Source organism: Desulfosporomusa polytropa, from assembly GCF_055380075.1.
This window is the reverse complement of sequence record NZ_AP042400.1, coordinates 4,353,163-4,410,833: the sequence shown is the minus strand read 5'-3', so window position 1 is coordinate 4,410,833 and position 57,671 is coordinate 4,353,163. Positions and strand designations below refer to the sequence as shown.

Annotated in this window: 54 protein-coding genes and 2 riboswitches (2 of these 56 only partly in view); of the genes, 48 read left to right on the top strand and 6 right to left on the bottom strand. The window is 45.1% G+C overall.

The genetic code is table 11. From position 1 onward, the window contains the following. Positions 1-282 carry the end of a YidC/Oxa1 family membrane protein insertase gene (locus ACZ449_RS22410; protein WP_464261922.1) on the top strand. It extends 348 nt beyond the left edge of the window, so 282 of the gene's 630 nt are visible here — the last part of the coding sequence; its start codon lies off the left edge, out of view; the stop codon is at positions 280-282. Between the two features lie 2 nt (positions 283-284). Further along, positions 285-929, top strand: a complete 645-nt coding sequence (jag, locus tag ACZ449_RS22405; RefSeq protein WP_464258266.1) for an RNA-binding cell elongation regulator Jag/EloR — start codon at positions 285-287, stop codon at positions 927-929. Positions 930-992: 63 nt separating this feature from the next. On the opposite strand, the gene ACZ449_RS22400 is transcribed toward jag, so the two are convergent. Together ACZ449_RS22400 and ACZ449_RS22395 are read right to left on the bottom strand one after the other, a co-directional pair. Beyond that, entirely contained in the window at positions 993-1,745 is a 753-nt protein-coding gene (locus tag ACZ449_RS22400; RefSeq protein WP_464258265.1) for a hypothetical protein, read from the bottom strand. Between the two features lie 96 nt (positions 1,746-1,841). Next, positions 1,842-2,744, bottom strand: a complete 903-nt coding sequence (locus tag ACZ449_RS22395; RefSeq protein ID WP_464258264.1) for a chemotaxis protein — start codon at positions 2,742-2,744, stop codon at positions 1,842-1,844. A 443-nt stretch (positions 2,745-3,187) separates the two neighbouring features. On the opposite strand from ACZ449_RS22395, the gene mnmE reads away from it, so the two are divergent. From mnmE to noc, 4 genes are all read left to right on the top strand, one after another. Next, the gene (gene mnmE / locus ACZ449_RS22390; protein ID WP_464261921.1) at positions 3,188-4,573 is read left to right on the top strand and encodes a tRNA uridine-5-carboxymethylaminomethyl(34) synthesis GTPase MnmE; all 1,386 of its coding nucleotides are present in this window, start codon (positions 3,188-3,190) and stop codon (positions 4,571-4,573) included. 37 nt (positions 4,574-4,610) lie between these two features. Beyond that, a complete protein-coding gene (mnmG, locus tag ACZ449_RS22385; RefSeq protein WP_464258263.1) occupies positions 4,611-6,485 on the top strand; it encodes a tRNA uridine-5-carboxymethylaminomethyl(34) synthesis enzyme MnmG in 1,875 nt (624 codons plus the stop codon). A 12-nt stretch (positions 6,486-6,497) separates the two neighbouring features. Next, positions 6,498-7,217, top strand: a complete 720-nt coding sequence (gene rsmG, locus ACZ449_RS22380; protein ID WP_464258262.1) for a 16S rRNA (guanine(527)-N(7))-methyltransferase RsmG — start codon at positions 6,498-6,500, stop codon at positions 7,215-7,217. Positions 7,218-7,294: 77 nt separating this feature from the next. Beyond that, positions 7,295-8,233 carry a nucleoid occlusion protein gene (gene noc / locus ACZ449_RS22375; protein WP_464258261.1) on the top strand — a complete coding sequence of 313 codons (939 nt, stop codon included), beginning with the start codon at positions 7,295-7,297 and terminating at the stop codon, positions 8,231-8,233. Between the two features lie 674 nt (positions 8,234-8,907). Here the strand turns inward: noc and ACZ449_RS22370 are convergent. From ACZ449_RS22370 to ACZ449_RS22360, 3 genes are all read right to left on the bottom strand, one after another. Further along, the gene (locus tag ACZ449_RS22370; protein WP_464258260.1) at positions 8,908-9,141 is read right to left on the bottom strand and encodes an ADP-ribosylglycohydrolase family protein; all 234 of its coding nucleotides are present in this window, start codon (positions 9,139-9,141) and stop codon (positions 8,908-8,910) included. 162 nt (positions 9,142-9,303) lie between these two features. Further along, positions 9,304-11,673, bottom strand: a complete 2,370-nt coding sequence (locus ACZ449_RS22365) for a homocysteine S-methyltransferase family protein (RefSeq protein WP_464258259.1) — start codon at positions 11,671-11,673, stop codon at positions 9,304-9,306. Next, entirely contained in the window at positions 11,657-12,358 is a 702-nt protein-coding gene (locus ACZ449_RS22360) for a methionine synthase (RefSeq protein ID WP_464258258.1), read from the bottom strand. Before ACZ449_RS22360 ends, ACZ449_RS22365 begins: the two co-directional genes overlap by 17 nt. Before the next feature lie 214 nt (positions 12,359-12,572). Here ACZ449_RS22360 and ACZ449_RS22355 point away from each other — a divergent pair, with 214 nt between their 5' ends. From ACZ449_RS22355 to ACZ449_RS22315, 9 genes are all read left to right on the top strand, one after another. Then, positions 12,573-13,334 carry a ParA family protein gene (locus tag ACZ449_RS22355; RefSeq protein WP_464258257.1) on the top strand — a complete coding sequence of 254 codons (762 nt, stop codon included), beginning with the start codon at positions 12,573-12,575 and terminating at the stop codon, positions 13,332-13,334. Beyond that, positions 13,327-14,244 carry a ParB/RepB/Spo0J family partition protein gene (locus ACZ449_RS22350; RefSeq protein ID WP_464258256.1) on the top strand — a complete coding sequence of 306 codons (918 nt, stop codon included), beginning with the start codon at positions 13,327-13,329 and terminating at the stop codon, positions 14,242-14,244. The genes ACZ449_RS22355 and ACZ449_RS22350 overlap by 8 nt, the downstream gene beginning before the upstream one ends. A 60-nt stretch (positions 14,245-14,304) precedes the next feature. Continuing rightward, complete coding sequence (locus tag ACZ449_RS22345) at positions 14,305-15,702, top strand: aspartate ammonia-lyase (RefSeq protein WP_464258255.1); 1,398 nt, start codon at positions 14,305-14,307, stop codon at positions 15,700-15,702. 15 nt (positions 15,703-15,717) lie between these two features. Further along, entirely contained in the window at positions 15,718-16,941 is a 1,224-nt protein-coding gene (gene hydF / locus ACZ449_RS22340; RefSeq protein WP_464258254.1) for a [FeFe] hydrogenase H-cluster maturation GTPase HydF, read from the top strand. 14 nt (positions 16,942-16,955) lie between these two features. Continuing rightward, a complete protein-coding gene (locus tag ACZ449_RS22335; protein ID WP_464258253.1) occupies positions 16,956-18,101 on the top strand; it encodes an aminotransferase class V-fold PLP-dependent enzyme in 1,146 nt (381 codons plus the stop codon). 3 nt (positions 18,102-18,104) lie between these two features. Continuing rightward, on the top strand, positions 18,105-18,794 hold the full coding sequence (locus tag ACZ449_RS22330) for a DUF554 domain-containing protein (RefSeq protein ID WP_464258252.1): 690 nt from the start codon (positions 18,105-18,107) through the stop codon (positions 18,792-18,794). A gap of 40 nt (positions 18,795-18,834) precedes the next feature. After that, positions 18,835-19,344 (top strand): DUF4446 family protein, encoded by a 510-nt coding sequence (locus ACZ449_RS22325; RefSeq protein ID WP_464258251.1) that lies wholly within the window; start codon positions 18,835-18,837, stop codon positions 19,342-19,344. Positions 19,345-19,429: 85 nt separating this feature from the next. Continuing rightward, a complete protein-coding gene (locus ACZ449_RS22320; protein WP_464258250.1) occupies positions 19,430-20,353 on the top strand; it encodes a M23 family metallopeptidase in 924 nt (307 codons plus the stop codon). Positions 20,354-20,366: 13 nt separating this feature from the next. After that, positions 20,367-20,744 carry a bactofilin family protein gene (locus ACZ449_RS22315; protein ID WP_464258249.1) on the top strand — a complete coding sequence of 126 codons (378 nt, stop codon included), beginning with the start codon at positions 20,367-20,369 and terminating at the stop codon, positions 20,742-20,744. Positions 20,745-20,807: 63 nt separating this feature from the next. On the opposite strand, the gene yyaC is transcribed toward ACZ449_RS22315, so the two are convergent. Continuing rightward, positions 20,808-21,428 carry a spore protease YyaC gene (gene yyaC / locus ACZ449_RS22310; protein ID WP_464258248.1) on the bottom strand — a complete coding sequence of 207 codons (621 nt, stop codon included), beginning with the start codon at positions 21,426-21,428 and terminating at the stop codon, positions 20,808-20,810. Between the two features lie 172 nt (positions 21,429-21,600). Between yyaC and selA the strand changes: the two genes are divergently transcribed. The 33 genes from selA to dhaL all read left to right on the top strand — a co-directional run. Beyond that, a complete protein-coding gene (gene selA / locus ACZ449_RS22305) occupies positions 21,601-22,980 on the top strand; it encodes an L-seryl-tRNA(Sec) selenium transferase (protein WP_464258247.1) in 1,380 nt (459 codons plus the stop codon). 34 nt (positions 22,981-23,014) lie between these two features. Next, on the top strand, positions 23,015-24,895 hold the full coding sequence (gene selB, locus ACZ449_RS22300; protein WP_464258246.1) for a selenocysteine-specific translation elongation factor: 1,881 nt from the start codon (positions 23,015-23,017) through the stop codon (positions 24,893-24,895). Between the two features lie 362 nt (positions 24,896-25,257). Beyond that, the gene (locus ACZ449_RS22295) at positions 25,258-26,364 is read left to right on the top strand and encodes a class II glutamine amidotransferase domain-containing protein (RefSeq protein WP_464258245.1); all 1,107 of its coding nucleotides are present in this window, start codon (positions 25,258-25,260) and stop codon (positions 26,362-26,364) included. Further along, entirely contained in the window at positions 26,352-27,989 is a 1,638-nt protein-coding gene (locus tag ACZ449_RS22290) for a glutamate synthase-related protein (RefSeq protein WP_464258244.1), read from the top strand. The genes ACZ449_RS22295 and ACZ449_RS22290 overlap by 13 nt, the downstream gene beginning before the upstream one ends. Before the next feature lie 12 nt (positions 27,990-28,001). Further along, entirely contained in the window at positions 28,002-30,311 is a 2,310-nt protein-coding gene (locus tag ACZ449_RS22285) for an FAD-dependent oxidoreductase (RefSeq protein ID WP_464258243.1), read from the top strand. A gap of 379 nt (positions 30,312-30,690) precedes the next feature. After that, on the top strand, positions 30,691-31,869 hold the full coding sequence (locus ACZ449_RS22280; protein WP_464258242.1) for an ABC transporter substrate-binding protein: 1,179 nt from the start codon (positions 30,691-30,693) through the stop codon (positions 31,867-31,869). A 112-nt stretch (positions 31,870-31,981) separates the two neighbouring features. Next, positions 31,982-32,878 carry a branched-chain amino acid ABC transporter permease gene (locus ACZ449_RS22275; protein WP_464258241.1) on the top strand — a complete coding sequence of 299 codons (897 nt, stop codon included), beginning with the start codon at positions 31,982-31,984 and terminating at the stop codon, positions 32,876-32,878. A 10-nt stretch (positions 32,879-32,888) separates the two neighbouring features. Continuing rightward, positions 32,889-33,857: a branched-chain amino acid ABC transporter permease gene (locus ACZ449_RS22270; protein ID WP_464258240.1), complete on the top strand. Its 969-nt coding sequence runs from the start codon at positions 32,889-32,891 to the stop codon at positions 33,855-33,857. Beyond that, entirely contained in the window at positions 33,835-34,599 is a 765-nt protein-coding gene (locus ACZ449_RS22265) for an ABC transporter ATP-binding protein (RefSeq protein ID WP_464258239.1), read from the top strand. The genes ACZ449_RS22270 and ACZ449_RS22265 overlap by 23 nt, the downstream gene beginning before the upstream one ends. A gap of 9 nt (positions 34,600-34,608) precedes the next feature. Beyond that, positions 34,609-35,313 (top strand): ABC transporter ATP-binding protein, encoded by a 705-nt coding sequence (locus ACZ449_RS22260; protein WP_464261920.1) that lies wholly within the window; start codon positions 34,609-34,611, stop codon positions 35,311-35,313. Between the two features lie 45 nt (positions 35,314-35,358). Then, positions 35,359-36,003: a CBS domain-containing protein gene (locus ACZ449_RS22255; RefSeq protein WP_464258238.1), complete on the top strand. Its 645-nt coding sequence runs from the start codon at positions 35,359-35,361 to the stop codon at positions 36,001-36,003. Positions 36,004-36,053: 50 nt separating this feature from the next. After that, positions 36,054-36,131, top strand: a riboswitch (NiCo riboswitch). Between the two features lie 50 nt (positions 36,132-36,181). Next, on the top strand, positions 36,182-37,108 hold the full coding sequence (locus ACZ449_RS22250) for a cation diffusion facilitator family transporter (protein ID WP_464258237.1): 927 nt from the start codon (positions 36,182-36,184) through the stop codon (positions 37,106-37,108). Positions 37,109-37,216: 108 nt separating this feature from the next. After that, entirely contained in the window at positions 37,217-38,245 is a 1,029-nt protein-coding gene (gene selD, locus ACZ449_RS22245) for a selenide, water dikinase SelD (protein ID WP_464258236.1), read from the top strand. Further along, complete coding sequence (gene yedF, locus ACZ449_RS22240) at positions 38,235-38,837, top strand: sulfurtransferase-like selenium metabolism protein YedF (protein ID WP_464258235.1); 603 nt, start codon at positions 38,235-38,237, stop codon at positions 38,835-38,837. Before selD ends, yedF begins: the two co-directional genes overlap by 11 nt. Positions 38,838-38,849: 12 nt before the next feature. Beyond that, positions 38,850-39,155, top strand: a complete 306-nt coding sequence (locus tag ACZ449_RS22235) for a putative Se/S carrier protein (RefSeq protein ID WP_464261919.1) — start codon at positions 38,850-38,852, stop codon at positions 39,153-39,155. Further along, the gene (locus ACZ449_RS22230; protein ID WP_464258234.1) at positions 39,133-39,984 is read left to right on the top strand and encodes a mechanosensitive ion channel family protein; all 852 of its coding nucleotides are present in this window, start codon (positions 39,133-39,135) and stop codon (positions 39,982-39,984) included. Before ACZ449_RS22235 ends, ACZ449_RS22230 begins: the two co-directional genes overlap by 23 nt. Position 39,985: 1 nt before the next feature. Next, on the top strand, positions 39,986-40,189 hold the full coding sequence (locus tag ACZ449_RS22225; protein WP_464258233.1) for a DUF951 domain-containing protein: 204 nt from the start codon (positions 39,986-39,988) through the stop codon (positions 40,187-40,189). Positions 40,190-40,258: 69 nt separating this feature from the next. After that, entirely contained in the window at positions 40,259-41,365 is a 1,107-nt protein-coding gene (ychF, locus tag ACZ449_RS22220; protein WP_464258232.1) for a redox-regulated ATPase YchF, read from the top strand. Continuing rightward, positions 41,331-42,587 (top strand): MFS transporter, encoded by a 1,257-nt coding sequence (locus ACZ449_RS22215; RefSeq protein WP_464258231.1) that lies wholly within the window; start codon positions 41,331-41,333, stop codon positions 42,585-42,587. Before ychF ends, ACZ449_RS22215 begins: the two co-directional genes overlap by 35 nt. A 143-nt stretch (positions 42,588-42,730) precedes the next feature. Continuing rightward, entirely contained in the window at positions 42,731-43,015 is a 285-nt protein-coding gene (gene rpsF / locus ACZ449_RS22210; protein WP_464258230.1) for a 30S ribosomal protein S6, read from the top strand. Between the two features lie 27 nt (positions 43,016-43,042). Further along, the gene (locus ACZ449_RS22205; RefSeq protein ID WP_464258229.1) at positions 43,043-43,444 is read left to right on the top strand and encodes a single-stranded DNA-binding protein; all 402 of its coding nucleotides are present in this window, start codon (positions 43,043-43,045) and stop codon (positions 43,442-43,444) included. Between the two features lie 21 nt (positions 43,445-43,465). Further along, complete coding sequence (gene rpsR / locus ACZ449_RS22200; protein ID WP_464261918.1) at positions 43,466-43,696, top strand: 30S ribosomal protein S18; 231 nt, start codon at positions 43,466-43,468, stop codon at positions 43,694-43,696. Between the two features lie 286 nt (positions 43,697-43,982). Beyond that, the gene (locus ACZ449_RS22195) at positions 43,983-45,461 is read left to right on the top strand and encodes an ATP-binding protein (protein WP_464258228.1); all 1,479 of its coding nucleotides are present in this window, start codon (positions 43,983-43,985) and stop codon (positions 45,459-45,461) included. A 125-nt stretch (positions 45,462-45,586) separates the two neighbouring features. Beyond that, positions 45,587-45,895 (top strand): MazG-like family protein, encoded by a 309-nt coding sequence (locus ACZ449_RS22190; RefSeq protein WP_464258227.1) that lies wholly within the window; start codon positions 45,587-45,589, stop codon positions 45,893-45,895. Between the two features lie 3 nt (positions 45,896-45,898). Beyond that, positions 45,899-46,858, top strand: a complete 960-nt coding sequence (locus tag ACZ449_RS22185; RefSeq protein ID WP_464258226.1) for a YybS family protein — start codon at positions 45,899-45,901, stop codon at positions 46,856-46,858. A 14-nt stretch (positions 46,859-46,872) separates the two neighbouring features. Further along, positions 46,873-48,879 carry a DHH family phosphoesterase gene (locus ACZ449_RS22180; protein ID WP_464258225.1) on the top strand — a complete coding sequence of 669 codons (2,007 nt, stop codon included), beginning with the start codon at positions 46,873-46,875 and terminating at the stop codon, positions 48,877-48,879. Further along, positions 48,839-49,285 carry a 50S ribosomal protein L9 gene (rplI, locus tag ACZ449_RS22175; protein ID WP_464258224.1) on the top strand — a complete coding sequence of 149 codons (447 nt, stop codon included), beginning with the start codon at positions 48,839-48,841 and terminating at the stop codon, positions 49,283-49,285. Before ACZ449_RS22180 ends, rplI begins: the two co-directional genes overlap by 41 nt. A 25-nt stretch (positions 49,286-49,310) precedes the next feature. Further along, the gene (gene lonC / locus ACZ449_RS22170) at positions 49,311-51,254 is read left to right on the top strand and encodes a Lon family ATP-dependent protease (RefSeq protein WP_464258223.1); all 1,944 of its coding nucleotides are present in this window, start codon (positions 49,311-49,313) and stop codon (positions 51,252-51,254) included. 98 nt (positions 51,255-51,352) lie between these two features. Then, positions 51,353-52,687, top strand: a complete 1,335-nt coding sequence (gene dnaB, locus ACZ449_RS22165; protein WP_464258222.1) for a replicative DNA helicase — start codon at positions 51,353-51,355, stop codon at positions 52,685-52,687. Positions 52,688-52,900: 213 nt separating this feature from the next. Continuing rightward, positions 52,901-52,986, top strand: a riboswitch (cyclic di-GMP riboswitch). A gap of 241 nt (positions 52,987-53,227) precedes the next feature. After that, positions 53,228-53,881 (top strand): sigma-70 family RNA polymerase sigma factor, encoded by a 654-nt coding sequence (locus tag ACZ449_RS22160; RefSeq protein ID WP_464258221.1) that lies wholly within the window; start codon positions 53,228-53,230, stop codon positions 53,879-53,881. Between the two features lie 159 nt (positions 53,882-54,040). Next, positions 54,041-56,146, top strand: a complete 2,106-nt coding sequence (locus ACZ449_RS22155) for a sigma 54-interacting transcriptional regulator (protein ID WP_464258220.1) — start codon at positions 54,041-54,043, stop codon at positions 56,144-56,146. A gap of 220 nt (positions 56,147-56,366) precedes the next feature. Next, positions 56,367-57,365, top strand: a complete 999-nt coding sequence (dhaK, locus tag ACZ449_RS22150; protein ID WP_464258219.1) for a dihydroxyacetone kinase subunit DhaK — start codon at positions 56,367-56,369, stop codon at positions 57,363-57,365. A 39-nt stretch (positions 57,366-57,404) separates the two neighbouring features. Continuing rightward, a protein-coding gene (gene dhaL / locus ACZ449_RS22145) for a dihydroxyacetone kinase subunit DhaL (protein ID WP_464261917.1) crosses the window boundary here: on the top strand, positions 57,405-57,671 show its 5' portion. Its footprint extends 342 nt past the window's final position; only the first 267 of its 609 coding nucleotides appear in the window; its start codon is at positions 57,405-57,407; the stop codon falls past the right edge of the window.

Sequence of the window (57,671 nt, the reverse complement as noted above, 5' to 3'; positions counted from 1 at the left end):
AGCTTTTTGTGGATGACAGATTTGGCGCAGCCTGATCCTACCTATATCTTACCTGTCTTGTCTGCTGCTACCACCTATTATCAGCAAAAACAAACAACTACCGAGATGACTCAGCAGACTAAGATGATGATGATATTTATGCCGTTGTTTATTGGCTATATTAGCTTATCCTTCCCTGGTGGGCTGGTGCTTTACTGGGTAATAAGCAATTTATTCCAGATTTTTCAGCAGTGGTTTATGTATCGAAATAAATCGTCAGTTTCTGGTGAGGAGGCACGCTAAGAATGAGTGGTAAGCTTAATACTGTAGAAAAAACAGGAAAAACCATTGATGAAGCAATTGAACTGGCCCTTGCTGAACTTGAAGTAACCCGCGATCGGATTGATTATGAGGTATTGGAAGTTCCCAGTAAAGGATTGTTCGGGTTTATCGGTTCTAAGCTTGCCAGAGTAAGTGTGACTGTCCGTGCTATCGATTCGGTAGAAGAAGCAAGGCAGTTTTTAGTAAAAGTATTTGAGGCTATGAATATTGCAGTTACCATGGAAAAGATACCACATGATGATCACGTGGTTATTAATCTTCACGGTGAAGATCTAGGTGTGCTTATTGGTAAACATGGTCAGACATTAGATGCACTGCAATATTTGACTAATTTGGCAGCGAATCGCGATGCGAGTGAACGTAGCCGAATTATTTTGGATGTGGAGGATTATCGTAAACGCCGGGCAGAAACATTATCTAGACTGGCTATGCGGCTAGCAGATAAGGTTAAGAGGCGTGGCGAAAGGGTTGTACTTGAACCTATGAGCCCGCAGGAGCGAAAGATTATCCATATGGCATTGCAGAATGATTATCGAATTGTTACATATAGTGAAGGCGATGAGCCCTACCGCAAAGTAGTTATTGCCTTAAAAAATGGCAGCAAATAGGTAAGCCGGGGATATCCCCGGCTTACCTATTTGTATTCAATAAAGAGCTCGCTCTTTATTGTGTTATGCAATTATGGTACGTTGATAGGGTTGACCGCAACTTTGGCAGTGTGGTTCAAACGGGGCATTAGCAAGAGTATCTTCAGTTGAATAATCACAGGATGGACAGTGTGTTTTAATTTTAGTCAAATATCGTCCAGCCAATTTGGCTTGTTCTATAGATTTTTTGACAGCGGTTACCAATTCTGTCGGTATGGTAAATATATCATTTTGTTGGCCAGCATCATCATGATAGTTTATGATTAAATGATTTTCTTGTTCACCAAGAGTAAGGGGGTCATTGAGTTGTCCATAAGGGATTATTAACCAACGACAGTTAGTATCACCTGCAGGCTTATCAATAAAATAGATTGCATGGCTAGATACTACCAAGGCACCAGTTTCGTCCAAAAAATTAGCAGGGGCAATACGATGGATGGCCTCACCAAGCCAAAGGTTTTCAGGGACACTCACGAGCAGTGCTTGTAGTTCAGGGCTTATATTGGGGAAATCCCGGTATTTTTTTGCGATAGGTAACGCAGGCGGCACGCCATCTGCAAGAATGGTAATGGCTGCGTATTCTGCTAGCAAAGCTTGAAAGATCGGACCGATCATATCTACATTACCTTTGTAAATAATGACTGAAGGAATAGTATCCAAAGCCATTTTTATGGCTAAATGTCCGCGTAATAATGTTTTTTCCAGGCGGCGTCCCAGGTTTTCCCGGTGGGAGCACCCTTTTAATATAATACTATAATAGTTAGATTCACTGCTCATACTGACACCTCGCTTTCATCAATATTGTACAATGCTTAGTAAGTATTGACAATAATAAGGGAAAAAAAATACTACCCTTGGCGGGTAGTATTTTTTTTAAAGAATGAATTTATCTACTAGATCAATTAGTTCAACGATTTCCGGTTTGGAAACTTGTCCATTAGCGCCAATAGACTGACCTTTTAAACGCATTTCTTCATTGATTAGCGAGGAGAAGATAATTACCGGCAAATGTTTAAGTTTTTCATTTTCCTTGATGCGTTTGGTGAGATGATGGCCATCCATTTGTGGCATTTCAATATCGGTTATCACCAGTTGTAGTTTATTTTCGATAGGTTCGCCATCAGCGGCTAGTTTCTCAATTGTTTGCCAGGCATCTTGTCCGTTTTCAGCTAAAATAACATTGGCATAACCGGCATTGTGCAGTGTACCTAGCAATAAATCACGCAGCATTCTGGAATCTTCGGCTACGAGGAGAGTTTTATTTTTACGAATATCCATTATGTTAGGGGCTGCAGAAGTAATTTGATTAAATTTTTCGTTCATCTCTGGGTTAATGTCAGCTACTATTTTTTCAAAGTCTAATAAAACGACCATTTTTTCCGCCATTTTTATTATACCGACAACCATTTCAGAGTTGGCAATATTGGGCGGCTGTTCCATAGATGTCCAGGAGATACGATGAATGCGTGATACCTCATCAACAAGAAAGGCAACAAAGTAATTATTAAGCTCGCTTACAATTACCTTTGGTGAAGTAGTGGATGACTCAGCACCCAGGCAGCGGGGCAGGTTGACTAACGGCATAACCCGGCCGCGCAGGGTAAATATACCATCAACCCATGGATGAACATTGGGCATTTTAGTCACAGGCAGGGGGTTAATAACTTCTCTTACCTTTGCTACATTAATGCCATAGCTAACCGGTCCAATAGAAAATTCCACTATTTCAAATTCGTTAGTTCCGGTTTCTAGCAAAATCCCCTTTTTTTCAGACATTGCCATCCCTTCTTTCCTTTTCAATAATATACTAGCAGGATAACATCAGTAGTTATTATTTCTAGGTTATGGTTAGTTTACCTGCTAATAGTTTGTAATTAATAATAAATTTATGAGTATTTTTACTTTAATAGGTAAATAATAACAATTCCGCATAAATAATTTGGCTAGCGGAGGCTGGTAGTGTATTGAAAAAGCTGTAGCGATTGATGATGATGGTAAGCAGGAACCTAGAAAGCGGCAGGGAATATGTATATATTTACATAGTAATATAAGTAGACTAGGGGTTGCAATCCTAAATATATTTTATCCTACAATATATTCCGCGTAAAGAGGTTTGCAGGCGCAGGTAAGTGATGCAAACGTCGATAACACATTATATAGCAGGAGTAGAACGTTATTTCGATTAAAACTTTGTGAGGAGTGGAAGATTGTTGATTGGGTTGACTAGTGATGATACTATTAGCGCAATTGCTACCGCAATCGGCGAAGGTGGCATTGGTATTGTCCGAGTAAGTGGTAGTGAAGCGCTAGCTATTGCGGACAAGTTGTTTGTTAGTAAAGTAGGTAAACAGGTGACTGCTGCTGTGTCTCATAAAGTGCTGTATGGCGATATTATTGACCCTGACAGTGCTGAGAAGGTTGATGAGGTGCTGCTTATTGTTATGCGCGCCCCTCGGTCTTATACCTGTGAGGATATTGTGGAGGTTCATTGTCATGGGGGACCGGTACCACTACAACGAGTGTTGGCGCTTACGCTGAAAGCGGGAGCAAGGTTGGCTGAACCTGGTGAATTTACTAAACGGGCTTTTTTGAACGGGCGGTTGGATTTGGCGCAGGCCGAAGCGGTAATTGACATTATTAGGGCTAAGACCGATACATCCCTTAAGGCGGCAGTGGGCAATTTATCAGGAAAGTTGTCAGAACAGGTAAAAAGCTTGCGACATACTATTTTACGAATGATTGCTCAACTAGAGGCTGCTATTGATTTTCCAGAAGAGGATATTGAGGAGGCGGCTGCAGCTGATGTTGCAATATTAATAAAAGAGGCTGATGTAGAGCTTGCTGCTTTATTGGCGACCGCGCAAACAGGCAGGATTTTACGGGAAGGCTTGGCTACCGTTATTATCGGTAAACCTAATGTTGGTAAATCCAGTTTGCTTAATGCCTTACTCCGGGAAAAGCGGGCTATTGTTACCGATGTTCCTGGTACAACCCGAGATATTATTGAAGAATATGTTAATATTCGCGGTATACCGCTTAAAATTATTGATACTGCCGGAATTCGCGAAACCGCAGACGTGGTAGAAAAAATTGGGGTTGAGCGGGCGCGTGAACTGGTTGGCCAGGCTGACCTGATTTTGGTATTATTAGATTCGTCAGCACCGTTATCATCAGAAGATAAAGCGGTATTAGCCCTATTAGCAGGTAAGCAAGCAATTGTTTTAATTAATAAGAGTGATTTACCGGCTCAGCTAGAGGTTGATGAAATAGAAAAATATACGACTGACCGGTTGGTACTAAAGATTTCGGTAGAACAAGGCCAAGGTTTGGCGGAGTTGGAACAGGTAATTGCTGATATGGTCTATAGTGGCCAGGTTAGTCAAGGGGAAGCTGCCTTTGTTAGTAATGTTCGTCAGGCTGATGCTTTAAGGCAGGCTCAGAGGCGACTGGCTGAGGCAATGGCGACCATTGGGGATGGTATGCCATCAGATTGCATTGTTGTTGATCTCCGGGCAGCGTGGGATAAGCTTGGTGAAATAACAGGTGATACTGTAGGCGAGGATATTATTGATCAGATATTTACACAATTTTGTATTGGTAAATAGTAATTTGGTAGAGCAGTAGTAAGATGAGGTGAAAATTTTGTTTCAAGCAGATAAGTATGATGTTGTGGTAATTGGTGCTGGGCATGCTGGGTGTGAAGCGGCGTTGGCAGCAGCCAGACTGGGCTGCCGTACGCTAGTTACCACGCTTAATATGGATAATATTGCGATGATGCCATGTAATCCGGCAGTTGGCGGGCCTGCTAAGGGGCATTTGGTGCGAGAGATTGATGCACTTGGCGGTGAAATGGGTATTAATACCGACAAGACTTGTATTCAAATGCGTATGCTTAATACCGGCAAAGGGCCGGCAGTACATGCCCTCAGAGCGCAGGCTGATAAACGCCTGTATCAGTTGACTATGAAGCATACTATGGAAACTCAACCTAATTTAGCTGTTAAACAGGCATTAATTGATAATATACTTGTGGAGAATGGGCATGTCATCGGAGTAGTGACTGAGCTGGGCGAAGTATATAGTGCTAGCTGTGTTATTATTGCGACAGGTACCTATTTACGGGGTAAAATTATTCTGGGAGAAATTAATTACCCTGGTGGTCCAGCCGGCCAGCGAGCGGCGGAAAAGTTGTCAACGGCGCTTAAAGAACAAGGGATTGCGCTTATGCGGTTCAAAACCGGCACACCGGCGCGAGTGGATGCCCGGACAGTGGACACCAGTAAAATGACCATTCAGCCAGGAGACGATGTGGCTCATAATTTTTCTTTTTTGAGTGATATGGCCACTCGCGAACAGATTCCCTGTTGGCTGACATATACGAATGAGCAGACCCATACCATTATTCGTGATAATATGCATCGTGCGCCTTTATACATGGGGATTATCGAAGGAACTGGTCCGCGTTATTGCCCATCTATTGAGGATAAGGTAGTGCGCTTTGCTGATAAATTGGCACATCAGGTATTTGTGGAACCAGAGGGAACAAGTACCACGGAAATGTATATCCAGGGGATGTCGACAAGTCTGCCGGTAGATGTCCAGTTAGCCTTTCTGAGAACCATTCCCGGTCTGGAACAGGTCGAAATTATGCGTCCGGGTTATGCTATTGAATATGACTGTGTTGATCCTACTGAGCTTAAACCGACACTGGAAACGAAAAAGGTGCAGGGATTATTTTCTGCCGGTCAATCTAATGGTACTTCCGGATATGAAGAGGCTGCGGCGCAAGGGTTAATGGCTGGCATTAATGCAGCGCTAAAGGTAAAGCAGTGCCCACCCTTTATTTTATCCCGTGCTGACGCCTATATTGGTGTATTGATTGATGATTTGGTGACCAAGGGAACTAGTGAACCTTATCGGATTATGACCTCAAGAGCTGAATACCGCCTTATTTTGCGGCAAGACAATGCGGATCTCCGGTTGACAGAAAAAGGACGGGATATTGGACTTGTTACCAGTGAGCGGTATGAGCGCTTTGCTGCCAAGCGGACGGCTATTGATCAGACGTTAGAGTTGCTGAAAAGCATACAGATTACCCCGCTGCCTGAAATCCAGGAAAAAATGGCAGCCCTCGGTACTGCTGAACTCCGGACAGGAATTACATTATACGATTTACTTAAACGTACCGAGGTTGGCTATGAAGCGATGCGCTTACAGTTTTCATTGCCAGAGATACCGGCATTAGTGCGTGAACAAGTGGAAATTTCTATAAAATATGAAGGCTATATTCAAAAACAGATTGAACAAGTAGAGCGTTCGGCTAAACTTGAGGCTAAACGTCTGCCAGAAGATATTGATTATAGTCAAATTAGCGGGCTCGCATTGGAAGCACGTCAGAAGCTAAATAAAATTCAGCCTCTGTCAGTAGGACAAGCTGCTCGTATTTCCGGCGTTTCGCCTGCAGATATCTCGATATTAATGGTCCATTTGGAGCAGCGGCGGGGCAGGAAAGAATGAAGGGGATAAGCTATGGAACATTTTCAGGATATACTTATGAAAGCAGCCACTGAATATGGGCTAAATCTTGCAGCAGACCAACTGGTCGCTATGGAACATTATTACCAGCGTTTGTTAGTGTGGAATGAAAAGATAAATTTAACCGCAATTACTGAGCCGCATGAGGTGGCTGTTAAACATATGATTGATTCGTTGTCTTGCTATCAGACAGAGCTATTTACGCCTGGCGTCAGCTTAATTGATGTTGGTACTGGGGCTGGGTTTCCTGGTATTCCGCTTAAAATCTTCCAGCAGGATATTGAGCTTACACTAATGGATTCGCTTAATAAGCGGTTGAATTTTTTGCGTGAGGTTATCGATGATTTGGTGTTCGATGGGGTGCAGACTGTTCATGCCCGGGCCGAAGAGGCCGGAAAAAACAAACAACACCGGGAGCAATATCAGCTTGCGGTGTCGCGGGCTGTAGCTAGGCTTAATGTACTATGCGAGTTATGCCTGCCGTTTGTTAAAATCGGTGGTTGGTTTATTGCGTTGAAGGGAGCCCAGTACGAGGAAGAGGTACGGGAAGCAGACAGGGCAGTAACGTTGCTGGGCGGCAAAATCGAAAATATCAAACCAGTAAACTTACCAGGCCTTACCGATAAGCGGGCAGTAATTTATATAAAAAAAATTGCAAGTACGCCACAAATCTATCCGCGCAAGGCGGGGACCCCGGAAAAAAAGCCCTTATGATTTAAAGGAAAATATCATTATCTGCAGAATATAAGAACTAACATAGATAGCGCAATTGTTTTGTAGGTGGTGGAATCATGAGAAATTTGGCTAAGCTGTTTGGTATTGGAGAGGCTTCGCCAACTATTCCCGCGGATGTTCCGGAAATTGTTCCGACTGTTACACAAGAACAGCCGGATGCAGCTAATACTGCTCCTAATAATACAGAAGAAATCAATGTTGCTGAATTGCAATCAGTACATAGAGTATCGCCTGAAAACATTATCCCTAACCCGTTTCAGCCACGTAAAACCTTTAATGATGATTCATTACAAGAGTTAGCTGCGTCTATTCGGGAGTTTGGGGTAATTCAGCCATTATTAGTGCGCCGACAAGGAGAGCTTTATGAGCTAATAGCCGGTGAGCGGCGTCTGCGAGCTTCTCGTTTGGCAGGTCTCAGCGAGGTCCCGGTGATTGTCCGGGAGCTTGATGACAAAGAAATGGCTGAACTGGCCATGATTGAGAATTTACAACGGGAAGACCTGCACTTTTTAGAAGAAGCCGAAGGGTATCAACATTTGCTTGCCAGCTTTAATTTTACCCAGGAAGAGCTAGCTCGGCGGGTTGGAAAAAACCAATCGACCATTGCTAATAAACTACGGTTGTTAAAGTTAGCACCAGAAGTGCGCCAGGTTCTTGTTGGCCAGAGCTTAACAGAACGCCATGCTCGTGCCTTGTTGAAAATAGACGATTCTCGCATCCAGATGGAAGTACTTGCTGGTGTGAAGGAAAATAGTCTAAATGTCCGGGAAACCGAAGATTTAATTGAAAACTATTCGAATACTATTTCCCGGGAAAAGTCGGCTACACCTAAACAGACGGTAGTCAAGATAATAAAGGATGTGCGTATTTTTATTAATACGATAAATAGTGTTGTATCCCAAATGAAGAAAAGCGGTATGGATATTAAAGTAAAGCAGGATATTGAAGGCGATTATGTAAACATCAGTATCCAGGTCAAGAATAATCGACGGTAAACTTGCAGTAAAGCACAAAACCCCCTAAAATAGGGGGTTTTGTGCTTTACTGCAAGTTATAAGTTTTGGGAGTGGCGGTGGCGTTATAAAACAAGGGGTGTCAAGTACAAAACCCGGCACAGGCGGCCGCCATACAAAGCTTTGCCGCTAGCGCTTAACCTCCGCTTATGCATAACGGCCGCCTGTGCCTTCGTACTGTTTACGCCCGTCTTGAGCAACGAGACGGTAGTTTTGTCTTGTTAACTCAACCCCCCTAAGATAGTAACGCCACCCCCTTGTCTTACAGAAATTGTGCCCCCATAAGGTGGTGGTACTCCGGCACCCCCCGTAACTTCCGCAACTCCCGTACTCTCCGGCCTTTGCCGGAAAAAGCGTTCCGCAGGAGAAAAGCCGGGCGGTATTCCGTTAAAAAATCCGTACTGTTTGAGCGTAGCGAGTTTACGGATTTTAGGAATATCGCCCGGCTTTTCAGCTTTTGGAGGCTTAGGGCCTAGACTTTTTGTTACTTTTGGGTCAATGCCAAAAGTAAAACACCTCTCCTTGTATTCCATTGACTCAACGTAAGCCAAAGGACCGCGTTAATGGTTTTTCTTAAATATATATTCCGCAGTAAAGATGTTTGTAGGCGCAGGCAGGTGATGCATTGACAACGCACCACCTACCTGCAAAAGTCCTTAACACGTTGTATATAGTTCGAATAAATTGTCAGCTACCTCTTGAATATAACTTTTTTGATATAAGTTGGCAAGCCAGTCTGCAGGTATGCCACTAGCACCATAATAGGCACCGGCGAGTTGTCCGTAGACAGCTCCGGTGGTGTCGGCATCTTCTCCCGGATTTACTGCTAGTAATGCACCAGCAGCAAAGCCCTGACAATTAATTAAACTGTTGGCTAGGCATAAGGCCATAATGTATCGTCCGTCCATTGACCAGGGGTAAGATTAAAACGACCGCCGCTGATTAGTCTGGTTATGGGGGTAAAGCTGCCAGGCGTTGCCCAAGGTGTCGCCAACAGCCAGGCCTAATAGTGCTCCCCGATATTGGTCCTGATTCATATAGCGTCTCCTTGACTAGCTGCCAAGCAATTGTTTGGCGATATTGACAGCTGTCACGCCATTGTCAGCATAGGCATCAGCGCCGGACTGACGAGCATAGCTGTCAGTGAGAACAGCGCCGCCTACGATGGTTTTACCAGCAAAACCAGCTGTTTTAAGCGCGGCAATGGTACTATCAATTTGCGGCATGGTGGTCGTCATTAGTGCACATAAGCCAATGATCTGCGGTTGATGTTTTTGGGCAGCCGCTACGATCGTTTCAGGGGCAACATCTTTACCTAGATCGATGACTGTAAAACCATTGTTTTCCATTAAAGCTGCTACGATATTTTTCCCCAAATCATGAATATCGCCTTTTACTGTAGCCAGGAGTACCGTACCCAAGCTTTGGGCTTGATGGGCTGGCAATACCTCTTTAATGGTGTTAAAGGCTGTACGCATGGTTTCGGCAGATAGCAACACCTGAGGCAGGAAACAACGTCCCTGGCCAAAGGCCTGGCCAACTTCATTCATGGCAGCTGTCAATGCCTGGTCTGTAATAACTAGCGGGGTAAGGTTTTCAGTCAGCGCCTGTCGTACTAGCGGTGCTACCCCGGTTGTTTCGCCATTAATAACGCTCTGGCGAATTTGTGATAATATATCAGGAGTTGCAGTGGAGTTGGTTTGCGGCAGGGCAGGCATATCTACATATTTTTTGCTGTATTCAACTACGGCTTGAGGATTACGCCCACTTAAAGCAACAGCAGCTGACCATACATCCTGCATTAATGGGTCAAACGGATTCAAAATTGGTGCGTCAAGTCCAGCATCTACTGCCATAGCGCAAAAAGCTGCATTCATTAAATCACGCCGTGGCAGACCAAAGGAGACATTACTAAGACCCATGACGGCAGGGCAGCCAAGTTGTTCCCGGTATAATTTGAGGGTTAGCAGAGTTTCAGCAGCAGCCTTAGCATCAGTGGCTACTGTCATAACCAGCGCATCCAGTAGCAAGTCATGACGGCGTAAGCCATATTCTTGTGCAAGCGCTACTAGCTTTTTAGCTACCGCAATACGGTCAATTGCTGTTAATGGTACGCCGTTGTCAGCTATCGGCAGACATAATACCGCAGCGCCGTACTTTTTGGCAAGTGGGAGGAAGGTTTCCAACCGCTCGGTTTCGGCAGTGACTGAATTGATAAGTGCTCGACCGGGATAGGCCTTTAGGCCCGCCTCGAGCGTTGCTGGGTCAGTGGTATCGATGGCTAGCGGTACGTCAACAAGGGTGGATAACTCTTCGATAGCCTGTTTCATGGTTATGGCCTGATCAATACCAGGTACTCCCATATTTACATCTAAAATACCGGCACCGGCTTTTATCTGAGCCAGGGCTTCTTTTTTTACAGTAATAAAATTGCCAGCTTTAATGTCGGCTGCCAATGCTTTGCGCCCAGTGGGATTGATGCGTTCACCAATAATGACAGGTGCAAATTGTGCGCCGATGCTTACTGTTCTAGTGCGGCTGGTCAAGGCGGTAAAAGCAGGATTTCGCTGTACATTTTGCGGGGGAAGGCTGTCGATTGTCTGACGAATGGCTTTGATATGGGCTGGTGTAGTACCACAGCAACCGCCAATATAGGTGGCGCCAGCAGCAACTAATCTGGGAATCCAATTAGCCATTTCCGCTGCTGTCATAGGGAAAATCGTTTGGCCGTCCACCAATTGTGGCATACCAGCATTCGGTTGAACACTAAGCGGGATGGAACAGTTCTGAGCTAGTGTCTCAATTACTGGCAAGAGTTGTGCTGGACCTAGTGAGCAATTAGCGCCAATCACGTTGGCCCCAAGTGCTTCCAAGGTGATTGCTGCTGTACGAGGATCAGTACCGGTGACTGTCCGACCATCAGCTTGGAAGGACAGTTGGCAGATTATTGGCTTGCGGGTGGCTGCTTTAGCGGCTAGGAGAGCGGCGCGCATTTCTTGGATATCAATAATTGTTTCAATTATTATGTAATCAATACCGGCTTGGTCAAGAGCTGAAATTTGTTCGTAAAAAACTTCGTAGGCGCTATCAAAGCTAAGGTCTCCTAGTGGTGCAATAAATTTACCTGTTGGACCAACCGAACCGGCTACCTTGGTCTGGATACCGGCGGCTTCCCGAGCGGCGGTTACGGCTGCTGTATTTAAGGCTGCTACCTTGCTTTCCAGACCATAATGTGAGAGTTTTATACGGTTAGCACCAAACGTATTTGTTTCAATTATAGTGGCTCCTGCTGCTACATACTGGCGGTGAATAGCTGTTATTTTAGCAGGTTCCTCGATATTCCATAATTCAGGGCATTGGCCTGGCTTCAGGCCAGCCTGATGTAACATTGTGCCCATTGCACCGTCAAATACCTGGATCATTCTTATTTGTCTCCTTTCGCGCTTGGCAGCTAGTCTGGTCGCATTTATCGCTGGACAGAGCTTGCTGATTTGTTAGGCTAATTCGATGATGGTAGGGGTATAGACCAACAATGGCGGTAACCGACTTGCGTGGCACTAGCATTTTGGTATCAGTGACACTGAGGCCGATACTGGCGCCTGCTGCCAGCTCTAAGACCTCAAATTGTATTTCGATAGGCCAGTCGCCATAACCGGGACTAACGCGACTGCCGAGGGCTAAGCCTCCTTGGGCGGCCTGCTGTGCAATTACACTACAGACTGCGTCGCAGGACATTTCAACTGCTGTTGTTCCGGCTGCATCCAAGAGCAGTCCTAATGTGTATTGATTTTTTAAAAATAGATTAGATACTTCTTGTTCCAAGTGCAGGCCAATAGTTACTGCCATGATGGCTACTTCGACCGCTCCGACCAGATGCCTAATGATGCTGTCAGCTGTTAGCACAACAGGTTCATTTGCTAGAATGGTATGGGCGTCTTGGTCATAGGCATATAGTTGCCAAACTCCTTTAGGGATAGACAGTAATTGTGCCTGCGTACACGCTTCAGTAAGTAAAGTAGTAGAAAAATCGCCTGTATGGTCTAGGCTCGCATAGTGTCTGGTTTTGTCAAGGCTAACAGTAGTTAAACTAGGATAATAAGTTGGCATTAATAAGAAACCTCCTTAATAAAGTGAGGTATTATTAGCATTATAGTATATTTTTATAATTAATTAAAGCCAAGAGAGCTGTGACTTAATAAATTATTAGCGAAATAACAGATAGTTATGTAAACATAACTTTTTTCTGCATTTTTTGGCAGGAAATCACATAGATATGTGGAATGAAAAGATGGAACATAATCTATGTTGAGGTGAAAAAAGTTTGGTTAAAGTGATTGCTATTGCCAATCAAAAGGGAGGCGTCGGTAAGACGACTACTGCGGTAAACCTTGCGGCTTGTTTGGCAGAGCTAGAAAAAAAAGTACTGTTGGTTGATATTGATCCACAGGGTAACTCTACCAGTGGCTTGGGTTTTAATAAAGGTTCGATTCAACACTGTGTTTATGATGCATTGATAAATGATGTTCCGGTGGAATCCATTGTTGTACAAACTGAAATTGCCAATCTTAAGCTTTTGCCAGCAACAATTCAATTGGCTGGGGCTGAAATTGAATTGGTATCAATGATGTCGCGTGAGGGTAAACTTAAGCGAGCACTGGACAAAGCCAAATTCAGTTATGAGTATGTTCTTATTGATTGTCCGCCGTCATTAGGATTACTTACTATCAATTCATTGACAGCCGCTAATTCTGTACTTGTGCCCATTCAGTGTGAGTTTTATGCGTTAGAAGGTTTGACGCAGTTGATGAACACGATTAATCTAGTACAGAGAAATCTTAATCCAGTTCTTACGCTGGAAGGTGTAGTATTAACCATGTTTGATGCTCGTACTAACTTGTCCATTCAGGTAGTGGATGAGGTAAAAAACCACTTTCGACATAAAGTGTACCGAACTATTATTCCTAGAAATGTACGGTTAAGTGAGGCACCTAGTCATGGACAGCCTGTTATTAAATATGATCCTAAATCTAAGGGGACGGAAGTATATTTTGATTTAGCACGTGAGGTGATTGGTGATGAGTAAACGTGGTTTGGGACGCGGACTAGATGCCTTGTTTGGTGCGCCAAATACAGGGGAACCAGCTGTGAGTAGTGAACCCATTAATGAAATTGCTATTCAGGAGATTATTCCTAACCCACATCAGCCGCGTCGTGACTTTGATGAAGAGGCACTTGCTGAGTTAGCTCAATCAATTCGCCAGCATGGGATTATTCAACCTGTGGTTGTTCGTAAGACGCTTACCGGTTACGAATTAGTGGCTGGGGAGCGTCGGTGGCGTGCCTCTCAATTAGTGGGTTTAAAGAAGATACCGACTGTAGTGCGTGAGTATACTGATGCTGAAATGATGGAGATCGCGCTTGTTGAAAATTTGCAACGCCAGAACCTTAATGTTATTGAGGAAGCGATTGCTTTTCGTCGCCTTATTGAGGAATTCGGATTAACACAAGAAGAGGTTTCGCAAAAAATTGGACGTAGCCGATCCATGATTGCTAATATTGTTCGGTTGCTTAATCTACAACCTGAAGTTCAAGATTTTGTTTCACGTGGAACATTGACGATGGGGCAGGTAAGACCGTTGTTAGCGTTGGAATCTGCCGAAATGCAAGTTAATGCAGCTAACCAAATAATTGATGAAGATTTATCAGCGCGTGATGCGGAAGAATTGGTTCGACGGTTGGCATCCAAACGCCCAGTAAAGAAGGTTGAGCCAAAACTTGAAGAAACAGAAGAAGACAACCAATTTTTCATGAATGAATTTGAAGATAGGTTAAAGATAATATTAGGTACCCAGGTGAGAATTAAACCAGGCAAGTTGAAGAGTAAGATTGAAATAGAATATTACTCCAATGAAGATTTAGAACGGATTATGGAAATGTTATCAAAGGAACAGCAGAGCTCGTCTCCTAAATTTCAGGGACAACTGGTGGTCTAACTGATCAAATGTTTCACGTGAAACATTTGATTGGAGTCATAGTAACAGAGGTGGGAAAAGATGCGGGTGGAAAAAGATTTATTGGGCGAGCGAGAAGTTCCGTCAGAAGTGTACTATGGTATCCATACCTTACGTGCACTAGAAAATTTCCCGCTGTCAGGCTATAGGGTGTCGGCTATTCTTGTTAAGGCAATTGCTTTAATTAAAAAGGCAGCTGCTGAAGTCAATGCGGAGCTGGGATATTTGCCAAAAGAACTAGCACAGGCTATCATGACGGCTGCAGATGAGGTAATGGACGGGAAATGGCGAGAACAGTTTGTTGTGGATGCTTTGCAAGGCGGAGCAGGAACCTCTACCAATATGAATGTTAATGAGGTGCTAGCGAATCGGGCAATTGAGTTGTTGGCAGGACAGCGTGGCGATTATCATGTAGTACATCCACTCAATCATGTGAACATGCACCAGTCCACTAATGATGTTTACCCGACAGCACTACGGATTGCCGCTATTTGGCTGCTCAAACCGTTGAGTGATGGTTGCGCAACACTACAAGCAGCTTTACAAGAGAAAGAGGCCGAATTCGCAGGAATAATAAAAGTTGGCCGAACAGAAATGCAAGATGCTGTACCCATTATGCTTGGGCAGGAGTTCAGTGCCTATGCTGGAGCCATTGCCCGTGATCGCTGGCGCTTATATAAGGTAGAGGAACGCTTGCGTCAGGCAGCCTTGGGGGGGACTGCCATCGGCACAGGTTTGAACGCTGACAAAAAGTACATATTTATGGTTAATGATCGGGTGCGGCAATATGCTGGAATCGGTTTAGCCAGGGCGGAAAATATGATTGACATTATTCAAAATGCCGATGTCTTTGTCGAAGTATCGGGGTTGCTGAAAGCATTAGCTGTGAATTTGGGCAAGATGGCCCATGATTTGCGACTTATGTCGTCTGGTCCTCGGGCTGGTCTGGGAGAGATTCGACTGCCGGAGCGACAGGCCGGCTCTTCCATTATGCCTGGCAAAGTTAATCCGATTATTCCGGAAGCCGTTAACCAAGTGGCCTTTCATGTTATGGCTTCTGATATGGCGATTGCGATGGCTGCGCAATCAGGACAATTAGAGTTGAATGCTTTTATGCCGCTGATTGCACATCATTTATTGGAAAGTTTAGCTTTATTAACAAATGCATTAAAAATCCTCAATGAATTTTGCATTCAAGGGATAACAGCCGACCGCGATCGTTGTACCGCTTTATTAAATCATAGTCAAGTAAGTGTTACTGCCTTAGTTCCGCATATTGGCTATGATTTAGCATCTCAAGTAGCGCGCAGCGCCATGGAGCAAAACATCACTGTGAGAGAGGCGGCGCTGCAACTGTCGGTATTGCCTGAAGACAGACTTGACGCTGCTTTGAACCCGCGGGCCATGACTCGACCAGGAATTGCCGGAATGCCAAAATAGGGGGAGGAAAAAGGGATGCAAGAAACGCCAAAAGGCTCACGTTTGCATATTGCTATTTTTGGACGGCGAAATGCCGGCAAATCTAGTTTAATTAATGCATTAACAAGTCAGGATATTGCCTTGGTTTCCAATGTTCCTGGCACTACTACTGATCCGGTATACAAGGCGATGGAGATATTGCCGATAGGGCCAGTTATGATTATTGATACAGCTGGTATTGATGATGTCGGCGATTTAGGTGCATTGCGGGTGGAACGAACAATGCAAGTGTTAAACAAAACCGATTTAGCCATAATTGTCATTGATCCAGAAGATGGCGTGACAAATTTTGAAGAAGAACTTATGAATGACATAAGAAAACGTAGTGTACCTATTGCTGGCGTAATTAACAAAAGTGATCTTATATCCCTGCCGGCTGACAAAATTGCCGCTTGGAGTGCCACTTTGGATTTGCCGTTAATTACTATTAGCGCTAAAACCGGACAGGGTATTGAAGAATTGAAACGCACGATGATAAAGCTAGCCCCAGATGATTGGGAAGGACCACAGCTAATTGGCGATTTAGTATCGCCAGGAGATACGGTAGTGCTGGTCGTGCCAATTGATTTAGCTGCGCCTAAAGGTCGCTTGATTTTACCACAGGTCCAAACCATTCGTGACCTACTAGATAATGATACCTGTGCGATTGTAGTCAAAGAACGAGAATTAAAAGAAGCCTTAGAAAACTTAAAAAAACCACCGCGCTTAGTTGTTACCGATTCACAGGAATTTATGAAAGTAGGAGCAGATACGCCACCAGACGTAATGCTAACCTCATTTTCAATTCTATTGGCACGACACAAAGGGGATTTAGAAACACTGGTAGCCGGTGCTAAAGCTATTGAAAGTCTGCAACCAGGCGATAAGGTTCTAATTTCAGAGGGCTGCACGCATCATCGGCAGGCTGACGATATTGGTAAAGTAAAGATTCCTCGTTGGCTAAGGCAGACTGTGGGTGGCGAACTTGATTTTGATTGGGTGTCAGGCGGAACTTTTCCGGCAGATTTGGTAAAATACAAATTAATTGTACATTGTGGAGCTTGTATGCTCAACAGGCGGGAGATGTTATATCGGTTGGCCATGGCCAGAGAAGCGGGTGTTCCTATTGTCAACTATGGTCTCTTGATTGCTCAGGTTCACGGCATATTGTACAGAGCCCTTGCACCTTTCCCGCTGGCACAGATGATTCTTGATGAATAAGAGGCGAACTGACTGTGATATATCTTGATAATGCAGCTACGACTTGGCCAAAACCAGAGCGCGTTTACCAGGCGGTAGATACCTGCTTGCGTACCATGGGTGCCAACCCTGGAAGAGGTGGCCATAGTATGGCACGGGCAGCTAGTATGTTGCTATATGAAACGCGCGAGGCGTTAGCTGAACTATTTGGCATTGTTGATGCGAATCAAGTGGTTTTTACCCATAATGCTACCGATGCCATCAATATGGCCATATTCGGAATAGTGAATCCCGGAGACACCGTTGTAACCACAGCAATGGAGCATAATGCGGTAGCTAGGGCTGTACGCGTTGCTGAGTCCAGAGGGGCCTATGTTAAAGTTATACCTTGTAACGCAACAGGTCATTTGGATATGGAGGTAATGGCGGCTGCCATCAAACAAAAGCCAAAACTCGTTATTATGACCCATGCTTCCAATGTGACAGGGACAATTATGCCAGTAGCAGACGTTGGTAAACTCACAAAAAAACTAGGTGTAACCTTGCTGGTTGATGCAGCTCAGACAGCAGGAGTAGAAGCTATTGATGTGACCGCTATGGGTATTGATGTCTTGGCCTTTAGCGGTCATAAAGGTCTTCTGGGAGCGCAAGGGACAGGTGGTCTGTATGTCCATGAGGCAATAAGTGTAAAACCGCTGCGGGTAGGTGGGACTGGTAGTTTATCTGAATCAGATATACAACCCGAATTTATGCCTGATAGATTGGAAAGCGGGACGCCGAATACTCCGGGTATCGCCAGTATGAAGGCGGGCGTTGAGTTTATATTGGCTACTGGGCGTAGTAAAATTCAAGCCAAAGAAATGGAACTAACTAGTTTCTTATTGACGGGGTTGAGACAAATTACTGAGGCAACGGTATACGGATTGCCGACTCCTCATGGGCGTACGGCGGTCATATCATTTACCTTAGCAGGCAGAGATAGTGGTCAGATTGCACATCTTCTTGATCAGAACTATGAAATTGCTTGTCGATCAGGGTTGCATTGCGCGCCGTGGGCGCATCAGAGCATCGGTACATTGAAGACAGGAACGGTAAGACTCAGTCCTGGTTATTTCAATACGGTAGAAGAAGTTGAGCAGACACTTGTTGCTATCAGAGAACTCGCAGCTCAGAGAGGATAAGGCATGAAAGGAACATTAGTAAATGCAGCCGCAATTATTTTAGGTTCCGGAGTAGGGTTAGCCCTTAAACATGGTATTCCTGAAAAGTACCAGAATACGCTTGTTCAGGGCATGTCATTGGCAGTTGGTATTATTGGCTTACAAATGGCATTAAAGACACAAAACGTGCTTATTGTTATATTGGGAATAGCTGTCGGTGCGATCATCGGTGAAGCACTCAATATTGATGGCGGTTTGAACAAAATTGGTGCATGGCTGTCTGATAAGCTAAGCAGTGGTGAGGCTGGGCAGAGCAATATAGGACGCGGCTTTGTTACTGCTACGTTGGTCTACTGTATTGGGGCTATGGCCGTAGTCGGTTCAATTCAAGACGGCTTAACAGGAGATACTGGTATTTTGTATGCGAAATCCTTGTTAGATGGTATTATATCAGTAGTTTTTACTTCAAGCATGGGAATTGGGGTTGCTTTTTCCAGTGTGAGTGTGTTGGTCTATCAAGGGTTAATTACGTTACTTGCCGGTTTTTTTAGTGCGGTGTTATCTGAACAGGTAATCACAGAGCTAACGGCAACCGGAGGGATTCTAATTGTCGGAGTGAGCATACTAATGCTGGAAATTAAAAATATTAAGTTGGCAAATTTATTGCCGGCAATACCGGCAGCCGCGGCAATCGCATATTTTTGGCCAATATAGCTAGATACTTGTGAAGAAGAAAGGTGGTACAAGGACAGATATGGACTTGTCACAGTATACATTGTTTATCACTGCAAATTTACCATATATATTATTGATTTTAACAGTATTGATTTTTATCGCGTTACTTGTTTTTATCAGTATTAGTATTAAAATGAGCAGACTTAATAAACGCTATCGCAAAATGATGGCAGGCATGGAAAACGTAAATATTGAACGCCTGCTATTAGAACATATAGAAGAAGTTCGTCAGGCTGTAACTAAGGTGAATAATCTGGACGAGAAATGTCGCCGCCTGGATGATATAACTATAACAACAATTCAAAATGTGGGAATGGTTCGATTTAATGCCTTTGAGGATACTGGCAGTGATCTTAGTTTTGCACTGGCGTTGCTTGATCAGAAAAAAAATGGCATAGTATTATCAAGCATTTATGGTCGCAGTGAGTCTAGAGTATACGCTAAGCCTGTTGTGGGTGGTGAGTCTACCTATCATCTTACAGCAGAGGAGAAAGCAGCGTTAAACAAATCCTTGGAAAAAAATTCATAAAATTAGCAGGAATTTTGCAGGCTTTGGCGAATAAATACATAGTTCGGCGTATGTAACGTGTAAGAAGACAAGAGAAGGTGATTATTTGAAGCAAAACACGCCAAAGCCTGACAAACGCAAATATACTTTGATGATTGTGCCCCATCATGGTAAATCTGTATTCAGTATCAATATACCAATAAAAACTGTCAAATATGCAGCTATAACACTGGGTATTTGCCTAACAATACTTTCCGGTACAATGCTAAATTATCGATATCAGGCAAATACGGCCACTCAGGAAAAACAAGAGCTGAATCAACTCCGTGCAGTTAACAACAAACAGCATGTCGAGTTGGAAGAATTGGCGAAAGCTACGGCAGATCTTCAGCAGGATATGAATCGTCTTAATCAACTGGACACAGATCTTCGCCGTATTGTAAATAGCGAGGATTCGGCTGATACCTCTCGTTCAGCCCCAGCTAGGCTGACGAACTATAATGGACAAGGCGGTCCTGATGTACAGCCTAATATTGCCGAGTTAAAGAATTTAGTCAAAGAGCTTAAAGAAGCTGTTAATGAACGAGAAAATAGTTTGCGTAATTTAAAAAGTTCTTTAGCTGAAAAAAAGGAACGCGTGGCAGCGACTCCTTCTATTTGGCCGACAAATGGTGAAGTGACCTCGCGCTTTGGCTGGCGTAGCTCGCCATGGGGTACGGGAAGCGGCGATTGGCATCCTGGAATTGATATTGCTAATGACGTCGGTACACCGATTACTGCCGCTGCTGATGGAACAGTTGTAAACAGTAGTTGGTATGGTGGTTATGGCAATATGGTGGAAATTGATCATGGCAATGGTATTGTAACTATCTATGGTCATAATTCCCAAAATCTTGTGGCCCCCGGGCAACAGGTTAAAAAAGGACAATTAATTGCCCATATGGGAAGTACTGGTTATAGTACAGGACCACATTTGCATTATGAAATCCGTGTTAATGGTACGGCTGTTAATCCGTCTAGTTTTTTGTAGGAGGTAAGCACTAATGTTTGGCAGTAAGAAGCAAGCCACCTCTATTGGTGATCAAGTAGCTACTATTATTGGCAGTGAAACTTCTTTTAAGGGTAATATTACATCCCAAGGTACTGTTCGTATTGATGGACAACATGAAGGTGAGCTTACTACTGCCGGTGACCTCGTAGTAGGTGAGGGCGGAAATCTGGAAACCCTGGTTAAGGCCCGCAATGCGCTGATTGCCGGGGTAGTTAAGGGCAATATTGAGGTTTCTGACAGATTGGAACTTTTGCCGACTGCTAAAGTATATGGCGATATAAAAGTGGGTACATTAACCATCAATGAAGGCGCGGTATTCCGCGGTGCCTGTAATATGATTAAAGAAACAACAGCTGAGGGTAACGACTGAATATAGTGTAAAAACCAGGATACTAGAACAAGTATCCTGGTTTTTTTACATACATAAATAGTATTAAGAATTGTGATTGCGGCCTAAGCCAAAGGAAATGCTATGGGCAATCGTATCAGCCATCTTCATTACCAGATTCAGTCGTGTACTCTGTAATACCATATGCTCCATGAAGCCGCCGACATTGACAATACCGGTGATATACGCATTACCAACCGCAGGGAGGTCTTTATTAACAGCTGCTCCCGGTTTAACCGCGCCGTGCCCTAAGGTGACACAGCCGACATTTTCTAGTTTACCGAGACAGGCATCGACGGCAATAACAAAAGGATGGGAAAATGAGGTGTTAATTTCTGCCAGTCTGCTTTCTAGATTTGTGGCGTGAACAGGTTCATCTAGGGTACCATAAATATGAGGGAACAGATTAAGCACTTTCAACTTAGTGCCTGTTAGTGGTCCGAGCGCATCACCAGTCGATCGGTCAGTACCAATGCATAAGACAACAATCTGATAACCACCACTTGTAGCTGTTTGCACTACATTGCGGATCGAAACAGCTAAGTCATAAATGACATTTGGTTGACTGACATTAAATTTCAATTCTCGTGGTTTCTCAGGGACAGGTTGATATTTAAGCGGCGACAATTTACTTAATCCGGGGAAATTAAAGATGTTATTTAACATGGTAAACTCCTGTATGTAATGTGTATTACCATTATGTGTAAGAATAAGAGAATCTATACATAACAGCAGGATTTTTTAGTAACTGACAGGAATAATAAAATGAAATGTTTACCACGCTACGCTGTGGATATATACTTTGCATTGAAAGTAAAAAATGGGAGGCTTCCAACGCATGGAAATCAATAATAAGCTAAGAGCACTGCCGGCCATAGAGCGGCTTTTATCTGTCATGGCGGCTGATCCAGAGATAGAGCACTACCCCCGTGAGCTGGTAACCGCTTGTCTACGGCAGGTGGTTACTAGCGCACGGGATGCGCTACGAGAGGGGAATGACAGCGTTGCTAGCCAAGCGGCACTTATTATTCAGGCCAAGAGCTTGCTAAAAAAGCATACTCAGCCGAGCTTGCGACGGGTAATTAATGCTACTGGCGTAGTGTTGCATACCAATCTGGGACGGGCACCATTAAGCCAGCGGGCCAGAGATTGTGTGACCGGTATTATGGAAGGCTACAGCACGCTCGAATATAATGTGGCATCAGGGGAGCGGGGAAGCCGGTATGCCCATGTGGAGGAACCGCTATGCCAGTTGACGGGGGCAGAAGCTGCTTTGGTAGTAAATAATAATGCGGCAGCTGTGCTGTTAGTTTTGTCGGCTTTAGCTAAAGGCCGGGAGGTTATTGTCAGTCGCGGGGAGCTTGTAGAAATTGGTGGCTCGTTCCGTATTCCTGATGTTCTTAGGCAAAGTGGCGCTACGCTTGTAGAGGTAGGCTCAACAAATAAAACACATCTTACTGATTATGAACAGGCCATTGGACCCAATACGGCCGCTATTTTAAAAGTGCATACCAGTAATTATCATATTATTGGATTTACTTCACAGCCGAACGGAACAGAGTTAGCCGCATTGGCACACAAAAATAGTTTGCCAGTAATTGAAGATTTGGGTAGCGGTACACTAGTACCATTGGCTGTGGGAGGGCAAACAGAGCCGACAGCAGCACAGCGGCTGCAGCTGGGATTTGATGTAGTTACCTTTAGTAGTGACAAGCTGTTAGGGGCTGGTCAGGCCGGTATAATTGCTGGCAAAAGGCAGTACCTTACCCAGATGAAAAAACATCCGATATTACGGGCTATTCGTATTGATAAATTGTCATTGGCAGCCCTGGAAGGAACCCTTATGGAGTATAGCGTAGGTGAGCCTGCCCGGGATATCCCAGTACTGTCTATGTTACATAGTGACGCAGTTACGTTAAAAGAACGCGCCAATCGCCTTAAAGAGCGGATTTTGGAGCAAAAGACTGAGGCTATGGCAGAGGTAATACCGCTTAACTCACCAGCCGGTGGTGGGGCATTGCCTGCTGCCGTATTAGCCGGGTTTGGCGTAGCAGTTTGCCGCCAGGATATGAGTACTGCTCATTTGGAAAAATGTTTAAGAGAGTGGGATATACCCATCGTGGCTCGTATCCAGGAGGATAAAGTGATTTTTGATGTGCGCTGTTTGTTGGAACGAGATTTGACAGATATTGCAGCTGCTCTTAGCAGTATTTCTTGAATTATATATATTCCGCAATACGGAGGCTATTTTAATGAAACATATAATTATTGGTACAGCCGGGCATGTTGATCACGGTAAGTCAGCCATAATTAAGGCATTAACCGGAGTTGACACTGACCGACTGAAAGAGGAAAAACTACGGGGTATATCGATTGATTTAGGTTTTGCCTCGTTGCCCCTGGGAGATAGGATTGTTGCGGGGGTTGTTGATGTACCTGGTCATGAACGATTTCTGAAAAATATGTTGGCCGGAACAGGCGGGATTGATTTGGCTATGCTGGTGGTGGCTGCTGATGAAGGAATTATGCCACAGACCAAAGAGCATTTAGCCATGCTCCAGCTATACGGAATTAAGAATGGCTTGATCGTAATCAATAAAATTGACAAAGTGGATGAAGAGTGGCTGGAATTAATTGAGAGTGAAATACGCGCGTATGTAGGCGATACCTTTTTACAGGATGCGCCTTGTTGTAAGGTATCAGCCATGACCGGGGCAGGAATTGCTGAGCTCAAAATGACCTTGAGTGAGTTGGCGGACAAAGTGCCTGCCCGCGATAGTAATGCTCCATTTAGACTCTGGATTGACAGGGTCTTTACTATCAAGGGCTATGGGGTAGTCGTTACTGGCTCGGTGCTGAGCGGTCGCGCTAGGGTGGGTGACAGTGTTAGGCTATATCCGACCGAAACCATTGTCAGGGTGCGCGGCTTAGAGTGGCATGGCGAGAAAGTGGATAAAATTTCAGCAGGACAGCGGGCAGCTATCAATTTAGCCGGAGTAGAAATAGAACAATTAGAACGAGGTATGATGCTCAGTGCTGTTGAACGGGGCGAAGTAAGTACGATGTGGGACATAGTAGCTGAGTGGCAGCAGGAGGTAGCGAGCGGTCTGCGTGTTCGCCTTCATTTAGGAACTGGCGAATTTTTAGGACGGATATACTCTTTTAAAGATAGTGATCATCGTTATATGCGGCTTATTTTGGAACAACCTCTGGCAGCTGGGGCTGGTGACAGAGGGATAATCAGACTGTATTCACCACAGCATTTACTTGGTGGTGTGACCTTAATAGCCCCAGGGCGCAATAGCAGACGTTTGACAGCCTCGCGGGCGGCGCTTGCAGAATCTAAGGCTCAGGCTGATGAGTTAAATGCGCTGTATCACCGCCTGTCGGAAAGCCGGCAAGTACTAACAAGAGCGGACATTAGGCGGCAAAGTGGCTACCTGCCAGATAAAGCGGTAGATCAGGCTGTTGACAAATTGATGGCAGCTAAGCAGCTGTATTGCCTGGATAAAACCTATGTTGCGGCAGATATGTTTGTCCAATTGACAAATAAGGCGACAACCATTATTGGAAGTTTTCATAAAACACAACCTGATCGGAGTGGCCTGTCCAAAGAAATATTGCGGCAAAAATTGGGGCTTAATGAGAAAAGCTTTGAAATTATTTTGGCGCAGTGGCTTGAAAAAGGAATTTTTGTCAGTAATGGCGGGGACCTTGCGCTAAAATCTCATGCTGTCCAGCATGGAGATTGGCGCAAGGAATTACTGGAAAAGGCCGAGGCTTCACTTACAGATATCGGCTTAACCAGTGTGGATACAGTATTATTATCGCAAAGAATGGCGTTGTCACCTGAAAAGGCTAAGGCGGCTCATGACTCATTAGTTAGGGCTGGAGCCTTGATTAAGCTGGGTGATAATTTTGTATACAGCAAAACAATTCAGTACATTGTTCAGGTTATACACAGGCACTTCAAAGAAAAACAGACATTAACAGTGGCGGAATTACGAGATTTGTTGAACACTTCCAGGAAGTTTGCCCTGCCGATTATGGAATACATGGATATGCATAAATATACAATACGAGAAGGAGATGTGAGGCGCCCAAGCAGCAAAATACTGAATTTGTCAGAATAAACTTACTTTAATTATGCATATTGACAACATGTTAATATGTTTTTATAATTAGACTCAAAACCAACATGTGTACACTTGTGTATTTTATTAAGGTACATGTGTATTTTGAGGGAGCGTGTCTAGGGTTCCGCGCAGCGATGCGGCTGGACCAAGCGACACAGGTGCAGCGTGGCACAGCACCACACCGTGGGTATAAAAGACCCGGCGGAAGGTCCCAATAGTTAGGGGTTCTTCGCCAGGTCTTTTTTTGTCTCTCAATAAAGAGGCAAATAGGCTGGCGCTTTCATTTGAAAATTGGTGCAAGCCGTGTTTTCTTTATTGAAAGTAGTTTGAGCAATTATTGGAGAGGGTGGGAGAGTAGGATGTGTAGAATCGGAGCTATAAAGAGCAAAATAGCATTTCATCCATCACTGGCGTTGCATTTGATGCTGCCTCAGCAAGAGGGACATGACAACTCGGGTTTTGCCATGGTGATGCAAGATCTTGATGGGGTTTTTGCCAATTGTAAGGATAAGCCATTATTGTCATTAGCCTGTACGCAAAAAGGGGCATCCATGGTAGAGCATTTCATGGAAACCAATAACTTTACCCCTGTGCATGAGTGGATTCCTAGGGGTGTTCACCAGCGAGGTCTTGATATTAAGGCTATGCCTTACTATATTTTTCGGGCCTATGATTATCCAGAGTATTATCAGACAGCTACACAGGAGGCCAAAGAGGAACTGTTATTGGATACCCGTTTGGCACTTAGGGCACTATTAGAGGCTGAAGACCAAGGCTATGTATATTCATTTTGGCCAGATGTTTTAACCTTGAAAGAAATTGGTGATCCCCGCGATATTGCGGTCTATTTTAAACTTTGGGATAATAATGGCGACTTGATGGCCAAGAATGTTGTTGTCCAGTGCCGGCAAAATACTAACTATGATATTGTGCGCTATGCTGCCCATCCCTTCTTCCTGCAAGGCTATACACTATGTGCCAATGGGGAAAACACCTTTTATACCAAAAACAAAGAATATCAAAAATCACTACATCGCGGTTATATAGGTTTTGAGTCTGATTCTCAAAATTTTCTTTATACGTTGCATTATGTCCTTAATGTGCTCAAGTGGCCGATAAAATATTACAAGCATGTCATTACACCACTGCCATTTGCTGAAATTGATCAGCGCCTTGATAAGCGTGAATTGACAGCTATTCGCCAATCATTGGGACATTTAGAAATAAACGGGCCAAACACTATCATTGCCATGCTGCCAAATGGACGTATGATGACTTGTTGTGATTCTAAAAAACTGCGTCCGGTTGTTGTGGGTGGAGATGGCACTACCATTGCCATCTCATCAGAGGTCTGCGGTCTTAATCAGATATTACCTAACCGCAATCAGGAGCTTGACATTTATCCAAATGAACGGGAAGTTGTGGTTATTACCCCAGAATTGGAGGTAGAGCGATGGAAGCAGTAAACGTACAAGATGTTAGCGTCAATGATTTGCCGTGGAAAATACAATATAAGAGTGAGCGATGTACCATGTGTGGCAGTTGTGTGGCAGCATGCAGCTTTACTGCCATTGAGGTGGCTATGGAACGTCGGTCAGTTACTGTTTCCACCGGACATCAGCCTGAACCCAGCCAACGTCACATGGCAGTGCCAGTCATTAGGCAGAGAGCAGTTGTAGCTAACGCCTGTGTTGGGTGCGGTATGTGCGAAAAGGTCTGCCCCAATAATGCGATTAAGCCTGTGCGCAACCTGGACTCCCGCATCAATTATCTAAACCGGAGCGGCGGTGCACCTGTCAAACGCGGCGGCCGTAATGCCATCTTTGCGAATGACCGGACACTGGATAAAATTGTGGTTGGGCGCATTTCACAGATGACTGATCCGGCACTAGATTCAGAACGACATACCTTTGATATCTTAGCGCCTTTTGGTCGAGTACTTTTGCCTAATGAGTTACCGCTTACCTCTAATGGGCAGGAACTCAAGCTGACAGAGAAAACGCCGCCGGTAAATTGGATCTATCCGGTAATCTTTAGTGATATGTCCATCGGGGCGCTTTCCACTCGGGCCTGGGAAGCAGTTGCTTTGGCGACAGCTTACTTGAATGAAAAACATAATATGCCTGTAAGAATGTGTTCTGGCGAAGGTGGCATGCCGATTAAGCTAATGAAGTCTGAACACCTGAAATATATGATTCTGCAGATTGCCTCAGGGCACTTTGGCTGGAACCGGATTATTCAGGCTATGCCGCATATGAAGGTAGACCCGGCTGGTATTCTGATTAAAATTGGGCAAGGAGCTAAGCCTGGTGACGGGGGTCTCCTGCCAGCGGCCAAAGTATCCAAAACTGTTCAGGCCATCCGAGGTGTGCCTAAGGCTGACTTGTTATCACCACCTAATCATCAGGGCCTATATTCTATTGAAGAGTCGGTACAAAAGATGTTTATGTCCATGAACGCAGCCTTTAAATTCCGGGTGCCTGTTGCCATTAAATGTGCCGCTTCGGCGACCTCGGTTTCGGTATATAATAACCTTATTCGCGATCCGTACAAAATCTGTGGTGGTTTCTTTATTGATGGTATTCAAGGCGGTACTGGTGCAGCCAATGAAGTATCACTAGATCATACCGGTCACCCGGTGGTAGCTAAAATTCGAGAGTGTTACTTGGCGGCTGTTAAACAAGGTCGCCAGGGACAGATTCCGTTATGGGCCGGCGGTGGTGTTGGCTTAACTGGTAATGCGGCTGCCGATGCCTTTAAGCTCATTTGCTTGGGAGCCAATGGCGTATTTTTAGGAAAACTACTGATTCAGTTATGTGGTTGTGTGGGAAATGAGCATGGGCGCTGTAATGCCTGCAACACGGGCAACTGTCCGGCCGGGATTTGTACGCAAAACCCGCGGCTGGTTAAGCGGCTGGATATTGATAAAGCAGCTCAGAACATTGTCGAATATATGCTGGCCTTAAACAGCGAACTCAAAAAACTGATGGCGCCAGTTGGTAACAGCTCGCTGCCAGTTGGCCGTTCTGACGCGTTGGTAACTACAGATAAAGCTATTGCTGATAAACTAGGCATTCAATATGTATGTTAGGGGGAACTGCGCATGTTTAAAATAAATACGATCGATGGTAATAACCGGATGTCAACGCAGGACCTCTTAGAGCGTATCAATGCGGCGTTGGCCCAAGGGGAAACCGAATTCCATATTGAAGCAGCAGGTCAACACGATATTGGTGGTCCACTTTGGCATCCAGAAGGAAAGCCTTTAAAATTCTATGTAAAAAATGCTGGTCAGCGCGTGGGCTCCATGTGCTTGCCTGGAACAGAAATTATTGTAGAAGGTTCAGTTTCCGCCGATGTTGGCTGGCTTAATGCCGGTGGACGGATTGTAATAAAAGGCGACGGTGGTGATACCACGGCTCATTGCGCAGCTGCTGGCACCATTTATGTAGGTGGCCGGGCCGGCACTCGTTCCGGTTCGTTGATGAAACATGACCCATATTTTGAAGCGCCGGAGTTCTGGGTGCTAAAAAATGTAGGCAGCTTTGCCTTTGAATTCATGGGTGGAGGTACGGCGGTAGTATGCGGTTATGATAGCCAGCAATTTGAATCGGTATTAGGCGATCGCGCTTGTACTGGTATGGTTGGCGGTATTGTCTATTTCCGGGGCGTTGCCAGTGGTATTTCGGCTAAGGACACCAAGATCCTAGGCTTGAATGCCGAAGATATTGCCTATCTTGACGGTAAAATGGATGATTTTCTGGGCGCTGTCGACCGCTCAGAGTTAAGGAAAGAACTGACTGATTGGGTCCAGTGGCATAAGGTAGTGCCGCTTTCCTATGAGGAACGGCCCAAAAAAAACAATGCCAACATACATGACTTCCGTATAGATAAGTGGGTCCCTGGCAGTATTTTCGGCGATGTATGCGAAGATGATTTTGCGGTAATTGGTGCTATTGCCAATGGGAAGTACCGCCGTAACGTGCCTATATGGGAAAATGGCAAATATAGTGCGCCTTGTGAATTCAATTGTACAGCCTCCATTCCTTCACAACAGCGGTTTAACCTGTTAAGGGACGGCAAGATTGATGAAGCCTACAGGCTTGTACTTGAATATACACCTTTCCCAGGTTCGGTATGCGGAGCGGTTTGTCCCAATCTTTGTATGGATGATTGCACTCGTAAAACAATAGATATTTCGGCTCAGATTGGTAAGTTAGGTCAATATTCCGGTCAAGCTGAGTTGCCTAAAGCCGAGGCCAAAACCGGCAAGCAGGTGGCTGTTATCGGTGGTGGTGCTGCCGGATTAACTGCTGCTTGGCAATTAGCCCTGCTAGGTCATGATGTAACGGTATTTGAAGCTGATAAAAAAGTAGGCGGCAAAATGGAACAGGTTATCCCTCGTTCCCGCTTGCCACAGGAAACTCTGAGCCGGGAGATTTCCCGGATTGCAGAGATGGGTGTTACGTTTAAAACAGGGGTTAGTGTAGATAAAGAAAAATTTGCTACAATAAAAGACAGCCATGATGCCGTAGTTATTACTACCGGCGCTCATGTTACAAAAGTGATCCCCTGGCCAGGACATGAAAAAATTGTCAACGGTCTGGACTTTCTAAAAGAGATCAACCTGGGACAAAAGCCGGCTATTGGTAAAAACGTTATTGTTATCGGATGCGGCAACTCAGGGATGGATGTAGCGGTTGGCGCTTACGGCCTTGGTGCGGAGCAGGTTACATGTATTGATGTTCAGCGCCCGGCGGCCTTTGAACAGGAGATTGCCCATGTTACGGAGTTGGGAGCCGAAATACTTTGGCCAGTATTTACCAAAGAGGTCACCGATCAAGGCATTATTACCCAGGACGGTCAACTGATTAAAGGGGAAACAGTAATCATTGCCATTGGCGAAGTGCCTGACCTTACTTTTATACCTGAAGGCATTGTTCTTGAACGTGGCTGTTTAAAACCGGCCAGTGATAATAGTATTGCTCCGGGTATCTTTACTGCCGGTGATACCATCCATCCTGGTCGGCTGGTTGACGCCATTGGCGCTGGCCGTCAGGCTGCGCTGGCTGCGTCTGCTTATCTGAACCAAAGCAAATTTGCTTTGGCAGAGAAACCGAAAATCCCGGCCAGTCGGATTAGTACAGCCTACTTTAAAAAATGCCATAGCTGCGATGTTCCTGAGGCCAATAGCGATTATAGCCGCTGCATCAGCTGCGGTACTTGCCGTGATTGTCATATGTGCCTTAAATCCTGTCCGGAAAACGCTATCACTCGTGTTGTGGGTGAAGCTGGTGCCGAGTATATCTCCGATCCTGATAAATGTATCGGTTGTGGTATTTGTGCAGGGATCTGTCCTTGTGGTGTTTGGAATATGGAACAAAATGCTGAGCCTATCGTTTTTTACAAATAGCTTCATATACACAGCAAAACAAAACACAAAATATCAAGACAGTCAGTATCCTATGGAAAAAATATCCATTAACATGCATGAATGAAAAAGCGGTGAGGCGAGGGCCTTATCGCTTTTTTCAGGAATACTACAAGCAATGTCCACCAGAGATAGACAAAGAGGCTGATGTACTATGCTGAGAGTATTGACAGAGATGGACAAGCCCCCTATAATTACACTGTATGGCATACACCTATGTGTTGTTAGTGGACACGGAGTACTAACAGCAGGAGGACTGGCAGTATAATAACAGGCAAGTTCTCGGCATTATGGGGGGCGATAATGTACATACTATTCGGCGTCAGTTTCTTTCAGAGTTACGTATTTGGGAGGGGAAACCATGTTGAAAACAAAATTCACCAAGCTAGTCAGTGTAATGGTAAGCGGCCTTATGCTGGCAGGTCTAGTTGCAGGCTGCGGTGGTAGCGGCGGACAACAGGCTGATGTAATTAAACTGGGAGCCAACTTAGAAATGACCGGTAATAATGCCACCTTCGGTCAATCGGCGACCAATGGTGCTAAGCTGGCAATTAAACAGATTAATGCCAAAGGCGGTGTTCTGGGCAAACAACTTACCTTGGTTGTAGCTGATAATAAGAGCGAGGCCGCAGAAGCAGCTAATGCCATGCAAAAGCTTGTAACCCAGGATAAAGTAGTAGCCGTTATTGCACCGATTGCCTCCTCAAGTGTTATTGCTGCGGCTCAAGTGAACGCCGATAACAAAGTGTTGGCTATTAGCCCGACAGCCTCTAATCCCAAAGTTACCGTCGATCCTAACACCGGTAAGGTTCGCGACTTTAACTTCCGAGCTGCCTTTATTGATCCGTTCCAAGGTTCGGTAATGGCAACCTTCGCACAAAAGTCGCTTAAAGCCAAAACGGCTGCATTATATATTGATAATACCAGTGACTATGCTAAAGGCTTAGGCCAATTTTTCAAAGAAACCTTTGAGAAAAATGGCGGTACAATTGTAGCAAACGAAGCCTATTTAGCAAAAGATACTGATTTTAAAGCTACCTTGACTAAAATAAAATCGCAAAATCCGGATGTAGTATTTGTACCCGGTTATTATCAAGAAGTGGGTATGATCATAAAACAAGCTCGCGAGCTTGGTCTAACTGTTCCGTTTTTAGGTGGCGATGGCTGGGATTCAGCTAAATTACCCGAAATCGGCAGTGCGACAGCCTTAAATAACACGTTCTTCAGTAACCACTATTCACCTGATGATAACAGTGCAGCAGTAAAGGATTTTGTTGAAGCTTATAAGCAAGAATATAATCAGACACCAGATGCCTTTGCGGCATTATCCTATGACGCTACTATGATGGTTATTGATGCCATGAAACGGGCGAACAGTGCTGACCCTGTTAAGATTAAAGACGAATTGGCTAAGACCAAAGAATATCAAGCCGTATCAGGTTTAATTAGCTTTAATGCTTCCCATGATCCTGTTAAGAGTGCCGTAATTATTGAAATGAAAGACGGCAAGCAAACCTTTAAAGAAAAGGTAAATCCCTAATAAAGGGTGCGTTACGTCCCCTATGGCCGCGACAGTTTCTGTCGCGGCCATCCGGACTAAACGTCCCTTCAACATATAATACTATTTTTCGAAATGGAGAGGGGAGAGCGCAGTGGATTCCTCAAGCTTAATCGTACAATTCGGCCAACAGTTAATTAACGGTATTTCCCTGGGCAGCATTTATGCGCTCATTGCACTGGGTTATACGATGATTTACGGTATAATCAGGTTGATCAATTTTGCCCACGGTGATATCTACATGGTGGGTGCGTATGCAGGCTTTTTTGCCACTACAATGTTTAAATTTTCTTTCATTCCCGCATTGATTTTTTCGATGGCCGCTGCCGGTGTTATAGGTATGGTCATTGAAAGAGTGGCCTATCGACCGCTGCGGAATGCGCCGAAAATTGCCATATTAATTACGGCAATTGGTGTATCGCTTTTTTTAGAATATGGCGGAATGTTGCTGGTATCACCACAACCGCGTACCTTCCCCGTGCTTTTTGAGTCCGAGGTATATAATATTGGCGGAATGGTGATAAATAGTCAGCAAGTGGTTATTTTAGTGGTATCCCTGCTGCTAATGGTCATTCTGACCTATGTCGTAAATAAAACCAAGATGGGCAAAGCCATGCGTGCAGTATCGTTTGATACGGAGGCTGCTCAGCTTATGGGTATTGATGTGGATAAGGTAATTTCCTTTACTTTTGGTATAGGCTCAGCATTAGCTGCTGCCGCAGGCGTACTTGTCGGCATTTATTACAACTCAATTGATCCACTGATGGGTATTATGCCTGGCCTTAAGGCGTTTGTTGCCGCGGTTCTTGGCGGTATTGGCAGTCTACCAGGCGCTATGCTTGGTGGCACGATTCTGGGTATCATTGAAGCTTTAGTCAGCGGTTTCTGGTCTTCCACTTTTCGGGATGCGGTGGCCTTCGCTATTTTGATTATCATTTTATTGTGGAAACCGGCAGGCCTCTTGGGTAAAAATATCCGGGAGAAAGTGTAGGTGACAATCCATGAAATTATTACAAAAAACTAAATCAGATATAATGGCATTGGTGGCTTGCTTGGCAGTGTATGCCATTATTCAAACTTTGATATTGACTGATGTTATTGGTCCTTTTTGGCAGCTTAATATTGTGTTAATTGGGATTAATATTATTTTAGTAGTAAGCTTGAACCTCATTAATGGTTTTACCGGCCAATTCTCTATTGGCCATGCGGGTTTTATGGCTATTGGTGCCTACGTCAGCGCGGTGCTTACGGTTAAGTTTCAACTGCCGTTTATTGCAGCTATTGCTGGCGGTGCGCTTGGGGCCGGAGCCTTAGGCTTTGCGATTGGGTTGCCGACATTACGGCTAAATGGTGATTACCTGGCCATTGCAACCTTGGGCCTTGGTGAAATCATTCGGATCACTATTCTTAACATTTCGTATGTCGGTGGGGCGTCAGGCTTTATGGGTATCCCCCGCTATACTGACTTTACCTGGATGTTTGCCTTTACGGTGTTTACCGTGTTTGTTATTAAAAACTTTATTGACTCGACACATGGCCGGGCCTGCATCTCTGTTCGGGAAAATGAGATTGCCGCCGAAGCTATGGGAGTTGATACGACAAAATATAAGGTATTGGCGTTCACAATTGGGGCAGCCTTCGCCGGTGTAGCTGGTTCCTTATTCTCTCACTACTTTTATATCGCCCATCCCGCCTCTTTTACTTTCATGAAGTCGTTTGATATTTTGACCATGGTGGTACTAGGTGGTCTGGGCAGTATTAGCGGGAGCATTACAGCCGCCGTTTTACTGACTTTTGTCTCGGCAGCGCTAGCCAGCTACCCAGAGTGGCGGATGATTATCTATTCGTTGATGCTAATTATTCTAATGCTGTATCGGCCGCAGGGCTTGTTTGGTAACAAAGAACTAAGCCTGAAGATGTTAAGCCGCTGGACTGGAGGTAAGAAACATGGCTCTACTCAAGGCAACTAAGCTATCTATCGTCTTTGGCGGTCTGCGGGCAGTCTCTAATTTCAACGTTGAAATTGCTCCTGGCGAGTTGGTTGGACTAATCGGCCCTAACGGTGCTGGTAAAACAACGGCCTTTAACCTCTTGACTGGTGTATATCAACCCACCGAAGGACAAATTGAGTTTGATGGTAAAAGTACTGTTGGTCTTAAGCCTTATCAAATTACCCAGCGAGGCATAGCGCGTACCTTCCAAAACATTCGCTTGTTTGCTGATTTGAGTGTGCTTGATAACGTTAAGATTGCCTATCACTTTCACGTCAAATACGGGCTGGTGGAATCGATGTTCCGCATTGGCCGTTACCATAAGGAAGAAGCGGAAATAGAAGAAAAAGCCATTAAGTTTCTGGAAATATTCCAACTGGCTGATAAAAAAGATGAAATTGCTAAAAATCTCCCATATGGTGAGCAACGGCGGTTAGAGATTGCCCGGGCCTTGGCGGCTCAACCCAAGTTGTTACTGTTAGATGAGCCTGCTGCTGGGATGAATCCGCAGGAAACGCAGCAGCTAATGGAAATGATTCGCTGGATTAAGAAGGAGTTTAATCTGACTATTCTCTTAATTGAGCATGATATGAGTCTTGTTATGGGTGTGTGTGAGCGGATTTATGTGCTTGATTATGGTAGCATAATTGCGCAAGGTACGCCGATGGAAATCAAAAATAATCCGCGGGTTATCGAGGCCTACCTCGGTGAGGAGGTTTAGCGCATGGCAATGTTAAAAGTTGATGATATAAATGTATATTATGGTGCTATTCACGCACTAAAAGGCATTAGTGTCGAAGTAAATCAAGGGGAGATTGTAACTTTGATTGGCGCTAATGGTGCAGGTAAGAGTACAACCCTGCGTACCATTTCCGGGCTTCTGAAGCCGAAAACAGGTCAAATTATGTTTGAGGGTAAAAATATTGCCGGCATGGCAGCCCAGAACATTGTTAAGCTGGGAATTTCCCAAGTTCCCGAAGGCCGGCGGGTGTTTGCGCATATGTCGGTGCTGGAGAATCTGGATCTTGGTGCCTATTTGCGCTCTGATACTAAAGAGATCAAGGCTGATATGGACATGGTGTTTGGGCGCTTTCCTCGGTTGGCCGAACGGCGTGGTCAGCTAGCTGGAACGCTTTCTGGTGGTGAGCAGCAAATGCTGGCAATGGGCCGGGCGCTGATGAGCCGTCCCCGCATCCTGCTGTTAGATGAGCCGTCAATGGGCTTGGCACCGTTATTAGTAAAAGAGATTTTTTCTATTGTTAAAGATATTAATGAGACTGGTACAACTATACTGTTGGTCGAACAAAATGCTCATATGGCATTATCTATTGCCAATAAGGCGTATGTGCTTGAGACAGGGCGGGTTATTCTGTCCGGTGATGCCAAAGAGTTGGCTGCCAGCGAAGAAATTAGAAAAGCATATCTTGGTGGCTAATAAATACGTATACTATCCAAATACAAAGTAGGGGAGTGTTATGCTATGATCGTATCAAAACGAATGACAGCCAATCCTACTACCATTACCTCTGGCATGACTGTTGTTGATGCCTTACAGCTTATGCGCAACAATAAGTTTCGCCGCCTGCCGGTAGTGGATAATGGCAAACTGGTGGGTATTGTTACTGACAGAGATTTGCGGGAAGTATCTGCTTCTCCGGCGACATCTTTGTCTGTATTTGAACTTAACTACCTCTTAGCCAAAATGCAGATTAAAGATATTATGACTAAACCGGTAGTGACAATTAATGTGGAGGCTACGGTTGAAGAAGCAGCCCTTGTGATGTATACTAATAAAATTGGCGGATTAATTGTTGTTGACGCCAATCAGCAGGTTGTTGGTATTTTAACTGAAACTGATATATTTAAAGCCTTTGTTGATGCAATGGGGCTGCCTCAAGGCAAAACCCGCCTGAGTATTCTTGTTCCTGATCGGCTGGGGGTTGTCAATGATATTTCTGGCGTGTTTACAGAAGAGGGGGTCAGCATGGGGAGCTTTGTCAGTTATCCAACAGATGACGGGCAATATGAAGTAATTATCCGTGCTGACATAAAAGATGTAAAAAAACTTACCGATAAGCTTGCCGTATTGGGCTATCCGGTGCATCATATTGTTCAGATTGGTTAATTGCGAGAAACAGCTGTGAAAATTTTACACATTTTGTTTGCTGTGCTAATATAATAACATAGGAACAGGCGGTCGGTTATTGCCGACGTAGCCGGGCAAGTAGCAGCAGGTAAGCCTGTGGGACCTATATGGTCCCACAGGCTTACCTGTATTTTAGTGTTATTGGAGGGAAAGAAGATTGGAAGCGAAGAACAATCAATTGAAGCAACAAACGGCGCGACTGTCGGTAGTATCCAATACACTGCTTGTTGCGCTAAAATTGTTTGTCGGCGTATTTACTGGTGCTGTCAGTATTATTTCGGAAGCTGCCCATTCTGCCGTTGATTTAATTGCTGCTCTGGTAGCCTATATTGCCGTAAGAAAGTCTAGTCAACCACCAGATAGTCAACATGCCTATGGTCATGGTAAAATTGAAAATCTATCAGCGGCTTTTGAAGCTGTACTTATTGTAATGGCAGCCCTGTGGATTGTGTATGAATCAGTTGGGAAGATAAACACGCCAAATGCTCCGCAATACCTGGAATATGGGCTGCTAGTAATGGCACTGTCGATAGTTGTTAACTACTGGGTATCCAATAAACTGTATGAGGTAGCTATGAGTACTGGTTCGCATGCCCTAGAAGCTGATGCATTGCATCTGAAAGCTGATATCTGGACAAGTGTTGGTGTATTTATTGGGCTTGGAATTATCAAGCTGACTGGCTTATACTGGCTTGATCCGCTTATTGCTATTGCAGTAGCTTTAGTCGTGTTTAAGGCGGGTTTTACTATGACCATGAAGAGTGTTTATGAGTTGACTGATGTTAGTTTACCAGAGGAAGAGGAAGCAGTGATTAGAACCATTGTCAAGAGTCATCCGGCAGTTATGGCTTTTCATCAGCTGAGAACCAGACGGTCAGGCTGTGATCGACAGATTGACATGCATCTGGTGCTGCAAAAAGATATGAATCTTGCCAAGGCCCATGCTGTGTGTGATGAGATTGAGGCCAAGATAAAGAGCCAATTTTCTCCATGCAATGTTGTTATCCATCTAGAGCCTTGTGACTATCTTGATGGTTTTAGCACTTGTCCGCCAGAATGCAGTGAAAACTGCAAATTCGAGTGAACAGCCACTATATGAAATCCAATAAATAAAGATTTTCTTCTCAGCAGGGTATAAGCTATTCAGGGTATAATATATAGCAGAGAATGTGGCAAAGGAGGTGCATTACTTGTGGTTAAACTTACAGAATATACCCAGCGCGGCGGCTGAGCGGCTAAAGTGGGGCCAGGGGACCTGGCCGGAGTATTGAGTAAACTGCCAGTGGTGCAGAATTCCAATGTACTTGTGGGCATTACGACATCCGATGATGCCGGGGTATATAAGCTGAATGAAACAACGGCTTTGGTACAAACGGTGGATTTTTTCACACCTATTGTCGACGATCCCTATCTATTTGGACAAATAGCTGCGGCCAACAGCTTGAGTGATATTTACGCGATGGGGGCAACGCCGATGACAGCGCTAAACCTAGTCGAATTTCCTAATTGCAAATTGCCAGGGGAAGTTTTGCTGGCTATTTTGCAAGGCGGCCAGGATAAAGTAGCTGAGGCTGGGGCCGTAATTATTGGCGGTCATACCATTGACGATAATGAGCCCAAATATGGATTAGCGGTTACTGGAATTGTGCATCCAGATAAGGTTTGGACAAATGCGGGGGCCCAGCCAGGAGATTGCTTAGTCCTAACAAAAGCGCTGGGAACGGGTATTTTAGCATCGGCCGCGCGGGCTAATCTATTTCCCCATGGAGTTATGGTAGCTACGGCCAGTATGGCAACTCTCAATGCGGTGGCCGCAAAGGTGGCAGAAGGGTTTACTGTTCATGCCTGTACCGATATTACTGGTTTTGGTCTTAGTGGTCATGTGTATGAGATGGCGGCCGGCAGTAAAGTGGCAATTACTATTGATAGTGCAGCGCTGCCGTTATTGCCTGATGCAGTTGAGGCTGCTTCCATGGGGTTGGTACCAGGCGGGGCGTATGCCAACCGTAGCTATTTAACTACAGTTACGTTTGCGGAGAATGTACCGGAAGCTGTCAGAGATATTTGTTTCGATCCACAAACATCAGGTGGACTCTTATTTGCCGTACCTGCCAGGGAGGCTGACGAACTGGTGCTGGCGCTGCATTCATCCGGAGTAGCATCAGCCAGTAAGATTGGGCATATAACTAACGAGGGGAGCGGAGAAATTTATGTCAGATAGAATAGTTGATTGCCGGGGCATGGCCTGCCCAGGGCCGGTTATTACTACGAAAAAGGCGATTGAGGAGACCAGCTCGGGGCGAATTACCATTATTGTTGATAACGAGGCCGCTAAAACCAATGTTGCCAAGTTTGCGGCAGCCAATGGTCTGGGGGCAGGCGTGGAAGCCAAAGACGGACAGTATTATATTAGTATTATTAAGGGGACAGGCCAGCTGGCTGAGGCTGATGATCGCAGCCAAGCAGCCATAGGTGACACTAGCAGCCAGGTTTACTTGATTACCCAGGATACATTGGGACATGGTTCGCCTGAACTAGGGACGGTACTTGTCAAGGGATTTATGACAACCTTGTTAGAAGTCAAGCCGCAGCCAGCGGTAATCTTGATGATTAATTCTGGTGTCAAGCTGGCGGTGCAAGGATCACCAGTGCTCGACCAACTAACAACACTTGCCAGCCGGGGTGTGTCCATTTTATCGTGTGGTACATGCCTCGATTATTATCAGCTAAAAACTGAATTAGCAGTTGGTGAAATAACCAACATGTACACCATTGTGGAGACAATCACCAAACACAAAACAGTGACCTTATAAGCAGGTGATTATATTATTTATCCAGATTATGATCGGCTGATTTCCTTTGATTCGGTGCATCAGTCAATAAAAGCTGAGAAGGTTTTGGGACAAAAAGGCCTTGATTTTTTTGCCTTGCCGACACCTCGGGAAATTGATATTAGCTGTGGGCAATGTCTGTTAGTTAAGGCTGTGCAGCAAGCAGCTATTATCGAGCTATTTACTGTAGACAAAGTGCGCTGGTCCAAACTGTTCAGCCGAACAGCGACAGGCCAGACATATCTTTATGAAAAGATTACTGAGTATGGAGGGTTACGTGGAACAACTGCTGACAACTAGCTTTTGGCTGGATATGGCTATAAAAATTGTGCGTTTGGCGGTCATTGTGATTGGTGCCTCGCTGGTGCTGCGCTTTACTAATCTAATGGTAGAGAAATTTTTCGTTCCCAAGCCAGGAAATAAGAATCTGTATCTGGAAGAGAAACGTGCCAGGACGCTAAGTTCGCTGTTACACAGTATTGTTCGGTATGTTATCTATTTTATTGTGCTGGTAATGATCTTGCAAGAATTTAGGATTGATACCACATCCATTGTTGCCGGTGCCGGTATTATTGGTTTGGCGCTGGGCGTTGGTGCCCAAAGCTTGGTTAAGGATTTTGTTACTGGTTTTTTTATCATTTTAGAGGATCAGTATGGGGTCGGCGATTATATTGTCATTAGTGATATGGCTGGCACAGTAGAAGAACTTGGCTTTAGGGTTACCAAGCTACGGGATGGCAATGGGATTCTCCACATCATTCCCAATGGTGCTATTGCTAAAGTAAGTAATTATACCAGGGGACACATGCAGGCTACCGTTAATGTGCCTGTTCCCTATGAGGCCGATATGGAGCAAGTCTTCATGCTTTTGAATGAGGTCTGTGCTACTGTTGGCGAGACTATACCTGAGGTAATTGACGGGCCTAGTGTACTGGGCGTTGTTGACCTCAAGCCCGGGGAAATCGTTATTCGGATCATCGCGAAAACGGTGCCGTTGCAACAGATGAAAGTAGAAACCACATTGCGCCGTTTAATAAAAGCAAAGTTTACCGAAGCAAAGATTCCGCCGCCGCAGCTGTTTAATCCGGCGGTTTCACCTGAAATCAAAGCTGCCAAAGCAGGAGGGTAAGATGAATCAACAGAAGTACAATTACAAGGTGGGCGAGGTCGTAAAAATGAAAAAGCCGCATCCCTGTGGCGGTGACCGCTGGGAGATAACTCGTACAGGTATCGATTTTGGGATTAAATGTTTGCAATGCGGCCGTCAGGTAATGATTCCTCGTCCTAAATTTGAAAAAGGGGTTAAGGCCGTTATTTCGGAGGGAAAAGGTTGAATTTTAGCCGGCGTTATCTTACACTATATACAACATAGAATAACAGCTTAAAAGGTGGAGTAATATTACATGAGTACTAATCTGGAAGTAGGCATTATTGGCCTGCCCAATGTCGGAAAAAGCACATTATTTAACGCCATTACCAAGGCCGGGGCCGAGGCGGCTAATTACCCGTTTTGCACCATTGAGCCTAATGTGGGAGTTGTCGATGTTCCTGATGCACGTTTAGAGAAATTGACCGAAATGTATAAACCGAAAAAGACAATGCCAGCCGCGATGCGGTTTGTTGATATTGCCGGCCTGGTGCAGGGTGCAGCTCGGGGCGAGGGACTTGGCAATAAATTTTTATCGCATATCAGGCAAGTGGATGCGGTAGCGCAGGTGGTTCGCTGCTTTACTGATGATAACATTACCCATGTGGCTGGCAGCCTTGATCCGATCAGAGATATCGAAATCATCAATACCGAGCTTTGTCTGGCTGACTTGGAAACAGTGGAAAAGCGCCTTGATCGGGTGCAGAAAATGATAAAAAGCGGCGACAAAAAGGCACAGGCCGAATTGGAGATATTAAAGCAGGTGCAACAGGCACTTAGCGATGGCCAACCTGCCCGCCGGGTTATTAGTGATGAGGATGCTTTACTTATACTTAGGGATTTATTCCTGCTGACCTTAAAACCCACTCTGTTTGTGGCAAATGTCAGTGAACAGGAAGCCGCCGACGCCAGTGGTAACCCACATGTTGCTAAAGTGTGTAAGTATGCCGCTCATGAAGGAGCGGAGGTCATTGTTGTATCTGCCAAGGTTGAGTCTGAGATTGCCGAATTACCTGACGACGAAGCCCGGGAATTTTTGGCTGATCTGGGACTGGCGGAATCAGGGCTGGATAAACTCATTCGCGCCAGCTTCACACTGCTAGGGCTGATGACCTTCTTTACCGCGGGTGAGCCGGAGGTGCGGGCCTGGACGATTGTACGCGGGACCAAAGCGCCGCAGGCGGCTGGTAAAATCCATAGCGATATCGAACGGGGCTTTATTCGAGCTGAGATTGTCTCCTATAATGACTTAATGGCTAATGGAGCCTATGCTGCAGCCAAGGAAAAAGGATTAGTGCGACTGGAAGGCAAGGAGTATATTATGCAGGATGGCGATGTTACCTATTTCCGGTTTAATGTGTAATATACAAAATAGAAGATCCATTGTCTTTAATATATCATTATTAGGAGCCGGGCACTTTTGTAGTGACTTTTATGCGAATTTTTTGCCGGCGCTATTGCCATTTGTCATGATTAAGCTAGGAATGTCTCTGACCTTGAGTGGGATGCTGGTTATGGTTTATTCCGTTATATCCAGTGTGCTGCAACCATTTGCCGGTTATCTGATTGATAAATATGGCTATGCCTGGCTTATTCTTGTTACCACGCCGGTAAGTGCGGTATTTATTTGCTCAGCAGGACTGGCAGATAGCAAGATTACTTTGTTTTTATTGGTTGGTCTAGCAGGGCTGGGTGCTTCTATCTTTCATCCGCTGGCGGCTAGCCTGATGGGTAAAGTTGTTACCCCTGAAACCAAAGGGCGAGCTATGTCGGTCTTTGTTTTTGGCGGCAATGTTGGTTGCGCGGTGGCGCCAGCTATCATTTTGTATTGCTTGGCTTTAGGCGGGACATCCAGCCTGATTTTCCTGATAATCCCGGGACTTCTTGTTACTTGGGCTTCCTACTTGGCAAGATTGCACAAGATCGATATTCGTCCGGTTGTTAAGTGCGGCCAGGACGAAACTGCCCCCCAAGGGGAACAGTGGTATAAATCACGCGGGTTGATACTTTTAAATATCGTTATGGCCCTTAGATCATGGATGCAAGTGGCGCTGATTACCTTTTTGCCGGTAGCGCTTACAAGTTTAGGCCAGTCAACAGCAGTAATCGCCAGTATGCTGACAGTGTTTATGCTGAGCGGTGCCATAGGTGCCCTGTTAGGCGGTTGGGTAGGGGATAAAATAGGGCGCAAGGCGGGTTTTATTGGATCGTTAGTAGTGTGTTTGCCTGTTACCTACTTATTTCTGCTGGACATGAGCCCTTCATTGTTAGGCTACGTACTACTGGCGGTTAGCGGGGCAATGCTTCAGAGTACGGCACCTACCTCGGTCGTATGGGCGCAGGAGCTTATTCCTGGTAATGCCGCTATGGCATCCGGAATGATGTTAGGTCTGGCCTTTGGCCTAGGTGGCGTAGGTGCAGCTATTACTGGAACTTTGGGAGATCATATCGGGCTTGAAGCGGCACTGCTCTGGTCAGTGCTCTCTATTGTCGGTGCGATTGTCCTCGCCGTAGCTATTCCTCAGCCAGGGCAAAGAAAAGCTAAGTTGAATCCACTTACTGTGAAAGCATCAAAACTTGATTAATTGTCTGCGGTTTTCCTTGCATTTGCTGGAGGATTAATGATATAATAATTTAGTCGCATAGATAATGTGACATGGTTTTGTTATTCAAAACCTTCCCTGCTCCCGCTGCCGGGGGCCAATAGTCCAGAGGAGGAGGTGATTTCGTGAGAAAATACGAAGTCGTGATTATTGTTAAACTTGGTGAAGAAGAAGCAATTAACGCTACTATTGCTAAGTTTGAAAACATTATTAAGAACACAGGCGGCAATGTTGACAAGATTGACCGTTGGGGCAAAAAGCGTTTGGCCTATGAAGTTAAAGATCATATGGACGGGTACTATACCCTGATTAACTTTACATCTGAGCCAGCAACTGTATTCGAGCTTGAGCGTGTGCTCAAGATTACTGATGATGTTCTGAAACACATGGTTATTAAATTGGAAGACTAATTCCTGAGCCAGGAGGTGTGAGGATATATGAATAAAGTCATCCTTGTCGGCCGCTTGGCGCAAGACCCGGAAGTAAGATATACCCAGAGCGGCAAGGCGGTAGCTTCGTTTAACCTGGCAGTTAACCGATTCAGTAGCGGTCAGGGGCAGAATAACGCAGATTTCATTCCAATTGTGGCCTGGGAAAAACTGGCCGAAACCTGTGGTAACAACCTGACAAAGGGCCAGCGGGTGCTGGTCGATGGTCGGCTGCAGATTCGCTCTTATGAAGCCAATGATGGTCAGAAGCGTCGCGTCGCCGAAGTCGTAGCGCAGTCCATCGAATTCCTGGAACGTAAACAGGCACCCGCATCTAGTGGGGATGCCGGGAATATAGACGTAAATTCATTCGGCAAAGATGTCTTCCCTGATGAGGAAATCCCATTTTAAAAGGGGGGTAATTAAATGGCTATGAAACGCGAAAGAGGCCGCAAACCTAAGAAAAAAGTTTGTAGTTTCTGTGTTGATAAAGTAACTGATATTGATTATAAAGAAGTTCCTAAACTGCGCCGGTATACCACCGAGCGGGGCAAAATTCTGCCACGCCGCATTTCGGGCAACTGTGCCAAACATCAACGTCAGTTGACACTGGCTGTAAAACGGGCCCGCAATATTGCTTTGCTGCCGTTTACTGCAGAATAAACATAAGATAAGACTTGGCTTGTGCCAAGTCCCTCAGGACGACGGCAGAAGCCTTAGTCGTTCTTATGTCAACAGAATTTTGTTATAAATTCTGGTAGACCAAGTAAAAAGAGCAAGAATCCTTAACGAGGGATTTTTGCTCTTTTTTTAGTTTGAAAAAAGGAGAATCTTGATTTATATGGAATATATTAGGAAATTAGCATTCGATATACTGATAAAATGAAATGAAGTAAAATATGGCTACCTAGAATGGCACGGATGCCTGTTAAAGTGGGAGGTTAATTCTGTGCAATATGAAGATGCGTTCAATCTAAATTCGGCTATTCTTGCCGCCGTACTTGATCAGGCACCGCTAGGCATTGCTGTGATCGACACCTGCCTAAGGTATACCCAGGTCAATAATTTATTTTGCAATATAATGGAAATAGATTCCAAAAAACTAATTGGCCATACTATCTATGAGACTATGAGTAAGAAACTGGGAATTGCCCAGGCAGAACAGATAACTGCTGTTGTTGTACGAATTCTCACAACTGGCGGGAATCATACTATAAATGCCTGGCAATCACCGAGCAGCTCGCGATATATTGAGTGTACGCTAAAACGCCTGGAGATCGATGGGGTGGCGATTGGCGTACTGCTGACAATCGTAGATGTATCAAAGCATGTTCAGTTACAGCAGGAATTAGAGACTCACCAGCACCAGTTTGCCCATGTGGTGGAGGAACGTACTGCCGAGCTGCGATGTGCTAATGAGCGGTTTTATACTGCTTTTAACATCACCTCTACCTTAATGACGATTACTGATCAGCAGCACCGGATTATTGATGCTAATAGTAGCTTTTTAGAGATAACCGGTTGTGAAAAAAATGAAGTTATTGGGCGTACTCTATTCGAATTGGGGTTAGTTTCGCTAGAAGTAGTTGAAGATATTTATTGCAAACTTTATCAGGATGGATATGTTCATAATCAGGAGATACCGCTTACTACCAAAGGCGGGCAGTTACGCTCTTTACTGGTTTCAATGGAAAAGATTGTTCTTGATGGAGAGATACATATATTGGAAATGGCTACCGATGCGACTGATGTCAAACTGATGAAAAACGAGATGCTGCGCTTGGATAGGTTAAATCTTGTAGGTCAAATGGCGGCAGGCATTAGCCATGAAGTGCGGAATCCGATGACGACTGTCCGTGGTTTTCTACAAATGTTGCTCAAAAAAGAGGGCTGTAAGCATTATCAGGAGTATTTTGACCTGATGATTAGTGAACTAGACCGCGCAAATTCGATTATTTCCGAGTTTTTGTCAGTAGCTAAGACCAAGCCATCTTGTCATGTTGAAACAGATTTAAATACTATTATTAAGGCTATCGAGCCATTACTGGCAACAGATGCTGTGGCGGCAGGAAATACGATTGTGCTGGAACTAGGAAATATACGCTGTCTTTTTTTAGATGAAAAGGAGATAAGGCAGCTCTTGCTCAATCTAGTCCGCAATGGCTTTGAAGCTATGGAGCAACCAGGCTTAGTCACCGTTAGGACATACGAAGAAGATGAGCAAGTTGTGTTGGCAATACAGGACGAGGGTACAGGGATTTCGCCCCACATTTTAGCTAAGCTGGGTACGCCGTTTTTAACCAGCAAAGCTAGTGGCACAGGCTTGGGATTGGCGGTATGCAATGGAATTATCGAGCGGCACAAAGGTAAGCTTGAGGTGTCTACCGGTGCTAAGGGTACAACTTTTTTTATTAGATTCAGTCAGTGAGTAATGGTAACAAATTGGTCTGACCCCGGCTCTATTGCCGGGGTTTACTACTATTTATCGAAAGTAAAGCAGGAAATATGCAGTTGCTTTTAGAATATAACAAGGTGGAATAAGGAGGCGGTCGCGTGTTCTCCCAGGAATCAGATATCTTGCGTAAACTGCGGCTAATTGAGGGGCTCAAAGCAGATTTGTTGACTGAGGTGGGGAAACTATATCAGGCTATGGCTCATAATAAGCGGGAGGCTATCGGGGATGCGCTGGCGCAACTAATTATTTCGGCCTTTGTTCTCGGGCGTCGTCTGGGGATTGAGTATTCCGAGATGGATGAGATTGTAAATAACCGCCTTGGACACAATATAAAAAAAGAAACAGAAGCAGAACGGTGGTTTGGAGATATGAGCGAATATCGTCGTTATCTTCGCCAGAAGAGGTGAACTATGCAAAAAAGTCCAGTTAGACCAGTTGTTGAAGGCGGTGTACTTACCGCTGTTGCTATAATTTTTGCACTTATTAGCACATATCTGCCCGTAATCGGTGCTTTTGTCAATTTACTTTGGCCTGTACCTATCGTGCTATTGGGTGTGAGGCATGGCTATAAATGGAGTATTATGGCTGTGGTTGCTTCAGGTTTTATTATTGCCCTCATCATGCACCCACTTACGGCTGTGTCGGTAGTAGTAGGATTTGGCTTAATTGGTATTGCCTTGGGCTATGGCCTCAGGCAAGGTTTTTCTCCTACTAAAACGCTGCTCATAGGGGCTGCAGCATCGCTAATTTCCAAAATAGCAGTGCTGGCTATCACTGCAGCTGTAATGGGGTTTAATCCTCTCAATCTGCAAACCGAAGCCATGACTAAGGGTCTTGAGCAGGCTATGGATTTTTACCGAGGTATGGGCATGAAGGCAGAAGATCTGGCCCGTATGGAAAGTACCATACAGCCAATGATGGAGATTATGAAAATTATCCTGCCAGCTGGCTTTGTGTTAGCTGCTTTTGTGGATACTTTCTTAAATTTTCAAGTGGCAAAAGCCGTACTGGCTAGGCTAGGCCAGCGTATTGAGCCATTTCCTCCCTTTCGGCGTTGGTCGATGCCGCGCTTCACGGTGTATGCTTTAGTGGTGTCGCTTGTCGCTATCTATTGGGGTAAAACCAGGGAGTTTGAGGTATTGTATAATACTGGGATGAACCTTCAGGTAATTACTACGATGCTTTTATTTGTACAAGGGATGGCGCTGGTTTACTTTCTTGCCGATAAATACAATTTGTCAAGAATCGTCCGCGGTATTATACTATTCTTGATACTATCTAACGGTATCTTTATGCAGGCGCTGATTATCGGTGGTGCCTTTGATCTTATTTTCGATTATCGTCAACTGCGTACTCCAAAATTGGAGTGACAGGAGGAAAAACAATGCCGCAGGGACCTTCATTTTGGTTTGATACCCGTATCTACTTGGCCGTAACTGCTGCGTTAGTGCTGCTTATCAGCTACTATAATCCTTATGCGGCCGCGTTAGGCGCGGTGTTATTGTATGTGCTGTATCTATATGGGCGGGAACGCTATACAGTCAGACAGCGAGAAGTAAAAACTTACCTGGAAACCATGGGTCGCTGTGTGGACACTGTTACCGCCCAGGTTTTTAATAAATTGCCGTTAGCTATTGTAATTATTGACGACCAAGGGCTTATTCACTGGCGTAATAATGTGCTGGTAGAATGGCTGACAGAACCGGTAGAACTCGGTCAGTCCTTGGTAAAAATCTGGCCAACATTGCCGCTAGATAAAATTGTGGGTAAAGAAGGCCAGACCAAGTTTGCAGCAGGCGCGCGTTATTATGAGATTATTTACCGTGTAGCTGAGGAAACAGAACTTACTGTGCTGTATCTGTCAGATGTTACTGAATTTGAAGTTGACAAGGAAGCCAGTAGTCGAAGTCAGACCGTCTTAGCCTATATTCAGATTGATAATTATAGTGATGCGTTAACAGGGCTAACAGAGAGTCAACGTACCGCTATCTTAGGTGAGGTTAACCGAATGTTGGCAGAGTGGATGACTGAACTGGATGGTCATCTTAAAAAGTATAACGAAGATACGTATATCGCTATTGTGACCCGCTATGCACTTGAGCACCTTATGACTGGTGATAAGTTTGAGATTTTGGACAGAATTCGTGGCATACAGGCAGGTAATAAAATTCCAGTGACCTTAAGTATTGGCGCGGCAACCGGGGAAAACTCGATGGCTGAACTGGGCCAGCGGGCACAAAGCGGGCTGGATTTGGCTTTGAGCCGTGGTGGTGATCAGACGGCTGTCAATATTAGTGGGAAGGTACATTTTTTTGGTGGTAAAGCCAAAGCGGTTGAAAAAAACACCAGAGTTAAAGCCCGGATTGTCGCGCAGGCCATTAGGGAACTTATTGACCAAGCAGACAGTATTGTGGTCATGGGCCATACCGGTGAGGACTTTGACAGCCTAGGGGCAGCATTAGGTGTTGCCAAAATGGTTCGCCATATGGGTAAACAAGTAAAAATTGTTGTTAGCCAACCAGGGATGGCTGTTGACAAATTATCTGAGCTGTTACTTGACTATGAGGAATATCGGGAACTATTCATATCGCCGATGCAGGCTGGTCTTTTAGTTAATCCGAGAGCATTAGTGTTTGTTGTTGATACCCATCGCCCGGAGCTGGCGGCAGCGCCGGATGTCTTGGCCAGAGCGGAGCGGACGGTGATCATTGATCATCATCGCCGGGCTGAGACGATGATTGCCAATACCTTGCTAGTCTATCTGGAACCGTCGGCTTCTTCGACAAGTGAGCTGGTAACTGAACTGTTAGGCTATTTTGATGACAAAATTGAATTAAATCGATTGGAGGCATCAGCGCTGTATGCCGGCCTAGTGGTCGACACTAAAAATTTTGCCGTGCAAACAGGGGTTCGTACTTTTGAAGCCGCTTCTTATCTACGGCGGTCAGGGGCTGATCCCACGTTGGTCAGGCATTTATTCCGGGTTGATTTTGAGACAATGAAGAGCAGGGCGACAATTATAGAAAATACCGAGATGCCGCATGACGGGGTAGTTATTGCTGTCTGTCCGGCTGAGATAAAAAATGCTCAGGTGGCTGCTGCACAGACGGCTGACCTGCTGCTGAATATTGAGGGAGTACGAGTAAGCTTTGTCTTGTTTAATATTGAAGCTGGTATTGGTGTCAGTGCCAGGTCTAACGGGGATATCAATGTCCAGGTGATTATGGAACAGTTGGGCGGCGGTGGTCATCAATCAGTAGCGGGTGCTAAAATAAAAGATGCAAATGCCGCTGAGGTTAAAGCTAAAATCATAGAGATTGTAGATAGTTATATAAAGGAGAGTGCAATACATGAAAGTAATTCTGCAGCAAGAAGTGAAAAAACTCGGTAAAAAAGGTGACATAATTGAGGTATCAGAGGGCTATGCCCGCAACTATCTTTTACCGCAAAAACTGGCTGTTATGGCTACTGCCAATAACGTAAATAATGCCAATTTGCAAAAGGTTGCCGAAGAGCGCAAAAAAGAGCGCGCCTTTGATGAAGCTAAATTACTGGCCGCCCAGATGGCCAAAATTACTATCAGCATTCCTGTGAAAATGGGAGAAGGCGGTCGCTTGTTCGGTTCAGTTACAGCCAAGGATATTGCCGATGCTGTGGGTAAAGAACATAAGCTTGAGCTTGACAAGCGTAAAATTGAGCTTAAAGATGCGCTTAAGTCGTTAGGAACCTTTACTGTACCGATTAAACTACATCCAGAAGTTAGCACTCAGATTCAAGTCACACTGATAGCAGAGTAAGTTTTACAATTAGAAAGGTACTACCATGAAAGATTTTTTTAACAAACTAGTACGCAGCGGTAAATCTGACCGCGCTGCCAGTAGCTGCAGTAATCAAGAAGATCAACTTAAACGCCAGGTAGCCGCGCTGTACGGTTTGTACACCGGTGTCCTAGGCGCAGAAAAAGTCGTGCTTAAAGCTGGTAAACTAGGGGCGCTAGAACTTATGCGCTCTGCCCGTATTGATGAACGGGTGCTGGCACTGCAAAAGCTGGTATTTGAAGATCCAACCTTGGATCAATTGCCAGCCATACAGGATATCCCCGGGATACTTGAAGAAATTGAAGACGAGTTGGCAGATTTATGCGCTCGCCGCACTGTCGAAGATCGTATAGAGAAAAAAATCGCTGAAAAAATGGAAGAACGCCACCAAGAATATGTGCAGGAAATTCGCACGCAGGTTATTAAGGAAGAAAGCCCTGCGAATGTAGAAAATCCCCAAACGCTCAAAAAATACGCGCTTTTAGAAAAGCTTGAGACCCGCAAGTTAACCCGTTCGGCCATGGAGCTGTTGCGTCCATCCACCCTTGATGAAATCATTGGTCAGGAGCGGGCGGTTGAGGCTTTGAGAGCTAAGCTGACGTCTCCTTATCCGCAGCACCTTATTCTCTATGGACCACCTGGAGTTGGCAAAACTACGGCGGCTCGCCTGGTATTAGAAGAGGCCAAAAAGGCTAAAAGCACACCATTTGCTCAGGAGGCACCCTTTGTCGAGGTCGACGGTACGACCTTACGCTGGGACCCCCGGGATGTCACTAATCCGCTGTTAGGCTCAGTTCATGATCCTATCTACCAGGGCGCTCGTCGTGATTTGGCAGATAGCGGGGTGCCTGAACCCAAACCAGGTCTGGTCACAGATGCCCATGGCGGCATCCTGTTTATTGACGAAATCGGTGAAATGGATCCTATGCTGCAAAACAAACTGTTAAAAGTGCTGGAAGATAAACGGGTATTTTTTGATTCGGCCTACTATGATCCGGCAGATAGTAGTATTCCTAAATATATTAAAAAACTGTTTGAAGAGGGTGCGCCTGCAGACTTTATTTTGATCGGCGCTACCACCCGGGACGCCAGCGACATTACGCCAGCCGTGCGGTCGCGTTGTGCCGAGATCTACTTTGAGCCCTTAACCCCCAAACATATTCAGGAAATTGTGTACAACGCAGCAGTAAAACTTGCTGTGGCTATAGAGCCAGAAGTGCCGCAGCTCATCAGTGACTATACGATTGAAGGCCGAAAGGCAGTTAATATTTTAGCTGATGCCTATAGCATGGCGTTGATGCGAGTGGGGCAGGAAGAGCAGCTTGTCACCATTACCCAAGAGGATGTCTACCGTGTAGCGCAGGTTAGCCGTTTGTCACCTTATGTTACTCGCAAGGCAGCAGCTATTTTGGAAGTAGGCAAGGTATTTGGCCTTGGTGTCAGCGGTTATCTTGGTTCTGTGCTGGAAATTGAGGCTGTAGCTTTTCCGGCGGAAAAAGGCAAGGGCAGTATCCGGTTTAATGATACTGCTGGCAGCATGGCTAAAGACTCGGTATTTAATGCGGCTGCTGTTGTCAGGAAACTTACGGGCCAAGATTTAGCAAGTTATGACCTGCATGTCAATATCATCGGCGGCGGACGCATTGATGGCCCGTCAGCTGGTACCGCTATAGTTTCAGCCATTATTTCCGCCATTACTGGTAAACCCATCCGTCAGGACGTAGCTATTACCGGAGAAATTTCGATTCAAGGTAAGGTTAAAGCGGTTGGTGGTGTATTTGAGAAGGCCTACGGCGCTAAACAAGCCGGGATTGTGACAATGATTATTCCGCAAGAAAACAAGTCAGATATTCCAGCGGAGCATTTAGGACTTATTATCCGGCCTGTTGTCACAGTCGAAGAAGCCATGGCAATCTTGTTTGATGAAATTGAGGTTGCCAGCGCGTAGCGAGTTATTATATAGAAAAGGCCGCGCTTAACCGGGTAAGCACTGTAGTACGATACCTGGATAAGCGTGGCTTTTTTAATTAAGTGAGGAGAATTTACATGATTGACCGCGTTCCCCCTCAAAATGTGGAAGCTGAGCAGTCGGTGTTGGGCGCTATGATGATTGAACGCGAAGCCATTTCCAAGGTATCGGAAATCATAAGGCCAGAGGATTTTTACCGCGAGGCACATCGTCTGATTTATAATGCCATGATGGAATTGTTTAATAAAAATGAAGCTGTGGATTTGGTAACGGTTGTTGAGATATTGCGTCGAGATGACAAGCTGGAAGTTGTTGGTGGCATTTCTTATGTTTCCGCGCTGGCTAATAGTGTGCCGACTGCGGCAAATGTCATGTATCATGCCCGGATTGTGGAAGAAAAAGCGCTGTTAAGACATCTTATAACTACAGCTACCCATGTTGCTGGCATGGGCTATGAAGCCAATGAAGATGTAACTGTCATTATGGATAAGGCCGAGAAGATGATTCTGGAGGTAGCCAATCGCAAGGCTGGTCAGGAATTCGCTTCTATAAAAAATATTATTTTTGATGTATTTGACAGGGTTTCTGAACTGTATTCTTCTAAAGGCGGCATTACCGGGTTGTCTACTGGTTTTAAAGATCTGGATAAGCTGACCTCTGGCTTGCAGCCATCAGACCTTATTTTGATTGCCGCCCGTCCCAGTATGGGTAAAACCGCTTTTGTTCTTAATATTGCTCAGAATGTTGCGATTAAGGAAAAACAAGCGGTGGCCTTTTTTAGTCTAGAGATGTCCAAGGAGCAACTTGTGCAGCGGATGCTTTGTGCCGAGGCCCCTATTGATGCCCAGCGCCTGCGAATTGGAGAACTGGAAAACAATGACTGGGACAAGCTAGTAAGGGCCGCTGACCGTTTGGCTGCTGCACCAATCTTTATTGATGATACCGCCGGCATCACCGTTATGGAGATGCGTTCCAAAGCCCGTAGGCTCAAAATTGAACATGATCTCCAGCTTATCATCATCGATTACCTGCAGCTTATGCAAGGTAGTGCCGGCAGTTCCCGCAGCGAAAACCGTCAGCAGGAAATTTCCGAGATATCCCGATCGCTAAAAGCCCTAGCTCGCGAGCTCAAGGTGCCAGTTGTTGCCTTATCTCAGCTCAGTCGGGGTGTAGAGTCACGGCAGGTGAAAAAACCTATGCTCAGTGACCTCCGGGAATCTGGTTCCCTTGAGCAGGATGCTGACATCGTGGCTTTTCTCTATCGCGAGGACTACTATGATCCGGAGACTGAGCACAAGAACATCACCGATGTTATCATTGCTAAGCATCGTAATGGTCCGGTTGATAGTATTCAACTGTTCTTCCACAAACAATTTACCAAGTTTAGTGATTTATCCAGGATACCTGGGTAGTGTATTAATTCCGGTAGGATTAATGGCTTTTAAGGAGAGTTTATCTATTACGACCATCCTGGGATGGTCGTTTTGTTTGCTGGGTTTGGCGCTGATAAACTATAAAGCCTAAAGAAAATAACAAAAAAATAACAAAAATAAACAAAAATAACAACATCAAGGACGTAATTTCGACAGTAAACGATAAAGTCATTGTTTTATAATAGAATTAAAACAAATATTAAGTAAACTTGTCGAAAGGCAAGGACACAAAGCTATGGGTCTAAGGACGAATAGTCTATGATTGCCAAGCTGCCAACTAGCGTATGGTTGATTTTAGCGGCAGGCGTTAGTCTGCCTTCTTTGCTGCTCATTTCTAAGCATAATTTGGGTTAATACGTGGGTTGTAAAACTATACTGCAATTGCAGTAATGGCTGCCGTTATAGGAGAAACGACCATAATATTGGCGTAGTTATTGTGCTTGCTGGCAAAGAGAGCAACAAAGTGCTAAAAGCAATGCTTTTTATTGGGAAATAAAATGATGACAAGGGGTTGCTATAGTGCTGGAGGCATGCTTTTATAGTGATGGTAGTGTTAACAATGAAGAGTTTGAAAAAATTGTAAGACAATATCATAAGGTGATCTTGCGGTATGTTAAAACCTATTTCTTGCCTGGCGGGGATTATCGCGATATGTATCAATGGGGTTTAATTGGCTTATATAAAGCTGTGTGCAACTATGATAATCAGCGGGGTGAATCCTTTGGTCTAATCGCAGGGCTGAATATTCAAAGCACGATTAAATCGGCTGTAACTATGTATAATCGTAAAAAGCATTGTTTTCTTAATGAAGCTGTTTCCTTGCATGGCCTGCCGGAATCACCCGGCGTAAGTCTGGAGGCGGTATTTGTTGATGCCAGTCAACAGGATCCGGCTGATCTTATTGTCGAAGAAGAACTGGTAGAAAGTATTGAGGATGAGTTGAACCGTAGGTTGTCTCGCCTTGAAAAACAGGTTATTGATCTATATATTGCTGGTTATAAACAACGTGAAATTGCAAAAAAGTTAAACTTACAGGAAAAGGTTATTGATAATGCGATTCAAAGAGTTCGCGGCAAAATGTCGGTGCGACTGAAAAGCTGGGGCAGCTGCGCCTCTGTGCAGCTTAAGCAACCTTCGGTAACGGCAAATCTTGCGCAGGTGATAATGCGATAAAAGAACATAGTTTAAACCAGTGTAAAGCAGGCATACGCTTTTGATTAAGAGCGTATGCCTGTTTGTATTTCTGTGAGCAAACATAACTTTTTGGGGTTTGCTTTACACTGTCGCAGTGCAGTACAATGATTTTAGAATAGAGCAACGGGGTGAATGGTTGTGGATAGTAGCAAACAGGCAGTTATCGCCCATGAAAAGGGGTTGCATGCCCGGGTGGCAGCCATGATTGTCCAGAAGGCGCATGAACTGGAACGTAAATGGCAGGTTAAGCTGTACTTTCGCCGGTCTGACGGTCTGCCGGTGCGGGCTGTCAGTATGATGCCATTGGTAGCGCTCAGGGTTAAACAGGGTGATTTGCTATGGGTAGAGGCTATAGGTCAGTCGGCAGCAGCGGCAACTGAGGAGATGAAGGCCTTGCTCGAAAGCGATTTTCAGCAAGGTGATGCTATCCTAATGAGTCAGGTTGATACTTTGTTGCAAGATAATGCCGTTACAGCTGACCAGATATTTGTCAGTATGGCCAATGGGTTGATGGTTACTGATGAAAGCGATGTGATTACCGTCTTTAACCCAGCAGCTGAACGTATTTTGGGTATTACCGCTAACCAAGCCATTGGCAATAAAGCCCAGGTCGTTATTCCCGGCTCACGCTTACACATTGTTGCTCAGACCCGGCAGCCTGAAATCGGTTGTCGTCAGTTTATTGGCAATTTGGCAATTATCACCAACCGGACGCCAATTATTGCCGATGGTCAAGTGCGGGGAACCCTGGCTATTTTTGAAGATATATCAGTGCTAGAAGCTGTGACAGATGAACTTACAGCGGTAAAAGAGCTCAAAGAACGGTTGCAGTTAGTATTGGAGTCGGTGCAAGATGGTATTTGTGTAGTTGATAGAACCGGGTACATAACCTATGTTAATCCGGCCTATTTAGAGCTTGTTAGTCAGTCACGACAAGAATTAATTGGGCAGAATGTCCGGCAGCTATCTTCTGATGGCGCACGCAGCCGGGTGCTTACTACAGGTCAGCCAGTTATCGGCAGTCTTACTGCCAAACCGGGCGGGGTTACGTTGATCGCTAATGTTAGTCCGATTATTGTGGATGGTGAGATTACGGGAGCCGTATCTGTTGTGAAAAATGTCAGTGAAGTACATAAGCTGATGGATACACTTAATCATGTATCAGCCAAAGCAGAATATTTCGAGCAGGAGCTAAGGCGGACACACAAGCCGGGAACGGCTTTTCACAAATTCATTGGTCAAAGCGGCAAGGTGCGGGAAGCTTTGGCTATTGCCGCTAAAGCGGCAGGCAGCAGTGCCACGGTGTTAATTATTGGCGAGAGCGGTACTGGTAAAGAATTGGTTGCTGAGGGTATTCATTATGCCAGCCACCGCGCCGATGGTCCATTTATCAGAGTCAACTGTGCCGCTATTCCCGAAGGTTTATTAGAGAGTGAACTATTTGGCCATGAAAAAGGAGCATTTACCGGCGCTGTTCGCCAAAAACCGGGGAAGTTCAGCTTGGCCGATAAAGGGACAATTTTTCTTGACGAAATTGGTGAGATTAGCAAGAGTATGCAGGCTAAACTGTTGCGAGTGCTGCAACAACGGGAGTTTACCCGGGTTGGCGGAGAAACAGTTATTAAGGTGGATGTCCGGATCATTGCCGCCACCAATCGCGACTTGGGGCAGCTGGTGGCAGCGGGTGAGTTTCGGGAGGATTTGTATTACAGACTGCATGTTATCCCAATCCTTTTACCAACGCTCAGGGAGCGGGTGGCAGACATTCCGCTTTTGGTTGATTATTTTTTGCATAAGATTATTACAGATCAGGGTAAGAATATTAGAGGTATTGCCGGTGAAGCCCTTGCTGGTTTGATGGCTTACCGCTGGCCTGGTAATGTGCGGGAACTGGAGAATGTGATTGAGCGAATGGTAACATTGGCTGATGGTTTGTTGCTGACAGTTATCGACTTGCCGCTATACCTTCGCGGTCAGGGGGGCACGACTGCTGCCGCCGAGTCAACATTGGTGCTGCCGTTTAACCCTGATCAAACAGCTGTTTTGCCGTGGGTAGAATATGAAAAGCAAATTATAACGCTGGCTTTGGCTAGGTATGGCAGCTTCAATGCCGCAGGCAAGGCTTTGGGATTAACTCATAAGACAGTGGCAGCCAAGGCTCAAAAGTATGGAATTGACAAAGTAGTCTCTTGGGAAAATAAGAACAACATGGTAAAAAGTATCAACAATAATAAACCTAGTTGATACTTTTGTACAATGGTTGCTGGGAATGTAAGGTGGCTATATTGACATAATGAAAAAAGATAAACGCCAAGACTGCTATGCTGACACATGTAATGGCTGTAAGCTTGGTTCATCACGAGGCAGTACAACAGGGCGCGCTCTTTTTTGGTATGTTTCTTGCAATATTTATTAAAACAGACCGTACGACGGGACAGTAAAATTGGCGAGGAGGTTTTGATTAATGAAAAAGGTTATTAATAATGCCGAGCAAGTGGTAGAGGAAATGCTGCAAGGGCTGGTTTTGGCTCATCCCCAGTATGTTAAACGGGTGGAAGGGTTTGATGTACTGGTCCGTGCTAATTCACCAGTACAAGGGAAAGTGGGATTAGTATCTGGCGGCGGCAGTGGACATGAACCATCCCACGGCGGTTATGTCGGGCGCGGAATGCTAGATGGTGCGGTAGCCGGTGCGGTATTTACCTCGCCGACACCTGACCAGGTATATGAGGCTGTTAAAGCCGTTGATGGCGGTAAAGGGGTATTGCTGGTTATCAAAAATTATACTGGTGATATCATGAATTTTGAAATGGCCGCCGAAATGGCCGACGCTGACGGCGTTAAAGTGGCCAAGGTTGTTGTTAATGATGATGTAGCAGTAGAAAACAGTACTTGGACTACCGGGCGTCGTGGTATTGCCGGAACTGTGTTTGTACATAAGATTGCTGGTGCAAAAGCGGAGCAAGGCGCAGACTTGGCCGAAGTACAAAAAACCGCAGAAAAGGTTATTGCCAATGTGCGTTCCATGGGAATGGCATTATCGCCATGTACGGTGCCAGCGGCAGGTAAACCTAGTTTTACGCTGGCTGAGAACGAGGTTGAAATCGGTATGGGTATCCATGGTGAACCAGGTACTCATCGGGAGTCCATCCGGACAGCAGACGAGACAGCGGCACATTTACTCAATAAGATTTTGGGCGATATTGCGCTAAATGCTGGTGATGAAGTGGCGGTAATGGTCAATGGCTTAGGCGGTACACCACTCATGGAATTGTATGTAGTTAATCGCAAGGTAGCAGCCTTGCTTGCTGAGAAAAACATCAAGATTGCTAAGACCTATGTTGGCAATTATATGACTTCGCTGGAAATGGCCGGTTTCTCCATTACTGTACTGAAACTTGATAGTGAGCTCAAAGAGCTGTTATTTGCACCGGCAGACACCCCGGCATTGGTTCAATTCTAGAAGAGAGAAGGAATTCGAGTGGCAAATGGTATTGCGGCAATGGAAGCCCTGGCCGATGTAATAATAGCCAATAAGGAAAAACTTACTGAACTTGATGCCGCCATCGGTGATGCGGATCACGGAATTAATATGACGCGCGGCTTTGAAGCAGTACGCACCAAACTGGCTGCTGCCAAGCCTGAGGATATTGGCGGTTTGCTCAAGCTGGTTGGGATGACGCTGATATCAACAGTGGGCGGTGCCTCCGGGCCGCTTTATGGTACAGCCTTTATGCGGGCCGCTGCTGTTGCGCACGGGAAGACTGCG

Bases quoted from the DNA above. Each gene is read 5' to 3' on its own strand.
- ACZ449_RS22265 (WP_464258239.1), top strand. From the start codon at position 33,835: ATGGCTCTACTCAAGGCAACTAAGCTATCTATCGTCTTTGGCGGTCTG.
- ACZ449_RS22290 (WP_464258244.1), top strand. From the start codon at position 26,352: ATGGAAGCAGTAAACGTACAAGATGTTAGCGTCAATGATTTGCCGTGG.
- ACZ449_RS22185 (WP_464258226.1), top strand. From the start codon at position 45,899: ATGCAAAAAAGTCCAGTTAGACCAGTTGTTGAAGGCGGTGTACTTACC.
- dhaK (WP_464258219.1), top strand. From the start codon at position 56,367: ATGAAAAAGGTTATTAATAATGCCGAGCAAGTGGTAGAGGAAATGCTG.
- ACZ449_RS22180 (WP_464258225.1), top strand. From the start codon at position 46,873: ATGCCGCAGGGACCTTCATTTTGGTTTGATACCCGTATCTACTTGGCC.
- ACZ449_RS22205 (WP_464258229.1), top strand. From the start codon at position 43,043: ATGAATAAAGTCATCCTTGTCGGCCGCTTGGCGCAAGACCCGGAAGTA.
- ACZ449_RS22255 (WP_464258238.1), top strand. From the start codon at position 35,359: ATGATCGTATCAAAACGAATGACAGCCAATCCTACTACCATTACCTCT.
- ACZ449_RS22330 (WP_464258252.1), top strand. From the start codon at position 18,105: ATGAAAGGAACATTAGTAAATGCAGCCGCAATTATTTTAGGTTCCGGA.
- ACZ449_RS22295 (WP_464258245.1), top strand. From the start codon at position 25,258: ATGTGTAGAATCGGAGCTATAAAGAGCAAAATAGCATTTCATCCATCA.
- ACZ449_RS22360 (WP_464258258.1), bottom strand. From the start codon at position 12,358: ATGCCAACTTATTATCCTAGTTTAACTACTGTTAGCCTTGACAAAACC.
- ACZ449_RS22365 (WP_464258259.1), bottom strand. From the start codon at position 11,673: ATGATCCAGGTATTTGACGGTGCAATGGGCACAATGTTACATCAGGCT.
- ACZ449_RS22325 (WP_464258251.1), top strand. From the start codon at position 18,835: ATGGACTTGTCACAGTATACATTGTTTATCACTGCAAATTTACCATAT.
- ACZ449_RS22215 (WP_464258231.1), top strand. From the start codon at position 41,331: ATGGCGATGTTACCTATTTCCGGTTTAATGTGTAATATACAAAATAGA.
- jag (WP_464258266.1), top strand. From the start codon at position 285: ATGAGTGGTAAGCTTAATACTGTAGAAAAAACAGGAAAAACCATTGAT.
- ACZ449_RS22350 (WP_464258256.1), top strand. From the start codon at position 13,327: ATGAGTAAACGTGGTTTGGGACGCGGACTAGATGCCTTGTTTGGTGCG.
- selA (WP_464258247.1), top strand. From the start codon at position 21,601: ATGGAAATCAATAATAAGCTAAGAGCACTGCCGGCCATAGAGCGGCTT.
- hydF (WP_464258254.1), top strand. From the start codon at position 15,718: ATGCAAGAAACGCCAAAAGGCTCACGTTTGCATATTGCTATTTTTGGA.
- yedF (WP_464258235.1), top strand. From the start codon at position 38,235: ATGTCAGATAGAATAGTTGATTGCCGGGGCATGGCCTGCCCAGGGCCG.
- selB (WP_464258246.1), top strand. From the start codon at position 23,015: ATGAAACATATAATTATTGGTACAGCCGGGCATGTTGATCACGGTAAG.
- ACZ449_RS22225 (WP_464258233.1), top strand. From the start codon at position 39,986: ATGAATCAACAGAAGTACAATTACAAGGTGGGCGAGGTCGTAAAAATG.
- rplI (WP_464258224.1), top strand. From the start codon at position 48,839: ATGAAAGTAATTCTGCAGCAAGAAGTGAAAAAACTCGGTAAAAAAGGT.
- ACZ449_RS22400 (WP_464258265.1), bottom strand. From the start codon at position 1,745: ATGAGCAGTGAATCTAACTATTATAGTATTATATTAAAAGGGTGCTCC.
- dnaB (WP_464258222.1), top strand. From the start codon at position 51,353: ATGATTGACCGCGTTCCCCCTCAAAATGTGGAAGCTGAGCAGTCGGTG.
- ACZ449_RS22345 (WP_464258255.1), top strand. From the start codon at position 14,305: ATGCGGGTGGAAAAAGATTTATTGGGCGAGCGAGAAGTTCCGTCAGAA.
- ACZ449_RS22315 (WP_464258249.1), top strand. From the start codon at position 20,367: ATGTTTGGCAGTAAGAAGCAAGCCACCTCTATTGGTGATCAAGTAGCT.
- rpsR (WP_464261918.1), top strand. From the start codon at position 43,466: ATGAAACGCGAAAGAGGCCGCAAACCTAAGAAAAAAGTTTGTAGTTTC.
- ACZ449_RS22260 (WP_464261920.1), top strand. From the start codon at position 34,609: ATGTTAAAAGTTGATGATATAAATGTATATTATGGTGCTATTCACGCA.
- rsmG (WP_464258262.1), top strand. From the start codon at position 6,498: ATGGAACATTTTCAGGATATACTTATGAAAGCAGCCACTGAATATGGG.
- ychF (WP_464258232.1), top strand. From the start codon at position 40,259: ATGAGTACTAATCTGGAAGTAGGCATTATTGGCCTGCCCAATGTCGGA.
- ACZ449_RS22370 (WP_464258260.1), bottom strand. From the start codon at position 9,141: ATGGCCTTATGCCTAGCCAACAGTTTAATTAATTGTCAGGGCTTTGCT.
- ACZ449_RS22395 (WP_464258264.1), bottom strand. From the start codon at position 2,744: ATGTCTGAAAAAAAGGGGATTTTGCTAGAAACCGGAACTAACGAATTT.
- noc (WP_464258261.1), top strand. From the start codon at position 7,295: ATGAGAAATTTGGCTAAGCTGTTTGGTATTGGAGAGGCTTCGCCAACT.
- lonC (WP_464258223.1), top strand. From the start codon at position 49,311: ATGAAAGATTTTTTTAACAAACTAGTACGCAGCGGTAAATCTGACCGC.
- ACZ449_RS22280 (WP_464258242.1), top strand. From the start codon at position 30,691: ATGTTGAAAACAAAATTCACCAAGCTAGTCAGTGTAATGGTAAGCGGC.
- ACZ449_RS22285 (WP_464258243.1), top strand. From the start codon at position 28,002: ATGTTTAAAATAAATACGATCGATGGTAATAACCGGATGTCAACGCAG.
- ACZ449_RS22270 (WP_464258240.1), top strand. From the start codon at position 32,889: ATGAAATTATTACAAAAAACTAAATCAGATATAATGGCATTGGTGGCT.
- yyaC (WP_464258248.1), bottom strand. From the start codon at position 21,428: ATGTTAAATAACATCTTTAATTTCCCCGGATTAAGTAAATTGTCGCCG.